46 protein-coding genes (1 of these 46 running past the window's edge) are annotated in these 57,671 nt (G+C 57.9%); 26 read left to right on the forward strand and 20 right to left on the reverse strand.

Annotation, left to right across the window (positions count from 1 at the left end; all coding sequences use genetic code 11):
* The first annotated feature begins 438 nt into the window (after positions 1–438).
* Complete coding sequence (locus tag HB680_RS14310) at positions 439–1,566, forward strand: saccharopine dehydrogenase NADP-binding domain-containing protein (RefSeq protein WP_213939278.1); 1,128 nt, start codon at positions 439–441, stop codon at positions 1,564–1,566.
* Positions 1,567–1,568: 2 nt separating this feature from the next.
* Positions 1,569–2,060 (forward strand): DUF2269 domain-containing protein, encoded by a 492-nt coding sequence (locus HB680_RS14315; protein ID WP_213939279.1) that lies wholly within the window; start codon positions 1,569–1,571, stop codon positions 2,058–2,060.
* A 296-nt stretch (positions 2,061–2,356) separates the two neighbouring features.
* On the opposite strand, the gene HB680_RS14320 is transcribed toward HB680_RS14315, so the two are convergent.
* The 3 genes from HB680_RS14320 to HB680_RS14330 all read right to left on the reverse strand — a co-directional run bounded on the left by HB680_RS14320 (position 2,357) and on the right by HB680_RS14330 (position 4,058).
* A complete protein-coding gene (locus tag HB680_RS14320) occupies positions 2,357–3,031 on the reverse strand; it encodes a DUF3313 domain-containing protein (RefSeq protein WP_213939280.1) in 675 nt (224 codons plus the stop codon).
* 198 nt (positions 3,032–3,229) lie between these two features.
* Positions 3,230–3,631, reverse strand: coding sequence for a hypothetical protein (locus HB680_RS14325; protein ID WP_213939281.1), 402 nt, complete (start codon positions 3,629–3,631; stop codon positions 3,230–3,232).
* 112 nt (positions 3,632–3,743) lie between these two features.
* Positions 3,744–4,058: a DUF2388 domain-containing protein gene (locus tag HB680_RS14330; protein WP_213939282.1), complete on the reverse strand. Its 315-nt coding sequence runs from the start codon at positions 4,056–4,058 to the stop codon at positions 3,744–3,746.
* A 301-nt stretch (positions 4,059–4,359) separates the two neighbouring features.
* Here HB680_RS14330 and HB680_RS14335 point away from each other — a divergent pair, with 301 nt between their 5' ends.
* Entirely contained in the window at positions 4,360–5,973 is a 1,614-nt protein-coding gene (locus HB680_RS14335) for a methyl-accepting chemotaxis protein (protein ID WP_213939283.1), read from the forward strand.
* Between the two features lie 135 nt (positions 5,974–6,108).
* Here HB680_RS14335 and HB680_RS14340 read toward each other — a convergent pair whose 3' ends face one another.
* Complete coding sequence (locus HB680_RS14340) at positions 6,109–6,516, reverse strand: helix-turn-helix domain-containing protein (protein WP_346657391.1); 408 nt, start codon at positions 6,514–6,516, stop codon at positions 6,109–6,111.
* A gap of 100 nt (positions 6,517–6,616) precedes the next feature.
* Here HB680_RS14340 and HB680_RS14345 point away from each other — a divergent pair, with 100 nt between their 5' ends.
* Positions 6,617–7,546 (forward strand): aromatic alcohol reductase, encoded by a 930-nt coding sequence (locus HB680_RS14345; protein ID WP_213939284.1) that lies wholly within the window; start codon positions 6,617–6,619, stop codon positions 7,544–7,546.
* 168 nt (positions 7,547–7,714) lie between these two features.
* Here HB680_RS14345 and HB680_RS14350 read toward each other — a convergent pair whose 3' ends face one another.
* Positions 7,715–8,146: a nuclear transport factor 2 family protein gene (locus HB680_RS14350; RefSeq protein ID WP_213939285.1), complete on the reverse strand. Its 432-nt coding sequence runs from the start codon at positions 8,144–8,146 to the stop codon at positions 7,715–7,717.
* 183 nt (positions 8,147–8,329) lie between these two features.
* Here HB680_RS14350 and HB680_RS14355 point away from each other — a divergent pair, with 183 nt between their 5' ends.
* The 3 genes from HB680_RS14355 to mqo all read left to right on the forward strand — a co-directional run bounded on the left by HB680_RS14355 (position 8,330) and on the right by mqo (position 11,392).
* On the forward strand, positions 8,330–8,551 hold the full coding sequence (locus tag HB680_RS14355; protein ID WP_213939286.1) for a hypothetical protein: 222 nt from the start codon (positions 8,330–8,332) through the stop codon (positions 8,549–8,551).
* A 4-nt stretch (positions 8,552–8,555) separates the two neighbouring features.
* Entirely contained in the window at positions 8,556–9,287 is a 732-nt protein-coding gene (locus tag HB680_RS14360) for a DUF72 domain-containing protein (protein ID WP_346657392.1), read from the forward strand.
* A 452-nt stretch (positions 9,288–9,739) separates the two neighbouring features.
* Complete coding sequence (mqo, locus tag HB680_RS14365) at positions 9,740–11,392, forward strand: malate dehydrogenase (quinone) (protein WP_213939288.1); 1,653 nt, start codon at positions 9,740–9,742, stop codon at positions 11,390–11,392.
* 127 nt (positions 11,393–11,519) lie between these two features.
* On the opposite strand, the gene HB680_RS14370 is transcribed toward mqo, so the two are convergent.
* The 3 genes from HB680_RS14370 to HB680_RS14380 all read right to left on the reverse strand — a co-directional run bounded on the left by HB680_RS14370 (position 11,520) and on the right by HB680_RS14380 (position 13,581).
* Positions 11,520–12,401 (reverse strand): FRG domain-containing protein, encoded by an 882-nt coding sequence (locus tag HB680_RS14370; RefSeq protein ID WP_213939289.1) that lies wholly within the window; start codon positions 12,399–12,401, stop codon positions 11,520–11,522.
* A 114-nt stretch (positions 12,402–12,515) separates the two neighbouring features.
* A complete protein-coding gene (locus HB680_RS14375) occupies positions 12,516–12,791 on the reverse strand; it encodes a hypothetical protein (RefSeq protein ID WP_213939290.1) in 276 nt (91 codons plus the stop codon).
* A gap of 40 nt (positions 12,792–12,831) precedes the next feature.
* Positions 12,832–13,581, reverse strand: a complete 750-nt coding sequence (locus HB680_RS14380; protein WP_213939291.1) for a hypothetical protein — start codon at positions 13,579–13,581, stop codon at positions 12,832–12,834.
* A 307-nt stretch (positions 13,582–13,888) separates the two neighbouring features.
* On the opposite strand from HB680_RS14380, the gene HB680_RS14385 reads away from it, so the two are divergent.
* Both HB680_RS14385 and katG read left to right on the forward strand, forming a co-directional pair.
* A complete protein-coding gene (locus HB680_RS14385; RefSeq protein ID WP_213939292.1) occupies positions 13,889–14,956 on the forward strand; it encodes an NAD(P)-dependent alcohol dehydrogenase in 1,068 nt (355 codons plus the stop codon).
* Positions 14,957–15,315: 359 nt separating this feature from the next.
* On the forward strand, positions 15,316–17,571 hold the full coding sequence (gene katG, locus HB680_RS14390; RefSeq protein WP_213939293.1) for a catalase/peroxidase HPI: 2,256 nt from the start codon (positions 15,316–15,318) through the stop codon (positions 17,569–17,571).
* Positions 17,572–18,063: 492 nt separating this feature from the next.
* Here the strand turns inward: katG and HB680_RS14395 are convergent, their stop codons facing one another.
* From HB680_RS14395 to HB680_RS14410, 4 genes are all read right to left on the reverse strand, one after another.
* A complete protein-coding gene (locus HB680_RS14395) occupies positions 18,064–18,282 on the reverse strand; it encodes a hypothetical protein (RefSeq protein WP_213939294.1) in 219 nt (72 codons plus the stop codon).
* Between the two features lie 60 nt (positions 18,283–18,342).
* A complete protein-coding gene (locus tag HB680_RS14400) occupies positions 18,343–19,365 on the reverse strand; it encodes an AbrB family transcriptional regulator (protein ID WP_213939295.1) in 1,023 nt (340 codons plus the stop codon).
* A 73-nt stretch (positions 19,366–19,438) separates the two neighbouring features.
* Entirely contained in the window at positions 19,439–19,849 is a 411-nt protein-coding gene (locus tag HB680_RS14405) for a low affinity iron permease family protein (protein WP_213939296.1), read from the reverse strand.
* Between the two features lie 175 nt (positions 19,850–20,024).
* Positions 20,025–22,604: an EAL domain-containing protein gene (locus HB680_RS14410; protein ID WP_213939297.1), complete on the reverse strand. Its 2,580-nt coding sequence runs from the start codon at positions 22,602–22,604 to the stop codon at positions 20,025–20,027.
* 231 nt (positions 22,605–22,835) lie between these two features.
* Between HB680_RS14410 and HB680_RS14415 the strand changes: the two genes are divergently transcribed.
* From HB680_RS14415 to HB680_RS14425, 3 genes are all read left to right on the forward strand, one after another.
* On the forward strand, positions 22,836–24,056 hold the full coding sequence (locus tag HB680_RS14415; protein ID WP_213939298.1) for a helix-turn-helix domain-containing protein: 1,221 nt from the start codon (positions 22,836–22,838) through the stop codon (positions 24,054–24,056).
* Between the two features lie 35 nt (positions 24,057–24,091).
* Entirely contained in the window at positions 24,092–24,721 is a 630-nt protein-coding gene (locus tag HB680_RS14420) for a PQQ-binding-like beta-propeller repeat protein (protein WP_213939299.1), read from the forward strand.
* A 192-nt stretch (positions 24,722–24,913) separates the two neighbouring features.
* Positions 24,914–25,285: a hypothetical protein gene (locus tag HB680_RS14425; RefSeq protein ID WP_213939300.1), complete on the forward strand. Its 372-nt coding sequence runs from the start codon at positions 24,914–24,916 to the stop codon at positions 25,283–25,285.
* 2 nt (positions 25,286–25,287) lie between these two features.
* On the opposite strand, the gene HB680_RS14430 is transcribed toward HB680_RS14425, so the two are convergent.
* Complete coding sequence (locus HB680_RS14430; protein ID WP_256735538.1) at positions 25,288–26,052, reverse strand: alpha/beta fold hydrolase; 765 nt, start codon at positions 26,050–26,052, stop codon at positions 25,288–25,290.
* 254 nt (positions 26,053–26,306) lie between these two features.
* Here HB680_RS14430 and HB680_RS14435 point away from each other — a divergent pair, with 254 nt between their 5' ends.
* The 7 genes from HB680_RS14435 to HB680_RS14465 all read left to right on the forward strand — a co-directional run bounded on the left by HB680_RS14435 (position 26,307) and on the right by HB680_RS14465 (position 44,251).
* Positions 26,307–26,501 carry a hypothetical protein gene (locus HB680_RS14435; protein WP_213939302.1) on the forward strand — a complete coding sequence of 65 codons (195 nt, stop codon included), beginning with the start codon at positions 26,307–26,309 and terminating at the stop codon, positions 26,499–26,501.
* 531 nt (positions 26,502–27,032) lie between these two features.
* On the forward strand, positions 27,033–27,323 hold the full coding sequence (locus HB680_RS14440) for a hypothetical protein (protein ID WP_213939303.1): 291 nt from the start codon (positions 27,033–27,035) through the stop codon (positions 27,321–27,323).
* A gap of 235 nt (positions 27,324–27,558) precedes the next feature.
* Positions 27,559–29,265 (forward strand): ShlB/FhaC/HecB family hemolysin secretion/activation protein, encoded by a 1,707-nt coding sequence (locus tag HB680_RS14445; RefSeq protein WP_213939304.1) that lies wholly within the window; start codon positions 27,559–27,561, stop codon positions 29,263–29,265.
* Positions 29,266–29,289: 24 nt separating this feature from the next.
* Entirely contained in the window at positions 29,290–42,621 is a 13,332-nt protein-coding gene (locus tag HB680_RS14450; RefSeq protein ID WP_256735539.1) for a hemagglutinin repeat-containing protein, read from the forward strand.
* Positions 42,618–43,202 carry a hypothetical protein gene (locus HB680_RS14455; RefSeq protein WP_213939305.1) on the forward strand — a complete coding sequence of 195 codons (585 nt, stop codon included), beginning with the start codon at positions 42,618–42,620 and terminating at the stop codon, positions 43,200–43,202. The genes HB680_RS14450 and HB680_RS14455 overlap by 4 nt, the downstream gene beginning before the upstream one ends.
* An 88-nt stretch (positions 43,203–43,290) precedes the next feature.
* Positions 43,291–43,527 (forward strand): hypothetical protein, encoded by a 237-nt coding sequence (locus HB680_RS14460; protein ID WP_213939306.1) that lies wholly within the window; start codon positions 43,291–43,293, stop codon positions 43,525–43,527.
* 163 nt (positions 43,528–43,690) lie between these two features.
* Entirely contained in the window at positions 43,691–44,251 is a 561-nt protein-coding gene (locus HB680_RS14465) for a hypothetical protein (protein WP_213939307.1), read from the forward strand.
* A 60-nt stretch (positions 44,252–44,311) separates the two neighbouring features.
* Here the strand turns inward: HB680_RS14465 and HB680_RS14470 are convergent, their stop codons facing one another.
* Entirely contained in the window at positions 44,312–44,584 is a 273-nt protein-coding gene (locus HB680_RS14470) for a hypothetical protein (protein ID WP_213939308.1), read from the reverse strand.
* Positions 44,585–45,003: 419 nt separating this feature from the next.
* On the opposite strand from HB680_RS14470, the gene HB680_RS32785 reads away from it, so the two are divergent.
* The 5 genes from HB680_RS32785 (at position 45,004) to HB680_RS14505 (ending at position 51,533) form a co-directional block, all read left to right on the forward strand.
* Positions 45,004–49,653 carry a hemagglutinin repeat-containing protein gene (locus HB680_RS32785; RefSeq protein WP_346657393.1) on the forward strand — a complete coding sequence of 1,550 codons (4,650 nt, stop codon included), beginning with the start codon at positions 45,004–45,006 and terminating at the stop codon, positions 49,651–49,653.
* Entirely contained in the window at positions 49,644–49,967 is a 324-nt protein-coding gene (locus HB680_RS14490) for a hypothetical protein (RefSeq protein ID WP_213939309.1), read from the forward strand. Before HB680_RS32785 ends, HB680_RS14490 begins: the two co-directional genes overlap by 10 nt.
* A 62-nt stretch (positions 49,968–50,029) precedes the next feature.
* A complete protein-coding gene (locus HB680_RS14495) occupies positions 50,030–50,509 on the forward strand; it encodes a hypothetical protein (RefSeq protein ID WP_213939310.1) in 480 nt (159 codons plus the stop codon).
* Positions 50,510–50,535: 26 nt separating this feature from the next.
* Entirely contained in the window at positions 50,536–50,778 is a 243-nt protein-coding gene (locus tag HB680_RS14500) for a hypothetical protein (protein ID WP_213939311.1), read from the forward strand.
* Between the two features lie 197 nt (positions 50,779–50,975).
* The gene (locus HB680_RS14505; protein WP_213939312.1) at positions 50,976–51,533 is read left to right on the forward strand and encodes a hypothetical protein; all 558 of its coding nucleotides are present in this window, start codon (positions 50,976–50,978) and stop codon (positions 51,531–51,533) included.
* A gap of 87 nt (positions 51,534–51,620) precedes the next feature.
* On the opposite strand, the gene HB680_RS14510 is transcribed toward HB680_RS14505, so the two are convergent.
* The 4 genes from HB680_RS14510 to HB680_RS14525 all read right to left on the reverse strand — a co-directional run bounded on the left by HB680_RS14510 (position 51,621) and on the right by HB680_RS14525 (position 54,692).
* Positions 51,621–53,084: a GDL motif peptide-associated radical SAM/SPASM maturase gene (locus HB680_RS14510; RefSeq protein ID WP_213939313.1), complete on the reverse strand. Its 1,464-nt coding sequence runs from the start codon at positions 53,082–53,084 to the stop codon at positions 51,621–51,623.
* A 103-nt stretch (positions 53,085–53,187) separates the two neighbouring features.
* Positions 53,188–53,769 (reverse strand): DUF1842 domain-containing protein, encoded by a 582-nt coding sequence (locus HB680_RS14515; RefSeq protein ID WP_213939314.1) that lies wholly within the window; start codon positions 53,767–53,769, stop codon positions 53,188–53,190.
* A 54-nt stretch (positions 53,770–53,823) separates the two neighbouring features.
* Entirely contained in the window at positions 53,824–54,465 is a 642-nt protein-coding gene (locus HB680_RS14520; protein WP_213939315.1) for a DUF1842 domain-containing protein, read from the reverse strand.
* A 38-nt stretch (positions 54,466–54,503) separates the two neighbouring features.
* Complete coding sequence (locus HB680_RS14525) at positions 54,504–54,692, reverse strand: DUF1843 domain-containing protein (RefSeq protein WP_213939316.1); 189 nt, start codon at positions 54,690–54,692, stop codon at positions 54,504–54,506.
* 317 nt (positions 54,693–55,009) lie between these two features.
* Here HB680_RS14525 and HB680_RS14530 point away from each other — a divergent pair, with 317 nt between their 5' ends.
* Positions 55,010–55,243, forward strand: a complete 234-nt coding sequence (locus tag HB680_RS14530; RefSeq protein WP_213939317.1) for a hypothetical protein — start codon at positions 55,010–55,012, stop codon at positions 55,241–55,243.
* Here HB680_RS14530 and yghX read toward each other — a convergent pair.
* Both yghX and HB680_RS14540 read right to left on the reverse strand, forming a co-directional pair.
* Positions 55,231–56,139: a YghX family hydrolase gene (gene yghX / locus HB680_RS14535; RefSeq protein WP_213939318.1), complete on the reverse strand. Its 909-nt coding sequence runs from the start codon at positions 56,137–56,139 to the stop codon at positions 55,231–55,233. The genes HB680_RS14530 and yghX overlap by 13 nt on opposite strands.
* A gap of 24 nt (positions 56,140–56,163) precedes the next feature.
* Positions 56,164–56,664 carry a transporter suffix domain-containing protein gene (locus HB680_RS14540; RefSeq protein ID WP_213939319.1) on the reverse strand — a complete coding sequence of 167 codons (501 nt, stop codon included), beginning with the start codon at positions 56,662–56,664 and terminating at the stop codon, positions 56,164–56,166.
* Between the two features lie 175 nt (positions 56,665–56,839).
* Here HB680_RS14540 and HB680_RS14545 point away from each other — a divergent pair, with 175 nt between their 5' ends.
* Positions 56,840–57,671, forward strand: the 5' portion of a protein-coding gene (locus HB680_RS14545) for a TolC family protein (RefSeq protein ID WP_213939501.1). Its footprint extends 704 nt past the window's final position; 832 of the gene's 1,536 nt are visible here — the first part of the coding sequence; its start codon is at positions 56,840–56,842; its stop codon lies off the right edge, out of view.

The following is a 57,671-nucleotide window of genomic DNA, read 5'->3' on the forward strand; positions in this document are numbered from 1 at the left end:
GTCAGTGGATGCGGGTTTTGTGTACGGCCGCGATCCCTTGTAGGAGCGAGGCTTGCCCGCGAAGAGGCCGGCACATTCAAAATGGATGTTGGCTGAGACACCGCCATCGCGAGCAAGCTCGCTCCCACAGGGGATCGTCAGTGGATGCGGATTTTGTGTACGGCCGCGATCCCTTGTAGGAGCGAGGCTTGCCCGCGAAGAGGCCGGCACATTCAAAATGGATGTTGGCTGACACTCCACCTTCGCGAGCAGGCCCGCTCCCACAGGGGGATCGTCAGTGGAAGCGGGTTTTGTGTACGACCGCGGCCCCTGTGGGAGCGAGCCTGCTCGCGAAGAACGATAACGCGGTCTATCTGCCGAAAAAAAACCACCCCTGCCGACTCATTCGATCCCTTAGAATCGCGCTTCGGTCGAGAAGATGATTCAGGGATGTAACACATGACACTCAAGGTAATGGTGATCGGCGGCTACGGAAACTTCGGCAGCATTGTGTGTCGGCATTTGGTGGTGATGCCGGGCATCGATCTGGTGATCTCCGGGCGCGATGCGCGCAAGTTGGCGGCCCAGGTCGAAGCGTTGAAAGCCTTGTCCGGCAGGACCTGCGAAGGCTGGTGCTGCGATGCGATGGGGGCCGGTTTCAAGTCCGCCCTGGACGCGCGGGGCATTCAACTGGTCATCCACACCGGCGGCCCGTTCCAGGGGCAATCTTATGCGGTGGCCGAGGCATGCATCGACGCCGGTGTGAATTACTGCGACCTCGCCGACTGCCGCACCTTCGTCAACGCTATCTCTGTGCTGGATGCTCGGGCCAAAAGCGCAGGCGTGGCGGTCCTCAGCGGGTGCAGTTCGGTGCCGACGTTATCGTCGGCGATCATCGATCAGCACCGGTTTCGGTTTAAGCGCATCGATTCGATCGAGCACGGCATTTCTTCCTCAGCGAAGATGCCGGGGCTGTCCACCGTCGCCGGCGTGCTGGCCTATGCCGGCAAACCGATCAAACAGCTCAAGAACGGTCAGGTGCACGACGTGCTCGGTTGGCAGGACCTGACCCTGCGCAAGATGCCGCAGATGGGGACGCGGGTGCTGGCCAACGTCGATGTGCCGGACATGGACATTTTCGCCAGCCGCTATGGTGCGCACACCTTGCGATTCCGGGCCGGTTCGGGGATCAAGCTCGGTGGCGTAGCCAACTACCTGCTGGCCCAGGCGCTGCGTAGGGGGCTGATTCGCGACCACGCGCCATGGGCGGCCCGGTTGCATCGTTGGGGCACCTGGTTTGAAGGTTTCGGCGATGGAAAAAGTGCGATGTACATCGATGTCCACGGGCTCGGTGTCGATGACAAACCGCTGTCCATGACCGTGCAACTCACCGCGTTCAACGACAAGGGCCCGCAAATCCCGAGCTGCGCCGCCGTCGCCCTGGCGGCGAAAATGCTCCAGGGCTATGTGCCCGCATCCGGTGCCCGGCCGTGTGTCGGTGAAATCAGCGTCGATGAGTACATGACCGCCATCAACGACCCGGACAACCTGCAAATGTCCGTGGTTTTTTCTGACGGGCAGGGCTGAACATGCTCTACCTCGGCCTTAAATACGCCCATATCATCGCCGCGATATTCCTGTTCGGCTTCGGCATGGGCTCCTACCTGTATTTGATCGCTGCCAGCCGCACGGCCAATCCAATGGTGATCGCTCACGTGGCGCGGATGGTGGTGCGGTTCGACACCTGGATCACCACGCCGGCCGGCTTCATTCAAATCCTCACCGGGTATGGATTGGTGAAACTCAGCGGGCTGCCCTTGACCACGGAATGGGTACTGACGGCGCTGGTGATCTTCCTCTGCACCGGGGCGCTGTGGCTGCCGGTGCTGGTGCTGCAAAAGCGATTGCAGGTGCTGGCGTCGAGCGCGGTGGAAACAGGGTTGGGGCTGGCCGACGAGTACGCTGTTGTTTACCGAAAGTGGTTCTGGATGGGCGTGCTGGGGTTTCTCGGGATGTTCATCATCGTGTTGATCATGGTCACTCGAATGACGCCGGGGCAGTGGGTGGCGATGCTGGGGTAGTGGGGAGACAGATCCATATTCTGTGCTGATACTTCGCTTTCGCGAGCAAGCCCGCTCCCACAGTGGATCTTCAGCGGATGCGGGTTTTGTGTCCGACGCCGATTCCCTGTGGGAGCGGGCTTGCTCGCGAAGGGGTCGGCATAGTCAATATTGATGCTGACTGACACTCCGCCTTCGCGAGCAGGCTCGCTCCCACAAGGGATCTTCTGTGAACGCAGATTTTGTGTATGACCGCGAATCACTGTGGGAGCGAGCCTGCTCGCGAAGAACGATAACGTGGTCTATCTGACTGTTTGCTACCGAATAAACGCCTGCAAATCCGCCGTCAGCTTGCTGATCGCCGCTTTGAAGTCATTGGTGGTGATTTTCTCGCTCGAGTTTTTCAATTGTTCACCAAACACCTTGCGGACCACTTTGGCCATGATCTGGTTGTTGCTGGCATCAACCAACTCGGCCTCAAGGAACAGCGTGGTGTCCTGACTGCGATGGCCGGACGCGGCACTCACCCCGCCCACCACTGCGGCGACCGGCACCACTTCATACCATTGCATGCCTTCGTTCGACGCAGTGACCCCGGTAATCGCCGCCCGCACCACCAGGGTTTTCGAGCCCGCCGGGGCCTTTTTGGCACTCGGCACGACGCGGTATTTCTGGCCGAGCACGCCCTTGGCGCTGTTGGTCATGTAGGTCTGCAGTTCTTCCAGGGTGCGCTGGTCGACCCGTTCATTGGGCTTGGGCTTCGGATAGAGCTCCAGCTTCATAAACGCCACAGTGTCATAGGCGTTGGGATTCCACGACGGGCTGACCCAGCGCATGGCTTTCTCGCCGCTGGGGGTGGTCACTTCCTGGAGGTTGTTGTAGTTGGGCAAAAAGCCCGAGTACTGCTCTTTATCGGTGACTTTGGAGGTACAGCCGACCAGCAACAGGCTGGCCAGCGCGGTGCCGATAAACACGTTTCGGGACAGGTTCATGGTGATGGATGCTCCGTGGGAGAACTCGTTATTTTTTGATAACGGTAGCTCAGAAACGCCGGGGCATAAGGGTGATCACTGCTTCACGCAGGCCCCTGTGGGAGCGGGCTTGCTCGCGAAGGAGCCGGCACATCCAACATCGATGTCGCATGAGCCGCCGTCTTCGCGAGCAAGCCCGCTCCCACAAGGGATTTGCGTTCAGGCATCGCGCAACAAGTCGTTGGCGTTGAGCAGCTCGTAAGCGATCTCCGGGCGTTTTTCCAGGCTTCGGCGAATCGCAGCGGGGATCGCGGCGCGGGTCTTGCGGCACAGGCCCGGCAGTTCTTCGATTTGAATGCCGATACCGCGCATGGTCCGCACCTCATTGAAACTCGGCACCAGTTCAACGCGAACACCCAATTGTTCAAACATCCGCACTTGCAGGCGTTCAAGATCGGCGAGGCTTTGCAGGTTTTCCAGGCGATCCAGCAGGCGTTTTTCTTCCTGGCGGGTCAGGAACAGGATGCGCAGGTCCGCGCCGGGTGTTTCCAGCAACGGGTCACGCCCGCAAATGCAGGCGCCGGGAGGGCAGGGTGAGCGGATCGGAGCCGAGGTCGTCATGGGCCCAATCATAGAGGCCCGTGAGCGGTTTTGCCCAGCGTCGGCACGCACGTTCCCAGGGCAGGCATCCATTCAAGCCTGCCCCTGTCATTACGCGAGTGATCGTGGATGTTTAGTGAGCGGCCGGCCCTTCGTACTGAACGAGGATAGCGTTGGCGAGGTCGGCGTCGGTGGCGTTGAGTCCAGGGTTATCCTGGCGGATCTGCTGCAACACCGCCTCCATGTAGACCCCGCGAATCGCCCCGTCACTGGCAACGAATGCAGAGACGTCATCCCGGGCTGGAATCACCATTTTGTGGTCTTTGAAGGTGGAATAGAGCGAAGCGGAAACCCCCGCCGAGGTCGCGACATCCTTGCCGCTCACGGCCAGGGCTGACCCGATGGGCAGGCACAATATCAGAGAAGTAATGAGTAGCATGCGGCGCATGGCGTCGTCCTCCAACAGCGTAAAGCGAAAAGGAAGTAACACATTACTTAGGAGGTGCGACAAGGCTCAGGAGTTCAATGCTGTGTGCGTAATGGCGTAGGAGCTGCCGAAGGCTGCGATCTTTTGATTTTGCGTTTAAGAGAGAAGATCAAAAGATCGCAGCCTTCGGCAGCTCCTGCTTGGGCACAGTACGCCGTTGGTCCTAAACCAACACCCGGGCGGAAATAGGCTTAAATAACCACAGGGCGAGGTCGATAACCTTTCAGAGCCGCCATTTCAAGCGTCCACAGGGGAACAACAAGTGTCCATAAAACTGCGTTTACTTCTCTTGATGGGGACTGGGCTGCTCACTGCTTTGATCATGAGTCTGGTCAGTTATGTGGGAAACACCCACGTGGCCCATGCCGTGAACGACAGCGAGGTCAGCATGGCGGCGCTGCGCAATCACCTCGAGGCCGACATGATGCACGACGCCCTGCGCGCTGACGTGCTGTCGGCCATGCTGGTCGGGCTGAGCAAAAGCACCAGCAGCAAGGCCGAGGTGCGCAGTGCTATTGAAGAACATGCGACGCGTTTTCGTGAGGTGGTGGGGGAAAACCTCAAGCTGCCGGTCAACGCCACCATCATGGCGGGCCTGAACAAGGTCAAGCCAAGCCTCGATACCTACATCAGCAGCGCCGAACGCATCGTTGGGCTGGCGCTGGAAAACCCGGATGCCGCGCAGCAGCAGTTGAGCTCATTCAATGCAGTGTTCACCCAGCTTGAAGGCGATATGTCAGCGGTGAGCGAGCTGATCGAAACCAACACCCAACTGGCCAGCCAAGGCACGCAGCAAGCCATCAAGCACGCCAACATCGCCCTCGGCAGCGTCCTCGTCGCCAGCCTGCTGTTGCTGCTGGCCCAGGGCCGCTGGGTGATCCTGAGCATCATGGGCCCGTTGCGCACGGCCAGTCGCATTGCCGACAGCATCGCCCACGGCAACCTGAGCGAGCCGATCATCGAGCCTACCGGCCATGACGAGGCGAGCACCTTGATCCGCACCCTCGCGACCATGCAACGCGACCTGCGCGGCATGATCGAAGTGGTGCGCAGCAACGCCCACGGTGTCAGTGGCATGAGCCAGCAATTGAGCAACGGCTGCCATGAAGTCGCCGGCAGCAGCCAGCAACAAAGCGTCGCCGCCAGCACCATGGCCGCCGCTGCCAGCGAAATGACCGCCAGCATCGAGGAAATCACCCGCCACGCCAATCGTGCGTTGAACATGGCCAACCAGGCCGAAGAATTGGCCAAGGACGGCGGCAAGGTGATTCATCAGGTGGTCAGCGACATGGACGGCATCGCCCGTTCGGCCCAGCAGTCGGCCCAGGTGATTCGCACGCTGGACAAGGAGTCCGAGGGGATTTTCAGCATCATCCAGGTGATCAAGGGCATCGCCGATCAGACCAACCTGCTGGCGCTCAACGCGGCGATCGAAGCGGCCCGCGCCGGTGAGCAGGGCCGTGGTTTTGCCGTGGTGGCCGACGAAGTCCGCAGCCTGGCGGGCCGCACCAGCGCCTCCACCCAGGAAATCGCCGCGATGGTCGCGCGTATCCAGCAAAGCACTCGCGAGGCCGTGACCAGCATGGAGGCCGGCGTGGCCCAGGTCGACAAAGGCATGGCCGTGACCGCGGATGTCGAGCGTGCCATCCGTGAGATTCTCGAAGCCACGTTGAACACCACGCAACTGGTCAACGACATCAGCCGCACCATCGGCGAGCAAAGCCTGGCCAGCAACGAAATCGCCCACCAAGTGGAGATGATTGCCGGCATGTCGGAGGACAATAGCAAAGTGATCGGGCGCACGGCTTCAACGACGGATGAGTTGTCGACGCTGGCGGGGCAGTTGTCGCAGTCGGTGGATCGCTTCAGGCTTTGAGGTTGTCGGGGTTTTATGGTGTGGGGGAGGGCCTCTTCGCGAGCAAGCCCGCTCCCACACGGGATCTGTGGCGCCCATAAATTCCCTGTGGGAGCGGGCTTGCTCGCGAAGGCGTCAGCCCAGACACCCTAGCGCTCAAATTGACTTGATCCCCTTTGCATAATCAGCCCTGGCCGCCCGAAAACCCTCGGCATTCCCCATCACCCAATCCCACAACGGAATCATGTTCTCCAACAACCCGGTACCCAGCACGGAGAGTTCATATTCCACCCGTGGCGGCACTTCCTGGTAGTCATGGCGCAAGACCAACCCATCACGCTCCAGCGTTCGCAACGTGCGGGTCAACATGCGCTGGGTCACGCCTGCCATACGCCGGCCAATCTCTGCATGACGCAACGGCCCGGCCACGCCCAAGGCATAAACAATACCTAGCGACCAGCGATTGCCGGCATGCGTGAGCACCTCGCGTTTAAGTCCGTCATCGTCCGCACTCAGCGCTTCGCAGGCCACTTGCGACCGTTTGATGATGTCTGAAATGTCCACTCGGTTCTCCGGTATCACCCGTGTGCCTACTTATGCGCGGCGTCGAAGGGTGCCAGCATGATTGCTGAATTTCAGTCATCTGGCGATCAGGAGTCACACGATGGGCAACAACCAAAACACCGACTCGCGGAATATTCTGGTGCTTGGCGCCGGCGAACTGGGCATGGCCGTGATGCGCGAATTATCCGCCCAGGGCTCGGGCGCGAAGATCACTGTGCTGCTGCGCGCTTCGGCCATTGAGACACAAGACCCGAGCCGTCTCGCGCAACTGTCCGAGCTGCAAGCACTGGGCATTGAAACCCTGGCGGGCGATATCGCGACGGATTCGGTCAGCGAATTGGCGGCGCTGTTTGCGGCGTTCGATACGGTGGTCAGTTGCGTCGGATTCGCCGCAGGGCCAGGCACTCAAACCAAGCTGACGCAAGCCGCCATCGAGTCCGGTGTCAGCCGCTATTTCCCATGGCAATTCGGCGTGGATTACGACGTGATTGGCTTTGGTAGCGCGCAGGACACGTTTGATGAACAACTGCACGTGCGCCACCTGCTGCGTGCTCAACAGCGTATCGAATGGGTGATCATTTCAACCGGCATGTTCACCAGTTTCCTGTTCGAACCGTCCTTTGGCGTGGTCGATCTGGCTAACAGCACGGTCCATGCGTTAGGCGACTGGGACACTCGATTGACCATCACCACGCCTGAGGACATTGGCCTGCTCACCGCCAGGATCCTGTTCACCCAGCCACGGTTTGCGAACCGGGTTGTTTACGTGGCCGGCGACACGATCACCTATGGGCAACTGGCAGACGTGGTGGAATCCGCACTGGCTCGCGAGTTGTCGCGTGTGCCGTGGAGTGTGCCGATGCTCACGGCTGAATTGGCGAAGCGGCCGGATGATCAACTGAGCAAGTATCGGTTGGTGTTTGCCGAGGGCAGGGGCGTGGCGTGGGATAAGGCGGGGACGTTTAATGCTGAAGAGAATATTGAGGTGGTGACGCTGGAGCGGTGGGTTGCCGGGCATTTGGGCAGTTGAGAGTTTTGAGGTGTCTGGCCTGGCCTATTCGCGAGCAAGCCCGCTCCCACATTGGATCTGTGGCGTGCACAAATCCCCTGTGGGAGCGGGCTTGCTCGCGAAGGCGTCAGACCAGACAACCATTATTCCAACGCTCTGCCGCACACCCGGCCGAGCCCATCAACCTCATCAGATACGAAACGCCTGACGCCCAATCAACAACCACTTCCCACCCTGTTTCTGCCAAATCTGAAAGTTCTCGATCTCGGTCGGCACCACTTCCGTGCCATTCAGTGCTTGCGCCGAGAAGTGGTTGCGCACCAGCGCCGTATCGCCCAACAGGGTGATGGTCTGCTTCTGCATCTCCAGCGTCTTGAATGCGCTTTTGCCGGTTTCGATATCCGCGATAAAGGCTGCCTTGTCCTGAACCTTACCGCTGGAATGCCCGTAGCTGAGCTTGGCGGCGGTCAGCTTTTGCAGTTCGGGAATGTCCTTGTGCAGCATGGCTTGGGTCAGGTGGTCGACGGCTTGTGCCACGTCTTTCTCGGCGGTCGCCGGGGCGGCGGCGACGTAGCCGCTGAAGAGACATAGAAAACCGATCACTAATTTGGCTTTTTGCATGGGTGTTTCCTTGTTGTTGTGGGTGGTCGAGACTGATTGAATTCGTCAGTCGTCGTACAACTTAGCAGATATTTTGCGGATAAGGCAGAGCGTGTTTCGGGTGCGTATCGCCATTTGTCGGGAGCGAGGAACGGGCCTTGATCTCAGCACTTCCAAGGGAAAACGACCCAGGGAAGCACGACCATGAGTGATGACGCGAAGCAGGAAGCCTTGGCCGCTTGGTACAAATTGCTGCGCCAGCCCGAAATCCGTATGGACAGCGAAGAACACTACGACGAACTGCTGAAGGCCGCGGATGAGATGGAACGCACCGGGCTGATCAATGGCTCGGAGTGGCGGGTGTTGGTACGCGAGGCGGGGGTTGCGTTTGCCAGTGCGATTGCGGGTTTGGGAGGTGGAACCTAGGCCGGTGTCGCGATCGGTTTATGTGGGCACCGCTGGCTGGAGTGTGCCCCGGGAATATGGGGCGTTGTTTCCTGATACGGGCACGCACTTGCAGCGGTATGCGACGCATCTGATGGCGGCTGAAATCAACAGCTCGTTCTATCGCCCGCATCAGCCACAAACCTATCTGCGCTGGGCGCAATCGGTGCCGTCGGTGTTTCGCTTTTCGGTCAAGCTGCCCAAGCTCATTACCCATGTTCAGCGCCTGCAGAACTGTGAAGCCTTGTTCGACGAGTTCCTTGCCCAATGCAGACAATTGGGCGACAGGTTGGGCTGTCTGTTGATCCAGTTGCCACCGTCGCTCGCCTATGACCCTGTGACGGCGGCGGCTTTTTTCCGGATGCTGCGCCAACGTTACGAGGGCACGGCGGTGCTCGAACCCCGCCATGAAACCTGGCGTGAAGCCAACGGTTTACTGATCGAACACAGAATCGGGCGGGTCGCGGCCGACCCCTCGCCGATCACTGGTGGCACCACGCCGGGGGGATGGTCCGGGGTGCGTTATTGGCGGCTGCATGGTTCGCCACGGATTTACTACAGCGACTATGACGTGAGTCGATTACAGGTGTTGGCGGCGAAGATACAACTGTCAGCGCAGGCGGGGGCCGAGACCTGGTGCATTTTTGATAACACAGCGAGCGGCTTTGCGTTGGGGAATGCGTTGAGTTTGCGGGCGCTATTAGGGCCCTTGGTTTGATGGTATTTGTTCGGCCGCTTTCGCGAGCAAGCCCGCTCCCACATTTTGAAATGTGATCCCCTGTGGGAGCGAGCTTGCTCGCGAAGAGGCCCGCCCAGACACCTCAAATCCAAAAAATCACACCCCAACCCCCGACCACCAAGTCGCGAACAGACGCGCGGGTTTGCCGTGTCGTGATATTCTTCGCCCCAACTTGCTTTGACCAATTCAGTTCGCACGTTCTCGAGACGTGCAAACAGGATCCATGTCGCTCAAGTAGCTGAAGCCAATAATGATAAAAAGTCAGTTCAGAGGGACATCTAAACTGAGGTCGATGGAGACACGTCGGCCTTGTGTGCCCACCCTCCAATCCTGATGTGCGGGAACCCACGACATGCTGTCTGCGTGCCGTGAACCAGGGGCCTTACACGTGAGGATGGAAGGGCGGATGGCGTTTATCATAGGTGCTACAGATGCTTAAAAAACTCAACACGGCCCTGCTGGGGCTGGCTTTGTCGATGGGGATCACGTCCGTTCACGCGGAAGAGGCAAAGAAAGTCGATGTGCTGCTCATTGGCGGCGGCATCATGAGCGCGACCCTGGGTGTGTGGCTCAATGAGTTGCAACCGGACTGGTCGATGGAAATGGTCGAGCGCCTCGACGGCGTCGCCCTGGAAAGCTCCAACGGCTGGAACAACGCCGGTACCGGTCACTCGGCCCTCGCTGAGCTGAACTACACCCCGGAAGACGAGAACGGCAAAGTGTCGATCCCGAAAGCCGTTGAAATCAACGAAGCTTTCCAGATCTCCCGTCAGTTCTGGTCGTGGCAGGTTCAGCAAGGCGTTCTGAAGAACCCGCGTTCGTTCATCAACTCCACTCCGCACATGAGCTTCGTGTGGGGCGATGACAACATCAAGTTCCTGAAAAAACGCTACGAAGCCCTGCAAGCGAGCCCGCTGTTCGCCGGCATGCAGTACTCCGAAGACCCGGCTGTGATCAAGAAGTGGGTTCCGCTGATGATGGAAGGGCGCGACCCGAACCAGAAAATCGCGGCCACCTGGACGCCGATCGGCACCGACGTCAACTTTGGCGAAATCACCCGCCAGTTCGTTGCGCACCTGCAAGCCACACCGAAGTTCGACTTGAAACTGTCTAGCGAAGTGCAAGACATCACCAAGAACGACGACGGCACCTGGCGCGTCAGCTACAAAAACCTGAAAGACGGCACCAAAACCGAAACCGACGCCAAGTTCGTGTTCATCGGCGCGGGCGGCGGTGCACTGCACCTGCTGCAGAAGTCCGGCATTCCTGAAGCCAAGGAATACGCAGGCTTCCCGGTGGGCGGCTCGTTCCTCGTGACCGAAAACCCGACCATCGCCGAACAACACCTGGCCAAGGCCTACGGCAAAGCCTCCGTTGGCGCACCGCCAATGTCGGTTCCGCACCTCGACACCCGTGTCCTGGACGGCAAACGCGTGATCCTGTTTGGCCCATTCGCGACCTTCAGCACCAAGTTCCTCAAAGAAGGCTCGTACCTGGACCTGCTGACCAGCACCACTACCCACAACATCTGGCCGATGACCAAAGTCGGCATCAAGGAATACCCACTGGTTGAGTACCTTGCTGGCCAACTCATGCTGTCCGACGAAGACCGCATGAACGCCCTGAAAGAATACTTCCCGAACGCCAAAGCCGAAGACTGGCGCCTGTGGCAAGCCGGCCAACGCGTGCAAATCATCAAGCGTGATGAAGCTGCCGGTGGCGTGCTGAAGCTGGGTACCGAGATTGTTGCATCGGCTGACGGCTCGATCGCTGGCCTGCTGGGCGCCTCCCCAGGCGCATCGACTGCTGCACCGATCATGCTGACCGTGCTGCAAAAGGTCTTCAAGGATCAGGTTGCTTCACCTGCGTGGCAGGAGAAGCTGCATCAGATCGTGCCGAGCTATGGCACTCAACTGAACAACGATCCTGCTAAAGTGGCTGAGGAGTGGGCTTATACCGCCAAGGTATTGCAACTGACTCCGCCACCGGCGATTCCGCAGTTGAAGGCTCCGGTTGCTGCTCCGGCGCCTGCTGATGCTGGCAAGGCTCCGAAGGCAAATGCTGCTAGTGATATGGCTCTGTAACTAAAAGCCTGATTGGAAAAGCCCACTGGTCGGTGACGGTCAGTGGGCTTTTTTGTGCTGTTATTTAATAGTAGTTCGTGTGCGTATTCTAATCATGTGGGAGTTTTGCTAACACGCTTTGTTCGTGTCAAAGACTCCATTTTTTCTTGATGTAGTTAGATGTAGATTCAATTTCGGGAAACATTGTTCTGGAGTTTATGTTGAGAGTGTCGAGTTGCTTGATAACGTCGATTTTGGACTCGGCAGGAATGGTGATTGTCTTTAATTTAATACCAGCCGAGTTTTCAGGAGCATTGTACTCGAGAAGCCCCGCAGCAATGAATGCACCTGACTGAGCAATGACCCGCTTGTTGTTTTTTGATGGGTATACAAAAAAATATCTGAATAGATCTACTGGTTTGACTTTGTCGAGAAAATAGGACTTCTCGGCTTTAACAAATTGCATAAGTCTCTGTATTTCTTCAGTGTTTCTGAAAGTGTTTAATTCTTTGTCAGTCCAAGGGGTTTGTTTCTTGTGTTTGTTATATTCTTCTTTTATCTTGGTCCTTTCTAGATCGGACAACCTAGATAGATTGCAGATAATACTGATTGTGTCGCTATCTGCAAATTTCACGCGTGTCTTTGTGAAATCGAATATTTGAACTTGTCCACTGTTTTTGCGGTTTTCATTTCCCTCGCAAGCAAAATATAGAGCGACTAACGGGTTAAGTGTAACGTCGAGGAGTCGCGTGGGTAAGCTGTAGTGCTGTGCTCTTACCAGTTTGTCGAACATCGATTTATCAGATCCAAATTCGTTTGGAGCTTCAACCAGCAGTTCGCTAAGAATCTGATTTTCTGCGCCACTCCTGAGGTCGCGCATTACGGATGGCTTTAGTTTCCACGCAATATTCGATTGTCCCCTGTAACATCTCGCACCACTATTTTTTTTTGAAAGCTGGAATATGATCTCAAGGTAGGAGTTTATATCGCGTGCAATGAGATGTTCCGGATCTAATTTATTTTGGTTCATGGTTGTGCTCATGGGGGGAGGCTGTATTGTTGCTGGTGCTATAGTTCGTGCCGATGTGATTTGAAAAAGCGATTGCTTCTTGTAATCACGATCGTCTAGCTACTTAGCGTTCTCTCAAACCTTCCAAACCCAATGATAAACCCGCTTTACCAACGCCAAATAATTCCAAGCCAACGTCGCCCCAAACGCCGCCCCAGCCAACCCAAGCTTGAAAACCGATTGCTGCCAATCATACGACCGATCAAGCACTAAATGCGCCAGCCAATAACTGTCGTAGTGGTGAGAGGTTCTGTAAGTCACCAAAAAGGCAAAAACACACAACATTACCGACAAACAAAACACCACAAATCCCAACTTGTTCAGCGGTGTTTCAAGCTTCTTCAACATCATGCGTACGGTTTCCTATAAAAACGATTAAGCAGCGCGCTCATCACGCCTTTTCTTTCTTCAAATTCTGCGCAACTTCGCCCGTCACGCCTGCCGTGATGACACCCGCGCCTGGCAGTATGTTCGTCACGGTGCTGGTCGCCGTCATGGGAACATTGCGGATGTAGGCCTCGACGGGGATGCCAGCGCGCATATGCGCTGACACCATTTGTGGCGAGAGGACGGTGCGGGTGATGGTGGAGCTGACGGTGCGGAACAGGTTTCCCAGGGCCGATACGATGGACATGATGGTGAGGGCGGCGAAGGGGATGGATAGCCACATGACGCTCATTTTGAACAGTGCGTGTTCGGTGGACAGGCCGTTGAGGCTGCGGCAGTAGAGTATCGAGGCGATCAGGTAGAGGCCGGCGATGAGGGCGATGGCCATCGGGTCGCGGATGTCGAAGGCCAGTCGTGCGCCGAGCAATCCGTAGATCACCAGGCTGGCGAGCACGTCGGGGATCAGGCTTTTCAGGCCGTCCAGGGCTTTGGAAATGTTGTAGATCACGAAGCCGATGATGACGATCCAGCCCAGCACCGGAATCACGCCAAGGGCCATGACGAGGACCGAGAGCAGCAGGCTTTTGATGATGCCGTGATGGAGGTTGTTTCTGATCAGGTAGAAGACGAAGTAGCCGAAGGAAAACAGCGCAATCACGCCGATGGACGCCAACGCGGCTTCAGGCTGAAGAAAAAAGCTCATGCCGCCTACGGCAATCATGAAGGCGAGGCAAAGGTAACCACTTTTGTTCATGGGTGTTCGTCCGTGATCTGGAAGCAGGGTGTTCTTCCGTTGGGACGTGCATGCTACTAATTAGCCATTACTTTTGTCGAGCCGCGGTTGCTGATCCAGTTCAGCGGGATTAGGCAAGAATTCAGCAGAATGCAGTCATCGGTCATGCCCACCCAAGTCGTACCCTGTACGCACCACGGCGCAATCCAGTCGCCAAGACTTCCCGACGTTCTTCGATCAAACCATCCACCTCTGTCATCCACTTGAACGATTCAGTCACTACGCTACTCCTCTGGTATTCAACATCCGACTCAAAAAGGCGATCGCAATGACCAAGACTTACAGCTATGCCGCGCAAGGCGCCAAGGACTCGCTCAAGCCTTTCACCTTCGAACGTCGCGCCCCGGGCGCCGATGATGTGCAGATCGATATCCTCTATTGCGGCGTATGCCATTCCGACCTTCACACGGTAAAAAACGAGTGGCACAACACCTTGTATCCGTCGGTGCCGGGGCATGAAATTGTCGGTCGCGTGACGGCGGTTGGCGCCAACGTCAGCAAGTTCAAAGTGGGCGACCTGGCGGGCGTTGGCTGCATGGTCGACAGTTGCCAGCACTGCGCGTCGTGCGCGGAAGGCGAAGAGCAATATTGCGAGAATGGCTTCACCGGTACTTATAACGGTCCGGTGTTTGGCGGCGAGAACACGTTCGGCGGTTATTCGGACAATATCGTGGTCAAGGAAAAGTTCGTCCTGCGCATTTCCCATGGCGACGCGAATTTGGCCGCCGTCGCGCCGCTACTGTGTGCCGGTATCACCACGTATTCGCCGCTGCATCACTGGAAAGTCGGTCCTGGCAAGAAGGTCGGCGTGGTCGGCCTCGGCGGCCTGGGGCATATGGCGGTGAAAATCGCGCATGCCATGGGCGCGCATGTGGTGTTGTTCACCACGTCGCCGAACAAGCGTGAAGACGGTTTGCGTCTGGGCGCCGATGAAGTGGTGGTGTCGAAGAATCCGGATGAGATGGCCAAGTTTGCCAACACCCTGGATTTCATTTTGAACACGGTCGCCGCGCCGCATGATCTGGACGCGTTCCTCGGGCTGCTCAAGCGCGATGGCACGATGACGCTGGTCGGTGCGCCGGACAGTCCGCATCCGTCGCCGTCGGTGTTTAACCTGATCTTCAAGCGCCGCAGTCTGGCCGGTTCGTTGATTGGCGGGATTCAGGAAACCCAGGACATGCTGGATTTCTGCGCCAAGCACGGGATTGTTTCGGACATCGAGATGATCAACATTCAGGACATCAACGATGCCTATGGCCGAATGTTGAAGGGCGATGTGAAGTATCGGTTTGTGATTGATATGAACAGTTTGAAGAAAGAAGCCAACGCGGCCTGACGGATCGCCCCTCGGGTCTGACCCGGGGGGCACTTGAGTTGCCCTTCAAAAGATTCCGCCTATCACGCTCTAACACTGCGCCTATTAGCAGTCCCCTCCAGACGGTCTAGTCTTACCGTTGCGCCAGCGCACGCTGGCCGCTCAATACCTGATGAAAGAGATAAGAAAGCGTCACAGGCTTGCCGTGGGCCCGCGTGCTGGCGAATCGATCGCCAAACTCTAGAATTCCCGTGTGGCCACATTGAGCAGTTGCTTGAACTGCTTGGCCCAGCAGCCTATGTCATTGATTTCGCTCATTGCTATTGCAGGCCCAGGCCGGGCCGGGTAGCTGGATGAACACGACCAAAGGTAGCTCATACATGGCAACTGAATCGAAATGCCCGTTCAATCACGCCGCTGGCGGTGGCACGACGAACCGCGACTGGTGGCCGAATCAACTGAACCTGAAGATCCTGCACCAGCACTCGACCCTGTCCGATCCCCTGGACGAGGGCTTCAACTATGCCGAAGCGTTCAAGAAACTGGATTTTGCGGCGGTCAAAGCGGACCTGAATGCGCTGATGACCGATTCGCAAGATTGGTGGCCGGCGGACTTCGGTCACTACGGGCCGTTTTTTATTCGCATGGCCTGGCACGCGGCGGGTACGTATCGCACCGGTGACGGGCGTGGCGGGGCGGGTTCCGGTCAGCAGCGGTTCGCGCCGCTCAACAGTTGGCCGGACAACGTCAGCCTCGACAAGGCGCGGCGGCTGCTGTGGCCGATCAAGCAGAAGTATGGCCAGAACATTTCCTGGGCTGACCTGATTGTCCTTACCGGCAACGTGGCGCTGGAGTCCATGGGCTTCAAGACCTTTGGTTTCTCTGGCGGTCGTCCCGATGTGTGGGAACCGGACGAAGACGTGTACTGGGGCTCCGAGACTAAATGGCTGGGCGGCGACACCCGCTACGACAAGGCAAATCCTCCCGTGGAAGCGCCGGGCGACGGTCCTCTGGTAGCCGAGCCGGGCAAAAATGAGGAGAGCCGTACCGACCACGGCCGCAACCTTGAGAACCCGTTGGCCGCCGTGCAAATGGGCCTGATCTACGTCAACCCAGAGGGCCCGGAGGGCGAGCCCGATCCGGTCAGATCCGCCATCGACATCCGCGAAACCTTCGGCCGCATGGCCATGAACGACGAAGAAACCGTGGCGCTGATTGCCGGCGGCCACGCCTTCGGCAAAACCCACGGCGCCGGGCCTGCCGACAATGTGGGCGCAGAGCCGGAAGCGGCGGGCCTCGAACTACAAGGTCTTGGCTGGAAGAACAGTTTCGGCACCGGTAAAGGCCCCGACACCATCACCAGTGGCCTGGAAGTGACCTGGACCACCACGCCGACAAAGTGGAGCAACAACTACCTGGAAAACCTGTTCGGTTTCGAGTGGGAACTGACCAAAAGCCCGGCAGGCGCCCATCAGTGGACGCCGAAAAACGGGGCGGGCTCCGGAATCATTCCGGATGCCTTCGATACGTCGAAACGGCGTAACCCGACGATGCTCACCTCGGATCTGGCCCTGCGCTTCGATCCGATCTACGAGCCGATCTCCCGGCGCTTCCTGGCCAATCCCGACCAGCTCGCCGACGCGTTCGCCCGCGCCTGGTTCAAGCTGATCCACCGCGACATGGGCCCGCTCTCACGCTACCTCGGCCCGGAAATGCCCGCCGAAGAATTGCTGTGGCAAGACCCGATTCCGGACCTCGATCACGAGGTGGTCAACGACAGCGACATCGCCGCACTCAAGGGCAAAATCCTGGCCTCGGGCTTGAGCGTTTCACAACTGGTCTCGAGCGCTTGGGCGGCGGCTTCCACTTTCCGTGGCTCCGACAAACGCGGTGGTGCCAACGGTGGACGCCTGCGCCTGGAACCACAGAAGTCCTGGCAAGCCAACCAGCCTGAGCAACTGGCCAACGTGCTGGCGAAACTCGAGGGCATCCAGCGCGAGTTCAGTAGCGGCGGCAAGAAAATCTCCCTGGCGGACCTGATCGTGCTGGCCGGCAGCGCTGGCGTCGAACAAGCCGCAAAAAACGCGGGCCACAACGTAACGGTGCCATTCACGCCAGGACGGATGGACGCGTCGCAAGAGCAAACCGACGTCGAATCGTTCGGCTTCCTCGAACCGATTGCCGACGGCTTCCGCAACTACCTCAAAACCCGCTACAGCGTACCGGCCGAGCATCTGTTGATCGACAAGGCACAGCAACTGACCCTTACCGCGCCCGAAATGACCGCGCTGATTGGCGGCCTGCGCGTGCTCAACACCAACGTCGGCCAGACCAGGCATGGCGTCTTCACCCAGCGGCCAGAGGCGTTGACCAACGACTTCTTCACCAACCTGCTGGACATGGGCGTGGAGTGGAAGCCGACGTCGGACGCGCAGGAAGCGTTTGAAGGACGCGACCGCAACACAGGCGCAGTGAAATGGACGGCGACCCGGGTTGACCTGGTCTTCGGCTCGCATGCGCAATTGCGTGCGTTGGCGGAGGTGTATGCCAGCAGCGACGCGAAGGAGCGGTTTGTGAAGGACTTTGTAGCGGCGTGGGTCAAGGTGATGAATCTTGATCGGTTTGATTTGAAGTGATGTAAGCAGCAAATAGCCCGCTGAACCGGTGACGGCCAGCGGGTTTTTTTTGCCCGAAATTTACACAAACCCTGTGGGAGCGGGCTTGCTCGCGAAGGCGTCGTGTCAGTCGACATTAATAGTGGCTGACCCAGCGCTTTCGCGAGCAAGCCCGCTCCCACAAGGGGGGTTGCGATCTGATCCGTATTTTCTCGCGCCACCTGCATCTGTTACGAGATCAGCCCCAAGCCCACAATGCCTGCACCGGCCCGGCCGCCCTGAGATGAACCCATCTCACTGCGCCTGTTGCGCCGCAAACTCAAGTGGTAGGAGGCCTTATGGCTAGAATGGCGATTTTCCTGGGTGGGTTTCTGGTGCTGACCATATTGATCGGAGTCCTCGCCACGATTTCTCCGGTGTGAAGACACAAAAAGCCCGCTGAACCGGTGACGGTGAGCGGGCATTTTTGTGGATAGACAAAGGTGAGCACAATCGCCACAGGTAGGTATTCGCCTAATTCCCATCCGCAACTTTGCGCTCAATCTCATCGACCTTACGCTGCAACTCCTCAGCCTCCTGCTCTTTAACCCGGGTCGAAGAGGGCGTAATGGTTTCATCGACACCACGAGTGTCGCTGTCCCCATCCTCAAGATCTCTTTCCACCACATTCACCGGTTTGCCCGACGCATCAGTTGGCGGCGCGTTCGGGGTTGTTTTCGATTCATCGTTCATTTCGCATACCTCCATTGACCTAATCATTGGAGGCACTGATATCGCGGGAGTTCGAGATTTTTACGAGCCGCTCTCGCCCCAGCGCCGTGCCTGGACGATCAGCGCAGGGGCAAAGTGCAGCGCCACCATCCGCGCCAAGTGATGGGTGAGGATAAACACCACATTCAGCCCGCCGCTGAACGCGACGATGGCGATGGTTTCGATGGCGCCGGGCATGTAGGCCAGCCACAACGACAGCGGGTCGCTGCCCAGCACCCGCGAGGCCGCGACGGCAAACACGGCGGCGATGAGGATCATCAGAGCGACGGACATCACGCCGGAGCGGCCGTGGCGGATCAGATCCGCCAGGGAGATATCCTTGAATTTCGAGCCAATCAGCGTGCCGAGGATGACGGTGGCGAAGTTGACGCTCCACGGCGGCATCTGGAAGTCCGGCAGGAAGCCCATTTTGACGTAGACGCCGGTGGCGACGATGGCGGTGAGCATGAACGGTGCCGGGACGCCGATGCGCAGCAGCACGCGACCGATGCCGATGCACAAGGCGATCAGCGACAGCACGATCACCAGGGTGCCGGTGAGCAGCGGGGCTTGTTCGGCGAGCATCAGGTTGGGTTGCGCCGGGATGAGAAAACTGACCAGCACCGTGATCGAGAGCAAGCGCACCAGGTGCACCACGATCACTTTGCCGGACGCTCGCTCTGACTCCAGCAAATCGAACACCGCGGCGAGTGCGCCAGGGTAGACGGCCAGCAGTGAGTCCTTGAGGTTCCAGCGCGAAATCTTCAACAGCCAGAAACCGGCCACCGTGATCTGTACCGCCAGGCACACAAACAGAAAGCCCAGGCTCGGCAACATCGCGGCGGCGGTGTGGCTGTCCCAGGCCTTGAACATCAGGCCGGTGGCGATCCCTAGCACCACTTGTACGTAGCCGAGGCCCAAGGGCAGGGTAGGCGCGAAACGCAGGTGGCTGACGATCAGCGCGCTCCCGAGTATCGAGCCGAGCAGCAGGCCATGGGGCACGCCGGCATATTGCAACGCCGTGCCGACGCCCGTGGCGATTAGTAAACACAACAGGGTTTTCATGAGTCGTCCTTGATTCTAGTTGTTTCCCAATGTTTCAAAGCATGCACTTTCTCCCATTGATCCGTGTGCAGCGTCAAGCAGAAGGCGATGCGCTCGGCTGATCTGTCTGCGCAGCGGGCGTCGGAATCTGCATCGGCTCGCTTTCCCCCATCGTGCTGTATTGCTCGCGCAATGCGCGTAGTTCTTTGGTGCCGAGCTTGTCCAGGCAAAGCGCCGCGTTCTGCGCTTCGTGGGTGGCGCGGAGCAGTTCGTCAATTTTCAAATGCAGAATGTCGTTGTCGCGGTTCTGGGTGTTTTGAATCAGGAAGACCATCAGGAAGGTGATGATAGTGGTCGAGGTGTTGATGATCAGTTGCCAGGTGTCGTTGTAATGGAAGTACGGCCCGGTGCATGCCCAGATGCCGATCAGCGCGATGGCGAGCAGGAACGTTTTGGAGCTGCCGGCCCAGTTGGAGAGGGATTGACAGAATTTTGCGAATTTCATGGCCGTGGTTCCTGAGGGTTGGTGAACCATGGACTGCGGCGAGTTCTTGAAATTCTTTTTTACATTTGAATCGGCCGACGAAGTGTTGTTTTTTGGGTGGATGTGTCTGGCTTGCGGTGTGTGGAGACTTTTAGGGGCTCTTCGCGGGCAAGCCTCGCTCCTACAAAGATCTTGGTTAGGAGCGGGATTGACTGAGCAGTTTGCTGAAGGCCTGTTTGTCGACCGGGCGGCTCATGTAGAAGCCTTGCACCTCGTGGCATTGATCGGCGCCGAGGATGTTCAGTTGTTCTTCGGTTTCGACACCTTCGGCGGTGACGGTCAGGCCCATGGCTTTGCCCAAGCCGATGATGGCCTGGACCACGGCGCGGTCGTTGCCGCCGCTGCCCATCGAGGCGATGAAGCGTTTGTCGATTTTGATGCCGTCGAACGGGTAGGCGCGCAGGTAGCCCAGTGACGAGTAGCCGGTGCCGAAGTCGTCCATGTTCAAGCGCACGCCGAGTTCCTTGAGGGCGTTCATGGTGGTGAGGGCGCCGTCGATGTCGTTGAGCATCACGTTTTCGGTGATTTCCAGTTCGAGACGGCTGGCCGGGAAGCGGGTCGAGACCAGCACTTCCCGCACATCCTCGACCACATCGCTGCGGGCGAATTGGGCCGGGGACAGGTTGACCGACAGCAGGATGTCGTCCGGCCAGGTCAGGGCGGTTTCGCAGGCCTCGCGCAGGACCCAACGACCCAGCGGCACGATCAGGTCAGTTTGCTCGGCCAACGGAATGAACAGGTCCGGCCCGAGCAGCCCTTGGGTCGGATGTTGCCAGCGGACCAGCGCTTCGACCGAGACAATTTCCTTGCCGTCGACTTTGTAGCGTGGCTGGTAATGCAGCACAAATTCGTGCCTCTGCACGGCAAGTCGCAGGTCGTCTTCCAGTTGGCGACGATGCTGGATCTGGTCGCTCATGTGCGCTTCGAAGTAGCACCAGGTGTTTTTGCCGTCGGACTTGGCCTTGTACAGGGCGATGTCGGCACAGCGAATCAATTCGCTGGGCAGGTAGCCCTGGCGGCGGCTGAGGGCGATGCCCAGGCTGGCGCCGACATGCAGCGTATGGTTTTCATGGTGGATGGGCCGGTGCAGGCTTTCGATCAGGCGGGTGCAGAACTTGTCGATCTCGCTATGGCTGTCCATGTTGTGCAGCACCACGACAAACTCATCACCGCCGAGCCGGGCCACGATGTCATGGTCGCGGGTGCACTCGCGCAGCCGTTCGCCGACTTCTTGCAACACAGCATCGCCGGCGGGATGGCCGAGGGAATCGTTGATCGGCTTGAAGTTGTCCAGGTCGATCATCAGCAACGTCAGAGGCGCTGAGTGTTCCTTGAGCAACAAGGCATCTTCAAGGTAGCGCGCGAGTTTGTTGCGATTGGGCAATCCGGTCAGCGCATCGTGCATTGAGAGGTGCTGGATTTGCGCATGGGCCGCGACTTCATCGGTGATGTCGCTGGCCGTGCCGCGATAGCCAATGACCGTTTCGTTGTCGAAAATCGGTCGGGCAGACACCCGGCAGTAGCGCTGTTGGCCGCTTTGATCGCGATAGGTACAACGCAGGTCGCTGTCGCTGGTTTCCTCGGTCAGTTTGTTCAGCCAGAGGGCCAGCGGCGTGGTGTCGCAATACAGCAATTGCTCGATGTTTTGTCCCAGCCATTGCTGATCGGAGAACCCGGTGACGGCGCTGAAACGTCCGGATAGGTAGGTGATGAATTGGCCTTGATCAATTTCCCAGATCCAGTCGGACGCAGCTTCCGCCACCGCACGAAAGCGCTCCTCGCTGGCTTCCAGGGCATGATTGGCGGTTTCCAGTGCCTGGTTGGAGGCTTGCAACACTTCATAACTGCTGTCGACGTATCGGGATGAACGCATCGCATAACGAAAGAAGTAGGCCGTCAGCAACATCAGCACCACCAGGGTCCCGCCCAACGGTGGCAACAGCGACCATAACAAATGTTTGCCGGGCTGATCGAGTTCGGCAATCAGGCTGTAGCCGGTGGTTTCCAGCGGAACCTGCTGTTGTTTTTTGGCGAGAGCGCCGTCGGGGGCGAGGTTCAGATTTTCCAGGCCATAACTGGTGCCCAGAGTATGCAGTTTGGCGGCGGTCAGTTGATCGACGAACACCAGCACTGACGTGCTTTTCGGGTCTTCAATCGGACGTTCGTCATTCGGCATGACCGCCTCGGCGGTCAACAGGGCGGGCCATCCTTCGAACATGGTGTATAGGCTGATCGGCTTCGTCAGTTCAGCCTGACTCTGAACCTGATCCACCAACGCTGCGGCGGACGCCGACAGGTAACTGGAAAATTCCCCTTCGACCAATTGCCCACGAATCACCGCGTATTTGGTGTGCGCCCGATCGAGCACAAACACGCCTTCGTAGCCATCGCTGGCGAACAGGGTTTTGCCCATGTTTTGCTGGGTGTACGCCCAGTCGGTATCCACTTCACCGTTCAAGTGGTCATAGGCGGACGTCCAGTAGGCGTAACTGGTGATGTAGTTTTTTGAGGCGGTGATGCGATTTTCCAGCGCGCGTGCGGTGTAAAACCGCGTGTCGTTGATGTCTTCGGAATCGAGGCCGGTGGCGATGCTGAACAGCGCACCGACCACCATGCAAACCCCGGCGATAAACAGAATGCCCATCGCAAACGCCAGGCGTCTGGTCACCGAGCTTTGGCGGGTGGGGGCCGGGGCCGCGTAGGCTGAAAGGTCCATTGACTCGTCCTTGATCCATTGTCACGGCGCCCGGGCAAACCTGATGGTTGCAATGTGCGAGTCGCCCAGCGATCCAGTCATCCGCGACGGTCGGTGATGAATCCATGGGCGTGAGTATAGGTCGCGTGGGAAAGAGCGTTGGGATCCCGGATCAGTTCAAGGTCCGTCATCGTGAGATAGACTCAACACGGTGCATCGGACGAGAGGAGTGACACCTGTGGCGCGATTCAGATGGATTCGCTGATCACCGCAGCGGCGCGAGCATTGGCGGCGGGTGATCCTCTCGGTGCGCTGAACCGGATTGCCTTGCGCGACGACGCGGCAGCGCTGGCACTGCGCGGCATCGCCATGGCGCAGCTCGGCGATCTGGTGCGGGCGAGGTCGCTGGTGCAGCGCGCGGCGCGGGCCTTCGGGCCGAAAGAGGCATTGGCGCGGGCGCGGTGTGTGGTCGCCGAGGCCGAGATTGCGTTGGCGTCACGGGATCTGGGCTGGCCCGTCAAGCAGCTCGACACGGCGCGGGTGACGCTCGAGGCCCACGGCGATGTCGTCAACGCCGCCCATGCGCGGTATCTGGACATTCGGCGCTTGTTGTTGATCGGACGTCTGGATGACGCGCAGCACACTCTCGCCGAACTCGACCCCGCGCCACTGCCGCCGGCACTGCGCGCGGTGCATGAACTGGTGGTGGCCGGGATCGCGATGCGGCGCCTGCAATCGAACCCGGCTCGGGCGGCCCTGACCCGCGCCGAAGCGGCCGCCCATGACGCCGCGATCCCGGCACTGAGCGCCGAGGTCGAACACGCCGCCCGAATCCTCGACACGCCCGTCGCGCGATTGATTGCCCATGACCAGGAGCGGCCGCTGTTGTTGGCGGAAGTTGAAGCGTTGCTCGCCTCAACCTCGTTGGTGGTGGACGCCTGCCGCTACAGCGTGCGCGGTGTCGGTATGTCGGTGTCACTGGCCACGCGCCCGGTGTTGTTCGCCATCGCCCGAGCGCTGGCCGAAGCCTGGCCTGCGGACGTGTCGAGAGCAACGCTGATCGCCCGAGCCTTTCGCCTGAAGCTCAGCGATGAGTCCCATCGCGCGCGGTTGCGCGTCGAAGTCGGCCGCCTGCGTGCGGCGCTGGACCCCCTGGCCAGCGTGACCGCCACCCCGCGCGGTTATGCGTTGGTGGCGCGGGGCGAAAGCGACGTCGTGCTGTTGGCGCCACCGGTCGAAGAGAAATACGCCGCGCTGTTTGCCTTCCTCGCCGATGGCGAATCGTGGTCAAGTTCAGCCCTGGCGCTGGCCCTCGGCACCAGTCAGCGCACGGTGCAGCGAGCACTCGACACACTGGCGGCGGACGACAAGGTGCAGTCGTTCGGGCGTGGTCGCGCGCGGCGCTGGATGACCCCGCCGGTGCCGGGTTTCGCGACGACTTTGTTACTCACGGCACCGCTGCCCAGTGATTAGGATCACCTCACCAACCCGTGACTGAGGACGCGATCATGAAACACTCAACAGCCGAAATACTCCGTGAATATGGACCCTTTGCCGGTGTCGATGCCGTGCATGGTGTGACCTGGGACGGCCAGCGCGTATGGTTCGCCAGTGGCGAAAAACTCAATGCCCTCGACCCGGCCAGCGGCCAGACCTTGCGCTCGATCGACGTCACCGCCGATGCCGGCACCGCGTTCGACGGCGAGCATCTGTTCCAGATCGCCGCCGACCGCATCCAGAAAATCGACCCCGGGACCGGCCGCGTGCTCCACACCATCCCCGCGCCGGGTAATAGCGATTCGGGCCTGACCTGGGCCGAAGGCACGCTATGGGTGGGCGAGTACCGCGACCGCAAGATTCATCAGATCGACCCCGAGACTGGGGCGATTCTGCGCACCATCGAATCCAACCGTTTTGTCACTGGCGTGACCTGGGTCGAAGGTGCGTTGTGGCATGGCACGTGGGAAGGCGATGAGAGCGAGTTGCGGCGCGTTGATCCGGCCACGGGCGAGGTGCTGGAAAGCGTGAAGATGCCGACGGGGATTGGCGTTTCCGGGCTGGAGTCCGATGGGGGTGATCAGTTCTTTTGTGGTGGAGGCGGGAGTGGAAAGGTGAGGGCGGTGCGGCGGCCGAAATGAGCCAACCCGGTTAATTTGTGGGGGGTGTGAGGGCCCCTTCGCGAGCAAGCCCGCTCCCACATTGGATCTGTGGCGTTCACATATCCCCTGTGGGAGCGGGCTTGCTCGCGAAGAGGCCCGCACAGACAACAAAAGATTCAGAACGGTAACGTATGATTGCCGCTCTCCCACGCCAGTCAAAAGGACCCAACGATGGCTTTAAGCAAACGCGACCAAGCCCACATCGAACGTCGCCTGGTCGCGACCCTGACAGATGCGTGCGAAACGGCCAAAGCCGAAATCGTTGGTTTCTGCTGGCTGACCCACGAAGTCGATTACGCCCGATTCCCCTCCAGCCTGCGGGTGATCTGGGTCTTTGATACCGAGGCCGAGAAGGACCACGCGTTGGCCAGCGGGCAGGGTGAACGCATGGTTGAGCTGACGGCCTTCGCGTTAACCGAGGCGGACGTTCCGGTCAGCCCGGCATCGGCCCATGTGCAGTTCGATTCCGAAGAACAATGCCAGCGAGTCAATGGCGGAAACTGGGTGCAACGCCTGGCGTCCAAGCGTTCGACGCGGGCTTGAACTCACAGGCCGGCGCCGATCAACTTCAGGTATTCGGGGCTCTCGGAAATTGAGTTGTGCCCCACACCCGCAATGACCTTCAGCGACGCCACCCCCTGTTTGAAATGCCCATAGAGCCGCTCCGTGCTTGAACGCGGGATCACTTCGTCGTGTTCCGCCGCGATCAAGAGCGTCGGCACGCTGATGTGCGCGGCGTACTCGCCGGAGTCAAACGTGTCCTTCAACAGCCACTTCACCGGAAAAACCGGGAACTGGCGGGCGGCGAGCTCCAGCAGGCTGTTGTAGGGCGTGATCAGAATCAGCCGCACCGCCGGGCGTTGACTGGCGAGGCGGATGGCGACGCCCGTGCCGAGGCTGCGACCGATCACGGCAATTTGCGGGTGTTCGGCATAGACCCGGTCAAACAAGTCCAGGGCATCGCGGGCAATGGTTTCCTCGGAAGGCGAGCCTGAACTGCCACCATAGCCTCGGTAGTGCAGCAGGTAGATCGCATGATCCGCAAAGGCTTCGGAAAACGAAGGCAGGTTTCGAGAGACGTCCTCGGCATTGCCGCCAAAGTAGAGCAACGCCTTGGGGCCATCGTGGGGCCGGACGGAGATCTGCAAGTCCGCATCCGCCACCGACAACTTGAGCAGGGTTTCCGGTGTTCCGATGGCGCTGGGTTGCGGGAAATAAATGAGGGCGCGCTGAAACACGAACAGCGCAACACACAACAGCAGATACAAGGCTGCAATCGATACCAGGACGTACACCAGAACGCGTGACATTCGGTTGCTTTTCTTGGGTGACATTGACGGCTCGGGGATGAAGATAGCATCGCGGATTACTGCCGAAGTCTAGACCATCAAAAGCGGTCGTCGGCCTTGGCTTTCGGGTGGATCCAAAAATTGACCTAAAAATAGTGGCCATATAGTATCGCGTCGATGCCTGAGAATTAAATTCTAAAGAGGAAAGTCGCGAATTTGGTCCGTATTTAGTCTTGGTGCATATGACATGACGTTTAAAACGAATGGGGGATTAAATGGTTGATAATATGTTGGATTGGAAGTGTCGCGGAAAAACAGTCGAAGAGTTAATTGAAGAGCTTAATTCGTTTGAGGATCAGAGTATTAAGGTTGAGCTTTCCTTTGATGGTGGAACTACAAGTGTGCCAATAAGTATTGTGGGTAAAAAAGATGGCAAGTGCTTGCTGATTAGTGTGGTTGCTGAGGAGTGACTTTCGTGTGATTGTTGGTTTGTGAGAAGGGGAGGGAATAGAACTGTTTGGTAAATAAATCTGTCCCGATAAAAGTTCTTCCATCGCCTCGTCAGGAGAAAAGTTTATGCTGGATAGAAGAGACTTGGTAGCGTTGGAGTCCACCAGCCTGGTGGGGGTAACGGTAGGGGTTGGCTCGCAACTATTACTGTTTGCAAGCGGTGCGTCTGTAATGTGTCAGTGTCCTTTTGAGTGTGTTGATGGTCTTAGTCGCCTGTCGGGGCACGGTGAAGATGTTTACACCTCCGTTTTGTTTTATGAGTTTCTTAACCAAAATGTGAAGTCTGCCAGTTTCGGAGGCGATGGAGTGTTGGAACTCGTATTCGATGATTCGAGAGTCATTAGGATTATTGCCGACAAGAATGGTCTGGAGTCGTATGTGGTTTCTACACTTCATGGTGTGTGTCCTGTCATTTTGTTTTAGTTTTGTCGTGAAGGTTAAAGAGAAAACTGGCGGAGTTTATTTTTATATCGAAATCATAGGGGGTGAAGTTGGCCAGGTATTTCAAGCATCCAGAAAGTGACAAAATCGAAGAAGTTGATGCCTTTCAAGTATTGGCGACGTTGTTTTTTGGCTTGCTGTACTTGTTTTGCGCAGAGCTTTGGGTGCACTTGACTATTTGTCTTGTTGTTGGAGGCATCGCCGCTGCGGTGGGTGGGCCGTGGTTTGGTCTCGCGCTGATTTCATTGCATGTGATTTATGCTGCTTCGATTCGAAGAATCGTAGCGACAGCTTATTTGAAGAAGGGCTGGATCGAGGTTCAGGAACCAAAGAAAGCGTGAGCGCGTCGAGAAGCAGCGAAAAAAGTCTGAATTGAAGCGGATACGCACCCTGCAAAACGGGCGACCCACAGGTCGCTCGTTTTCATCACCACCTCCCATTTCCCATAACAAAATCCGGCGACCTACCGTTCGTCGGCCCTCACCGCTGGATGGATCCATTCATTGACGCCAAAATAGTGGCCATCTAATATCGCGCCACTATTGTGCTACTACTCTCCATTTCGAGGGATCGAACATGTACCCACCCGCCCTCGTGGCGAGGTTGTGCCTGGCTTTGCTGTGCCTGTCTCCGCTAATTCCTGCTTACGCTGCCCCCACTCCTGGTGATACCGACCTGATCCGTGAACGCCAGGATCGGCTCCTCGACGAGCAACGTCGTCGTCTCGAAGAGCTTAAGGATTTACCCGGCAAGGAAGCTAAGCCAACGCTGCCGGCAGCCCCCGCCGACACTCGCTGCTTCCCTATCAAGGACATCGAGCTCAGCGGCGCCGACAGTCTCTCGGAAGGCGAGAAAGCGCACCTGCTCAAGCCGTTTATCGATCAGTGCCTGGGCGTCACTCAGCTCAATGAATTGCTCAAGGTCATCACCGACCACTACATCGAAAAAGGCCTAGTCACCAGTCGCGCCTACTTGCCGCAGCAGGATATGTCCGGCGGCCATCTGAAGGTGCTGGTGGTCGAGGGCAAGCTTGAAGGGTTGAAGGGCGCTGAGGACAGCAAGCTGTCGGACCGTGAGCTGGGCATGGCATTTCCGGGCAAGGCCGGGGAGTTGGTCAACTTGCGGGAGATCGAGCAGATGGTCGATCAGTTGAACCGCTTGCCATCGAATCAGGCGCAGATGGAGTTGTCCCCGGGCCAGGCCGTCGGTGGCAGTGAAGTGTTGGTCAAGAACACCCCGCAAAAGCCTTGGCGTGCCGGGTTATCCCGCAGCAATGACGGCCAGCGCAGCACCGGCGAGCAGCAGTGGGGCACCACGTTCGACTGGGACAGCCCGTTGGGCCTGGCGGATCAGTTGAACCTGCGCGGCGGTCACGACGCGATGAGTGATCACCAGCATACCTCCAACAACGCGATGCTTAATTACAGCCTGCCTTGGGGCTGGTGGAACTTCACTTACACCTACAGCCAGAGCGAGTACCGCTCGCAGGCGCGAGCCAATGGCTTCAATTTCAAACAGACCGGCGACAGTGAAAACCACCAGTTGCGGGTCGAGCGGGTGATTCATCGCGACGCCGTGAGCAAAACCTCCCTCAGCACCGGCCTGTCTTACCTGCGCACCAACAACTTCATCGAAGACAGCAAGCTGGCGCTGAGCAGCAATCGCATCAGCGAAGCGCAGTTCGGCATCAACCATGGTCGGCGGGTCGGCAGTGCGTTCGTCAACCTGGACCTGGGGATGCAGGAAGGCATCGGCATTCTGGACGCACAGGGCAACGGGCATCCGGGGCCTGGCGAGCCGGACGCGCGCTACCGCAAATACACCGCCACCGCGAGCTACTTGCAGCCGTTCAAGTTGTGGGGCGAGTCGTTCAGTTTCAGCAGCCTGATGACCGGCCAGCACAGCGAAGACGTGCTGTTCAGTCCGCAACGCACCAGCCTCGGCGGGCAATCGTCGATCCGCGGCTACAAGGATCAATCCTTGTCCGGCGACAGCGGTGGCTACTGGCGCAACGACCTGCGCTGGAGCCGTCCGGTGACCTTCGAATGGCTGCGCCCGGTGTTCGCCGAATACGGCACCAGCCTCGGTTACGACCAGGGCGTGATCAGCGGCACTCGCTACAACGGTGACCAGCATGGGCGGATGTCCAGCAACTCGGTGGAGTTGTTCGCTCGCGGCCAGCACCTGGCCGCCAGCGTGACTTTCGCCCATTCCCTGGAACGCCCGGATGCGCTGACCGAGCGCGAAGCACCGATCTACTTCCGTATGGATTTCTTTCTTTAATTTCGCTACTTCGAGACCTCCAACATGGACGTTCGCCACCACGCCTTCCTCGCTCACCAACCTGCTGCGGACCTGAAAACCCGCGAGCACTTCTGGGGCATGCCCAAACGCGGGTTGGCGTTCCTGTTGGCCAACGTCATGTTCTGGCAGCCGATGTGGGCCCAGGCCGAAGGGATTGTGGTGGCCAATCCGGGAACCAGTCTGGGTCAGGCGGGCAATGGCGTGCCCATCGTCAATATTGCCACGCCGAACAGTTCCGGGCTGTCGCATAACCAGTTTCATGACTACAACGTCGGCGCCCAGGGCGTGATCCTCAACAACGTCGCGGCGCAGACCGGCGCGACGCAGTTGGGCGGGATCATCGTCGGCAACCCCAACCTGACTAGTCGGGTCGCGGCCCAAACCATTCTCAACGAAGTGGTCGGCGGCAGCCCGAGCCAGTTGCGCGGCTACACCGAAGTGGCGGGGCAGTCGGCGCGGGTGATCGTCGCCAACCCGTACGGCATCAGTTGCAACGGTTGCGGTTTCATCAACACCCCGCGCGTGACTCTGACCACCGGCAAACCGGTGTTCGACGGCAGCGGTCGGCTGGACCGCTTTCAGGTCGATCAGGGCAGCGTGTCCATCGACGGTGCCGGGCTCAATGCGAACAACGTCGACCGCTTCGAAATCATCACCCGCAGCGCGAAGATCAACGCGCAATTGCAAGCCAACAACCTGACCATCATTGCCGGTCGTAACGACGTCAACGCCGACAGCCTCAATGCGACTGCCCGCGCGAATGACGGCAGTGCCAAGCCGGAATTGGCGATTGACTCTTCGGCCTTGGGCGGGATGTACGCCGGGGCGATCAAACTGGTGGGTACCGAAGCCGGGGTCGGGGTGAAACTGGCCGGCAATATGGCGGCCAGCGGCGGGGACATTCAACTCGACATCAATGGTCAGCTCACGATGGCCCAGACCTCTGCGGCCGGCGCGGTTAACGTCAAAGCCGCCAGTCTCGACGCTCAGGGACCGGTCTACGCCGGCACATCCGTCAATGTGCAAACCCAGGGCAACCTGAACAACCAGCAAACCCTTGCCGCGCGGGACAGCATTTCCCTCACCGCAAGCGGCCAGTTGACCAACAACGGCATCATCGAAGCCGGGGTCAACGCCGATAACAGCCGTAACGCCAGCGGCGACGTGAGCCTTGTCGCGCAGAACCTCAACAACTCCGGTAAAAGCGTGATCGCCAGTCGTACTTTGACGGTCAATACCGCCCAGACCCTGACCAACCAGGGCGGCACGCTCAGCGGCCAAACCACCACCCTCAACGCCGGCACATTGGACAACCAGAACAGCGGTCGGGTGTTGGGCAACAGCACGCTGAATCTCGCGGCCAATCAAGTACTCAACACCCAAGGGGTCATCACCAGCCAAGGCAATCTGACCGCCAATCTCGGGCAATTGAACAACCACAATGGCGAGCTTTCCAGCGCCGGCCACACCACGGTGAATGCCTCGTCGCTGGATAACAGCGATGGCCAAGTGACCGGTGACGTTGCACTTAATATCGGGTTGATCGGTGCGCTGAACAACCAGAACGGTGTGCTGGGCTCCGGCAAGAGCGTCAGTATTACTGCCGCCAGTCTGGACAACAGCCATGACGGCAGCCTCGTCAGCGACGGCGACCTGACCGCCCGCATGACTGGCCTGTTCGATAACCAGAACGGTGATCTGAGTGCCAAAGGCGCGATCGACCTGCAGACTGGCAGCCTCGACAACCGTAATGGCAACCTGTCCGGCAAGGATCGACTGACGCTGCGCAGCGATTCGCTGGACAACCGCACCGGCAAAGTGCGCGCCACCAATGATTTGCAATTGAACGTCGGGCAACTGGATAACCGCCAGCAAGGGCTGCTCAGCAGTCAGGCTGCGATCAATTTCACGGGTACTCAACTGGACAACCGCGCTGGCTTGTTGAGCGCAGTGGGGCCTGTGCGTCTGAACGCGACCAGCACCGATAACAGCGGCGGTCGCATCGCCAGCCAAACCGATCTGGTCGCCAACGTTGCGCAGTTCATCAACCAGGGGGGCGAACTGGTCGCCCAAGGCGCGCTGACTCTGAGCGGCACGGCACTGGATAACCGTGGCGGCGGTCTGCTAGGCGCCACAAAAGCGCTGAAACTCAACGTCGATGCTGTGGACAACCGTGGCGGAGAAATCTCCAGCGCCGTCGATGTCAGCCTGCAAGGCTCGCAACTGAACAACAGCGACAGCGGCAAGATCCTCGCCGGTACCGATCTGGGCCTGAAAGTGGCGCAGATCATTAACCAGACCCAAGGCCAGTTGTTCAGCAAAGGCGCAACGACGGTTGCCGGCCAGAGCCTGGACAACAGCGGTGGTAGCCTCGTCACTCAGCAAGGCCTGGACATTCGCCTCGACAACGCCCTGAGCAACATCGCGGGGCTGATCAGCAGCGAAGGCACGCTGACCGTCAACGCGGGCAGTCTCGACAGCACTCGCGGGAGCCTTTCGAGTGCCGGCGCACTGGCACTGACCACCACGGGCGTGCTGAAAAATCAGGGCGGTTCGATCAGTACCGACAGCACCTTGACCCTCAATAGCGCCAGCCTCGACAACAGCCAAAAAGGCCTGATCAGCAGCAAGAAGGCGAGCGTTGTCACCACCGGTGCGTTTGACAATACCCAGGGTGGTCAATTGATCAGCGGTGACACCCTCGACCTGAGCGCGACTCAGGTCAGCAACGGTGTAGCCAGCCGCATCGCCAGCGACAAGGCGTTGATCGCCAGTGTCACCGGGTTCGATCAGCAGGGTGGTCAACTGTTCAGTAAAACCTCCCTGAGCCTGGACCTGAATCAGGGTCAGTTGAACAACCAGAACGGCGTGATCAACGCGCCGTTGCTGATGCTGAAAAACCTCAAGGACGTCAACAACCAGGGCGGTGAAATCTCCAGTGCCCAGGCATTCGAACTGGACACTCGCAACCTCGACAACAGTAACGGCAAGTTGATCAGCAATCAGGGCCTGACCCTGCGCGTCGAACAGTTGCTCGCCAGCGTCAAGGGACTGATTTCCGCCCAGACCCTGGACTTGCACAGTGCACGTCTGGACAACACGGACGGTCTGATCAGCAGCCACGGCATTCTCGGGGTCAAGGTTGACGGTCAGTTGCTCAACCGTGATGGGACGCTGATTGCTGACGGTGGTGTGCAACTGAGCGCCGATAGCGTGGACAACAGCGGTGGCCAGATTGCCGGCAAATCCGACATCAACGCCACAGTCACGACCTTCAACAACCAGGGTGGTCAACTGATCGCAACCGCCGGTCTGACATTGACCGGCAGCAGCCTGGATAACAGCCGCGGCGGCCTCGTCGGCGCGAATAAGGCACTGCAATTGAACGTCGGTTCGGTCGACAACCGCGCAGGTGAGTTGTCGAGCCAATCAGACGTCACGCTGCTGGGCAGCCGTCTGGACAACAGCGATGGCGGTCAGGTGTTTGCGCAAGGCGCACTGGCCCTGACGGTTGATCAAGTGATCAACCGTGCCAAAGGCTTGCTGTCGGGCAAGACCGATCTGACCTTGGCTGGCCACGATCTCGACAACAGTGGCGGCTCGCTGCTGAGCCAGAAAGACCTGAAAGTTAGTCTCTCGGGCGATCTAAACAACAGCCAAGGCCTGCTGAGCGCCGAAGGTGCGCTCGATGTGACCGCATCCAGCCTGACCAACACCCTCGGCAGCCTGTCTGCTGCGGGGCCGCTGACGCTGACCATCACGGGCGTCGTGCTCAATCAGGGTGGCGAAATCGTTACCGACGCCGGCCTCGCCCTCAAAAGTGCCAGCCTCGACAACAGTAACCAAGGCAGCATCAGCGGCAAAGGCGCGGTAGTGGTTCACACCGGCGCGCTGGATAACAGCCACAACGGTCGGTTGAGTAGCGGCGATAGCCTGGACCTGACCGCTACCCAACTGACCAACCGGAATAACGGTCGCATCGCCAGTTCTGGCGCCCTGAACGCGAGCATCACGGGGCTGGATCAGCAAGGCGGTCAGTTGTTCAGCAACACGTCCCTGACCCTGGATCTGAATCAGGGCCAACTGAACAACCAAAACGGGTTGATCAGCGCGCCTTTGCTGCTGCTCAAAAACCTTAAGGACATCAACAACGACGGCGGTGAAATCTCCAGCACCCAGGCGTTCACCGTTGCGGCTCGCAGCCTGGACAACAGCAACGGAAGATTGCTGAGCAATCAAGGGCTGACCCTGCGCATCGATCAGGCGCTGACCAATATCAAAGGCTTGATCGCCGCTGCAGCACTCGACATCAAAGGCGCCAGCCTGGACAACAGCGGCGGCACACTGACCAGCCGTGCCAACCTGGACCTGAACCTCGACGGACAACTGAATAACCAGAACCTGGGGCTGATCAACGCCACCACCGATCTGACCCTCAACAGCAGCGCTCTTAACAACCAGAACGGCTCTTTGCTGGGCAGCGCGATTGCCATCGATTTTGGTGCGCCCACCGGTGACCTGAACAACAGCGGCGGTCTGATCACCACCGCGGGCATGCTGAGTATTCAGCACCTGCGTGACCTGAATAACCACAGTGGTGAACTCTCCAGCAGCCAGAGCCTGGACCTGAGAGCTCGCGCCCTCGATAACAGCGGCGGCCGCCTGATCAGCAACAATCTGCTGAGCGTGAATACCGATACGGTGAACAACCAGGGCGGTCTGATCTCTGGCTGGCAAGACCTGAGCCTGACCAGCAACAGCCTGGACAACCGCAACAAAGGCACGCTGTCTAGCGGTCATGTCGACGACAAGATCAATGTGATCGGCGACATCGCCGTCACCCTCAGCGGGGACCTGCTTAACAGCGGTAACGGCGCACTGGTCAGCTTGGGGAACCTGAGCGTCAACACGGCGAACCTGGATAACAGCGGCACTGGCATCCTCTCCAGCGGCGGTGCCCAGACCCTGACCGTGAGCGGTTTATTGAACAACGCCCAAGGCGGTTTGATTTCCAGCGGCACAACCCTTGCCATCCAAGCCATGACCCTGGGTAATGCTGGCGGTACCGTTAACGCCCAACAGGCGCTCACGTTCACCGGCACCACCCTGGACAACACCGGCGGCAACCTGGTCGGCAACGGGGCCGTGACCCTCGACCTGCTTGGCGCCCTGACCAACACCAACGGCAAACTGGCCAGCGCCGGCCCGTTGCGGGTGCAACGCTCCACCCAGATCAACAACCAGGGCGGACAACTGGCCAGCCAGGGCTTGATGACGTTGCTGACTGGTGGCCTGGACAACCGTAATCGCGGCACCGTCGCGGCCAATGATCTGCTGACCATCACCACCCCGGGCGCCGTGCAGAACAGCGCTGATGGCTTGATCTACAGCCAGAACGGCGACCTGCAAGTCCAGGCCGCGAGCCTCGCCAACGCCAAGGGCACCCTGCAAAGCCAGGGCGCGCTGAGCCTCACCACGGGCGGCGATATCGATAACCAGAGCGGCCGGATCATCGCCAAGGCCGGCGACCTGACCCTCAACGCCGGCAACCTCGACAACCGCGGCGGCGTGCTCTCCAGCCTGCAAGGTGCGTTCACCGCGCACCTGACCGGCGTGCTGAAAAACGGCTATGACCTGAACAACAACCGCCAGGGCGGCGTCACCCAGGCCCAACGCCTGAGCCTGACCACGCTAGGTATCGATAACTACGGTGGGCGTATTTCGGCGCAAAGCGGCGACGCCGTCGTCAACACCGGTAACTTCGACAACCGCAACGGCGGCCTGTATGCCAAAGGCAAGGTCAACGTTACCGGCAACAACTTTGATAACAGCGGCGACAACGATGGCCAGATCGCAGGCCAACAAATCGACCTCAGCCTCAGCGGCGCGCTGAACAACCGTCTAGGCATTATCGAGAGTGACAGCACCCTGGCAATCAGGGCCACCAGCCTCGACAACCAGACCGGCCAACTGCGTGCCCTGGGCACCAGCGGCAAAACCGACTTCCAGATTGGCGGCCTGTTCGACAACCGCAACGGCACCCTGGAAACCGCCAACACTGACCTGACCCTCAACGCCGGCAACTTCCTCAACACCGGCGGCAGTCTGTTGCACGTCGGCACCGGCACGTTCGACATCTCCACCCCCAACGTCATCAACGCCGGTGGCACCCTGGTCACCCGTGGTGGCCTGACCATCAGCACCGACACCTGGGTCAACAACGGCGTGATTCAGGCCGGGCGCCTGAGCGTCAACGTCAACAATTTCACCCAGACCGCCAGCGGCCAACTGTTGGCTTCCGACAGCTTCAACAGCAGCGGCGTCAACTGGCAAAACGAAGGGTTGATTGCCAGTGATGGCAGCCTGAACGTCGGTCTGAGCGGTGCTTACTGGGGCGGCGGTCGTCTCAGCAGTCAGGGCAATCTGGGCCTGAGTGCCGCGCAAGTGAGCCTTGACCAAGCGACGTCCAGCATCGCTGGCGGTGGCGACACCACGCTCAATGTCGGTGGCCAACTGGACAATGCCGGTCGACTGACCTCGGCTGCCAACCTGATCGTAAACGCTGGCGGGGTCAACAACCTCGGGACACTGGCTGGCGCTCAAAAACTGACCGTCACCACCGGGACGCTAATCAACGATCACGGGCTGATCTTCAGCGGTAAGGACATGAGCCTGCGGGTCAATGCGCTGAACAACAGCTACGCAAACATCTACAGCCTGGGCGATCTCTCGGTTGACCGTAATGGGCAAGGTGCCCGAGCCGACAGCATCGTCAACAGTTCTGCGTCGATTCAAAGCGATGGCAACATGACTCTAGCAGCGAGCACGATCCAGAACATTCGTGCCGTGCTCACCGTGAACAACGCGGGTATCTACACCGCCAAAATTGACGAAATCGAGTGTATCGAAGGGGTCAATGCCGGGGATTGCAGCGGTAAGCAGAACCATGTCTGGGAGATCGTGCAGCGCGAAAAACTCGAGGTCACTGATGCCAGCTCCGCGTCCAGCATTACGGCCGGTGGCAACCTGACCCTGAGCGGTGGCGACTTGCTCAATCAGAGCAGCACCATCGCCACCGGCGGCAACCTGAGCGCCACATTGGCCAACCTGACCAACAGCGGCGTCGAAACCGGGGAAACCGAAACCACCCGGATCTACAGGTCCGAACGGACCCGCAACGCAGGCGGCTGGTACAGCGCCGCGAGTGCCTTCACCAACCAGTATTGGTACGAAAGCGCCGGCTACAACGCCAATGACCTGAGCGGCCTTCAAGCCGGCATGGCCAACTTCATTGGCATGACAGAAATGGAATATCCGGGATTAGGCAGCACCCGCAAAATTGCCTCCAGCGACCAAAGCTACGCTGCGGTCATCCAGGCCGCAGGCTCGGTCAACATCAACGCCCAGAACAACATCGACAACAGCGTCGTACGTCCTGGCTACACCTACGTGGGCAGTGGCCCGCGCACGGGTACCGGCGCGGCGGGCAGCCAGTCCTCTACTCACATCACGATCAACCAGCAGTTGCCACCCAACCTGGCCCAGCAGCAAGTCAACCCGCTGGCCTTGCCCGGCTTCGCGCTCCCCACCGGTCAGAACGGCCTGTTCCGCCTGAGCGCTCAAGACAGCAGCGCCCCAGTGACCACCGGCCCGCAAAGCTGGACCATGGGCGGTGCCAGCGTCACCCCGACCCAGCGTCAACAAACGCTGCCTGACATCCAGCCACGGGACATTCAACTGGGTAGCAACGCACAGGCTTCAGCCAGCAGCGTTGACCTAAGCCCGACGGATCGTCAGGCGGCGCACATGAGCGTAGGTGCCAGTGCGATCAACGTCAGTACACCGGTTGCCGATTCAACGGGCTCGGCACTGCCCGGTCGCGCCACGGCGTTTACGGTCAATCGTGTTCAGGGCTTGCCCGCCAGCAGTGGTCAGTCCCAACCGCAGAAATACCTGATCGAAACCAACCCGGTACTCACCGACCTCAAGCAATTCATGAGCTCGGATTACCTGCTGTCCAACCTCGGTTACGACCCCGATCAAAGCGCCAAGCGTTTGGGTGATGGTTTCTACGAGCAGACCCTGATTCAACAAGCCGTAGTCGCTCGCACCGGCCAGCGTTTCATCGACGGCCAAACCTCCAACGACGCGTTGTTCAAGTACCTGATGGACAACGCCGTCGTCAGCAAGACGGAGCTCAACCTCTCGGTCGGCGTCAGCCTGACGTCCGAACAAGTCGCGGCCCTGACCCACGACATTGTCTGGATGGAAAACGCCGAAGTGAACGGCGAGCAAGTACTGGTGCCGGTACTGTACCTGGCCAACGCCAACAATCGTTTGGCCGCCAACGGCGCCCTGATCCAGGGCAGCGACGTAACCCTGATCGCCGGCAAGGACCTGAACAACGCCGGCACCCTGAAGGCCACCAACAACCTGTCGGCCACCGCCACCAACGACTTGGTCAACAGTGGCCTGGTGGAGGCAGGCAATCGCCTCGACCTGCTGGCCGGCAACAACCTCACCAACAAGTCCGGCGGGGTCATCTCCGGCAAAGATGTGTCACTGACCGCCACCCGCGGCGACGTGATCAACGAACGCACCGTCACCACCCACGAAAGCAGCAGCGGCTACCGCGACGAACGCACCGACTTCGTCGACAGCGCCGCCCGCATCGAAGCCGCCAACAGCCTGACCATCAAGGCCGGACAAGACTTCAACAACACCGGCGGCGTGCTCAAAAGCGGTGGCGACACCACCATCAATGCCGGACGTGACGTCAACCTCGTCTCCGCCGAGCAAGTCACCAGCGGCGTGCGTGGTTTGCACACGGATTCAAGCGTTACCCAATACGGCTCAACCGTCGACGCAGGGCAAAGCCTGACCATCAACGCCGGTCGTGACATCACCGCGATTGCCAGCCAGATCGATGCCACGCGTGATGTGAGCATGAGCGCGATTGGTGATCTGACATTGGCCTCGGCGGCGGATGAAGCGCACTCGTATAGCAAGACCAAGAAGGTTACGAGTCAGGAGGATCATGTTAGTCAGGTGTCTACGACCGTTAACGCGGGTGGCAACATTACCCTCAGTGCGGGCAAGGACCTGGACCTGATTGCGAGCCGGGTGAGTGCGGGGGACGAGGCTTATCTGTTTGCCGGCGATAACGTCAATATGACAACGGCGGACAACGTCGATTATTCCTATTACACGAAAACCAAGAAGGGCTCGTTCGGCAAGAAAAAGTCGACGATGACCGAGACCGAAACGGATGTCTCCGTCAGTTCGAGTGTCTCGGCCACGAACAAACTGGTCATCTCCGCTGGCGAGGATTTCAACGCCACCGGTGCCAAGCTGACGAGTGATGGAACATTGCTTGCGACGGCGGGCGGTGACATCAACCTCGATGCCGCCGAAGATTACGCCAGTCAGGCCAATGCCTCTTCCAAGAAAGGGTGGACCTCCAGCAAGTCCAGCAGCTCGGAAATCACCCAGACCCGTTTGAACAGTACTGAACTGGTCGCCAAAAACATCGAACTGAAAGCCGATAACGACATCTCGCTGACGGCCGCTGCATTGCGTGCTGAAGAAGCGGTGAAGATCACTGCCGGTAATGACGTGCTGATCGGTGCCGACCAGGAAACGCAAACCTCTTCCCAGTCGAAAAGCTCCAGCAAGGGCGGTGTGACGGTCACGGGCTGGCTGTCCTCTACGCAAAAATCGCAACAAGGTCAATCCACCTCCACCCAAAGCATCGGCAGTGATATCAGCGGCAACAGCATTCAGATCAAGAGTGGCCGCGATACAACCGTTGAAGGCAGTACGCTGGTGGCGGACAAAGACATCGGTATCAATGCCGGTCGTAACCTGGAGATAACCAGTGCGGAAAACACTGAAACCTCCAACTCCAAATCCGGCAGCAAAAAAGTCGGTGAAATCGGCACGTCCTGGTGGCAGGGCGCGACAGGGATTCTCAAAACCAAAGAAGCCGATGAATTCACATCCACCCGCCAGTCGGGCAGCCAGATCGCATCGTTGGGCGGCAACATCAGCCTGACGGCGGGTGATCACTACACCCAGACGGCCAGTCAGTTGGTCGTGCCTAAGGGTGATATCGACATCACCGCCAAGCATGTCGATATCGAAGCCGGTTTCGACACCATGGAGTCCAGCAAAACCGCCAGTACCAGTCGTACGGCGATCGGCGGCACGGTGAGCATTCCGCTGCTTGATGCCTTACGCGGTATTCAGCAGATGGGCGAAGCGGCGCAGAAAACCAGTGACGACAGGATGGTCGCATTGGCTGCGGTGAATGCGGCGATGAGTGCGAATCAGGCGTTGGAAGCGGGTCAGGCCTTGATGAAAGATCCGACAACCGGGATCAAGATCAGCGTCAATCTCAGTGACAGCCGTAGTCATAGCGAAAGCAGCCAAAGCGGCCGCAATGTGGTGGGCAGCAGTGTGGTGGCTGGCGGCAATGTCAAAGTCGTTGCCACCGGTGATGGCGCCAACAGCGATATCAACGTTGTTGGAAGTCGCATCGAGGGCGGCGGCGATGTCAGTCTGAAGGCTGATGGTGAGATTAACCTGCTCTCAGCGCAGAACACCGCGCATCAGGAAAGCACCAATGGCAATTCTGGCTGGAATGCCGGGATTGGGTTCAGCTTCGGCGGTTCGCAAAACGGCTTTACCCTGGACTTGGCGGCGAATGCCGGGCGCGGCATGGCTGACGGCGACGACGTCACCCAGACCAACACGTATATCAAGGGTGGCAATAGCGTCAAACTTGAGAGTGGTGGCGACACCAACATCAAGGGCGCAGTCGTCTCCGCTGACCAGGTGAAGGTCAACGTAGGCGGCGATCTGAATATCGAGAGCCTGCAGGACACCAGCACCTATACCTCCAAGCAAGAAAGCGCGAACGTCGGTGTCAGCATATGTGTTCCACCGTTCTGCGTGGGTGCGAGCACTATCAGTGGCGGCATCGCCTCGCAACATATGCAGAGCGATTACGCCAGTGTCAGCGAACAATCGGGGATCAAAGCAGGTAATGGTGGCTTCCAGGTAGAAGTGGCAGGCAATACCGATCTTAAGGGCGCGGTCATCGCCAGCACCGATAAAGCGGTGGCTGATGGCAAAAACACCCTGAGCACCGGCACCCTGACCAGCTCCGACATCAAGAACAAGGCTGAGTACGACGCCACCAGCGTCAACTTGAGCGGCGGCTATGGCGGTGATATCGGTCTTGATGCCAAAGGCAATGCCAGCGCGACAGCTAATCCAAATGGACCCAAGGCACCGAGTAACGGCGGGGTAAGCGCTAACACTCCGGTCGTGCTGTACGCCGGTGACAGTTCCAGCAGTACCACCCACAGCGGTATCAGCGGTGCAGCGGTCACCATCACCAATACCGCTCAACAACAGGCGTTGACGGGGCAGACGGCAGAACAGGCCGTTGCGTCAATCAATACCGATGTTTCCAGCGATCGTGACGGCAGCAACAAACTCAAGCCGATCTTCGATGCGCAAGAAATTGGTGTGGACTTCGAGATCGTCGGCAAGTTTGTGCAGAACGTTTCCCAGTACATCGATAGTCGTGCGCGGGAAATTGATCAGAAGAAAGGTCAGGCCGAGGCGGAAAAGGCGGCATCGAATGATACGACCTTGTCTGAAACAGATCGGATAAAGCACCTCGAGAATTATCAGGCGCTCAATCAAGAGATCAAGGCAATCGGCGATAACTGGGGTGCAGGAGGCACCTACCGGCAAATCGCAACAGCCCTGGTTGCAGGTATCAGCGGCAACGTGGCCGGCAGCGGCGCCCAGTTTGCGCAAAACATGGTGGTCAACTACGTCCAGCAACAAGGTTCGGCGTATATCGGCGAACTGGTGAAAAAGGGTTTGAAGGAAGGCAGCCCTGAACATGCGGCGCTGCATGCGATTCTCGGCTGTGCCGGCGCTGCTGCCAGTAATCAGAGCTGCTCGGCTGGTGCTTTGGGTGGTTCTGCCGCCAGTGTACTGGCAGGGCTGTTTGCAGATTCCGACCCGAACGAAACCGCTGTAGAGCGTGAAGCCAAACGCAACATCATCACCAGCCTGGTGACCGGTATTGCGGCCATGAGTAACCCGAATGGTGCCGCCACCGCGAACAACGCGGCCACGGCGAACGTCGATAACAATTGGTTGGCGACGCAGCAGTACGTTCAGGCAAAGAAAGAGATTGATGCTGAACCCAATGTCCTCAAGAAACTGGCGATCGCTGGAAAGTGGCAGATCACCTCATTGCGGCAGGATTTGCTGACGGGCTCGGGCGTTCTGAAAGGATTCACGGACGGCATGGCTGGCGCAGGTTTAGGCACTTTGGATAGCGCCGTTACGCTCTTGACCGACCCGGCGCAGAGCTGGGAGGCCGTTAAAGAGTTTGCGGGTTCCGATGAGGCCCAGGCGCTGTTGGGTGAAAAAGTAGCTGCTGCGTTCAAGTCCCAAATTGATCAGATTGGTACGGCTGTAGTCGAGGGGGGCGATGACAACGCAGAGAATCTCGGTAGGCAAATGGGTCAGGCGGTGGCGCTGGTTGTACAACTGATGATTGGCGGGGGAAGCAGCTCAGCAAGCAGTGCACTTACGCTCTCGCGAATGGGGATCGATGTCTCCGTCAACACCGTCAAGAAAATCGGTGCATCGGTTGATATTAACGCTGTCAAAGCTCAGATCAGCAAGCTCCAGGGCGTCCTGCGGGATACGGATGTGCCGGTGATTGAACCGCCGATTTCTCCGCCGAAGCCAGGTGTGCCGCCAAAGGTGGAAGTGACACCGCCGAAAGACGTTGACCCTGTAACGCCAGAATCGCCTAAGGGACCTGTAGAACCCGTCAAGGTCGATGATGGTATTCCGGCAACGTCATCGATTGCGCGAGAGGAGCTTAGGCTTAAACTTGCAATTGAGGCGGGTATTCCGCGATCCTTGGATCAAGTTTGGGGGGCGTCACTGGATGATCTTGTACAAATGTACAAGATGGATGGTGCGAAAACTACGCCTAAACCTCCTAGTCCAGGTAGCTCAGGAAATGCTCAAGTATTTACGGTGGAAGGGCATCCTTTAATTAAAGAAGTGCAGTTTAGTCCTGCAAGTGATGAGTCCACTCATGGCGGTCAGTATTATAAATTTACCTTTACGGATGGTACCAAAGTGAAAGTCATTGATCCTCTGAACTACAAGGTACAATATAAAGCTAATCCTGCCGGCGTATTTGAAGCGAACCTTGAAAAAAATACAGTGTTTTATAATGCGGCAGGCCAAGGTCTGACTTATAAAAACGATATGTGGATGCTGAAATGAGTAACTTTAGTTGGAGTGCACCTATAGTTCCTGGTATGACGTTGGCTGGTATCAAGTTAGGCTCTGATCTTGAAGATTTTAAGGCTTTGATCAAGGTGTATTGTGTTGATTTTGTAAGTGGTCTCTACAAGTTTCCAGAGGCGCCGCTGTTTTTGCTTGCAGTTAATGAGCAGCAGGATCGAATATATTTTAAGTTTACTGTTGCTGACGTTGCCCTTACTGGATGGTACAGCCAGTTTCCCGAATCGAAGCTGGTTTCATCTGAGACAAGAGCATTGGTAGTTGGATTTTTAGATGAAAAAGTATCTAGTGTTTCTGTCTGGATGTTTGATTACTTCGATGTGTTGGGGGATAAAAAACTCACATATTCATATCAGGGCTGTTTGGCGGACGGTACTCGACTGGGTTCGAGAATGGATGTGGCCGCTTCTTTCTATGATCTGGTTTATGATGAGGCGGAAGAGTGGTTTTATGAGAAGTCTGGTGGAGTAATCCTCGGTGGAGGGGGGGGGGGCTTGGAGGACTTTGAAGATCAAGAAGTAGCTATGATCATGGTTATTCAGACTGTGAAAAAGCGTTAAAAAGGGGAGCTTATTTTGTACGGTTTAACCAAGGCCAGATATAAACCTGTCCTTTTTTGTAGGTTGTGAGGTGATGCATGGGGGGGGTATGGCGTTTTATATAGAAATGGATAAAGTCGCAGAAACGAAAGAGTATGTTGAATATACGTTTGGCCGGAATTCGGATGTTGGATTGATTCGGATGGATAAAGATGGTGAATTTATTCGTGTGCTGAAAGAGTGCCCTCTGGATAAAAATGGAGCGTGGTCAAAAAGAGCTGCAACAAAATTAGTGCGTCTTTGGAGGGAAGGTAATTTTCCTGATAAGACGGAGTGGGCCTCCTGAAGAAATAGAAATGGCGCCGTTAGCCAGCCTTAAGTCAAGGCTAAGGTAAGACTCGCGAGTGGGCAGTTAGAAAAGAACGGGTTTATTTTATTTGGCATGGCAGAAAAATAGATTTTTCTACTTCGTTTTCCACCAGGCATACCTTTAATAAGGATATTCAGAAGTGAAAAGAACTCCACTGTTAATACTAACTCTGATTTTCACCTTGTCAGGCTGCCATTCCAACGCCCGAGACTCGTCCCCCAGTCTGCTGAAAGACGGTATCCAACTGCGCCAAAACACGGTAGCTGTCGATGCGCAGCACGCCAAGGTCGTCATGAAAGCGTCGGGCAACACCTTTCCAGTAGAGTTTTCGGTCAGGCGTGCGGCAGATCCTGACCAAAGAATGGAAGTGCTGGGGACCGTGGTGGACTCTGGCCAAGGCAAGGTGTTCGGCTGGATCGCCAAACTTAACGAAGTGGCTAATAGCGCCACGGTTAAGCGTTTCCCGCAGTTGGAAGTACAGGCTGATGCCGATAAGTCTTTCGAGGTGTCGGGATATTCGAATGGCAGAGGCGCTGGCGGCAATTATAGTTGCGGCCCGCTGAAGAACACTTTTACGCCAGAGCGAAGCAAGGTCTATTTGGTGGAGTTCCAGTTTATTGGTCAGGGCTGTGAGCAGCATGTTCTCGACGTGACCCTGCCTGACCAGCGTATTCCCGTGACGAGCGTACCTGCCGCATAGAAGGGCTCTTCTATTGTTCATGACATAAAACGGGCGACCCAAAAGGTCGCCCGTTTTCATTTACCCTGCAACCTGCGCCCGCAGCCGCCGACCAATTACATCCATCAAATCACAGCCATCCCGCAACGGTATGACCAGCAGTTTGGAAAAGTCCGACAGCACCACGGTGTCGCAACCAATCTCAGCGCGATATGCGATGTTTTCCAACAACTGCGTAACCGTACGAATGCGGTAATCCGCCATGGCTTGCAGGACGTCGAGTGGGGCTTGGGTATCAATAAGCAGGGAAGCCGGGATCAGGTCGATTCCGGTGCGTGGCATGTATCTATCCAAAGTTGAATCCTCGTTTAGTTTGCTGAGACCGCCAACAAATCGTCGCCAAACGAAATGGGTGGCAGCTGTACGCAGGTTGGCGAACCGGAAACGAGTAACCGGCAGACTCGAAAGTCTCCCGCGCACAACTGCCATAAAAAGCAGTTTTGCGGATGCGGAGGCGCCTGCAAATAAGCAGACAGCTCTCGCACTCGTTAGACAGGTCGCCAAACCCGGTCGCCATGTGGACGACGGGCGGACTATAAGCTTCATCGTTCCAGCGGTGCAAGGTGCATGATTCCGAGGTTGATGTAGGACCTTTACTGGGCGTGGGATTGAGCGAATCACGTGGGGGCGTTGGTAAAATCGCAATCTTCTGCCTGCTCGGCGTTTCGCTTCATCGACGGCCAGACCTCCGACGAGAGCATGTTCAAGTACTGATGAACAACGCCGTCGCGAGCAAGAGGGAGCTCAACCTGTCGATCGGCGTCAGCCTGACGTCCGAACAAGCCGCGGCCCTGACCCACGACATTGTCTGGATGGAAAACGCCGAAGTGAACGGCGAGCAAGTACTGGTGCCGGTACTGTACCTGGCCAACGCCAACAATCGTTTGGCCGCCAACGGCGCCCTGATCCAGGGCAGCGACGTAACCCTGATCGCTGGCAAGGACCTGAACAACGCCGGCACCCTGAAGGCCACCAACAACCTGTCGGCCACCGCCACCAACGACTTGGTCAACAGTGGCCTGGTGGAGGCCGGCAATCGCCTCGACCTGCTGGCCGGCAACAACCTCACCAACAAGTCGGGCGGCGTCATCGCCGGCCGCGACGTCTCATTGACCGCCACCCGCGGCGACGTGATCAACGAACGCACCGTCACCACCCACGAAAGCAGCAGCGGCTACCGCGACGAACGCACCGACTTCGTCGACAGCGCCGCCCGCATCGAAGCCGCCAACAGCCTGACCATCAAGGCCGGACAAGACTTCAACAACACCGGTGGCGTACTGAAAAGCGGCGCGGATACCACAATCACCGCCGGGCGTGACGTCAACCTCGTCTCCGCCGAACAAGTCACCAGCGGCGTGCGTGGTTTGCACACGGATTCAAGCGTTACCCAATACGGCTCGACGGTTGATGTGGGGCAGGACCTGAAGGTTAACGCCGGCCGTGACATTACCGCCATTGCCAGCCAGATCGATGCCAAACGTGATGTGAGCATGAGCGCTGTCGGTGATCTGACATTGGCCTCGGCGGCGGATGAAGCTCACTCGTATAGCAAGACCAAGAAGGTTACGAGTCAGGAGGATCATGTTAGTCAGGTGTCTACGACGCTGACGGCTGGCGGCACCGTCTCGCTTAACGCTGGCAAGGATCTGAGTTTGATTGCCAGCCGGGTAAGTGCGGGGGATGAGGCTTATCTGGTTGCTGGCGCCGATCTGACGCTCCAGTCTGCCGAAGATACCGATTACAGCTTCTACAGCAAAACCAAGAAAAGTTCGTCGGGCAAAAAGAGCCGACTTGATGAGACTTCCAGCACGACCAATATTGCCAGTGCAGTGACTGCCGGAGGTGACATAACCCTGCTGGCCAGTAACGACATACTGATCAAAGGCAGCGAGGTTGCGGCCGATAAAGGTAGCGTGCAACTGGTGGCTGGCGACGATGTTCAGATCGTTGCAGTTACTGATTCCAGCAGCGCTCGCCATGAAAGCAGCTCCAGTAAAAGTAGCTGGGGAGGCTTGAAGTCGAGCAAGGTCAAGGATCAGGTTTCCGAGACGCAAACCACAGCTGTTGGCAGCATGATTTCCGGTAATACCGTGGATGTGGTGGCCAATCGCGACATCACGATCACCGGCTCATCGCTGGTCAGCACCCAGGACCTTGCTGTACAGGCCGGTCGTGACCTGACCATCAACGCAGCGGAAAACACCTTCACCCGTAATGAACTTCATAAGGAAAAAAACCACGACCTGACCGGCGTACTGACAGCCAACAATCTCGGCGTCGATGACATTACTGGTAATCAGCACCTTTCAATCAGCAGTCAGAATCACACCGGTACTTCGTCCCAAACTACCTTGACCGGCAGCACCATCGGCTCAAGTGAGGGCAGCGTCAGCCTCACCAGCGGTCGTGAACTGAGCGTGACCGCCAGCGACCTGATCAGTACGAAGAACATGAGCCTGATCGGGTCCAAGGTGACCATCGCTGCCGGCATGGAAAGCTCGAGCCAAAGCACTACTGACAAGAGCAACAGTTTGGCGGTGGGTAGGGTGATTGGTGGCGTAATTGTCGATACGGTCAATACGATTCGAAGCTCTGTTGAAGCGGCCAAAAATGCTGACGATCCGCGACTCAAAGCGGTGAAGCTGGCTCAGGCGGCAATGGCGTTCAACGATCTGGGCGGTATGGGCGGAGACGCCGAAGGCGCGGGTTCGGATTATGGGAAAAAACAGGGCTCTGCCAGTAATGGTTCCCTGATCAAGATTGGCACGGAGCTGGCAAACACCCACAGCAAAAGTACCAGCGAGTACAACAGCCAGACCGCCAAGCAAAGCACGATCAATGCTGGCCAGGGTTTGTTGATCATTGCTGACGGCGGTACGCCGGGAACGGCGGGTGATATCCACGTTATTGGCAGTAGCTTGAAAGCCGTCGACACCGTATTGCTGGCTAAAAACAACATCACTCTGGAAAGTGCGCAAAACACCGCCAATTGGGCCAACAACAGCAGCAACAATAAAACCGCTATCGGCGCCAGCTTCAACCTCGGCGAGCAGAACGGGTTCACCCTCGACCTGGGCGCTTCCATCGCCAAGAGCATGGGGACCGGTAGCTCCGTTACCCAAGTCAACACTACCCTGGATACCGGCACTCTCTCCCTGCACAGTGGACAGGACACGACCCTTGCTGGCGCGCAGGTGCGTGCCGACAGCATCAAGGCATTGGTTGACGGCAACCTGAACATCACCTCGCGTCAGGACACCGAGACCCAGGAGAGCAAACAGGGCAGCGCTGGTTTCGGTGCCAGCATTTGTATTCCGCCGTTCTGCTACGGCGCACCCGTGACCGCGTCCGCAAGCTTGTCCGCTGGCAACATGAACAGCGACTACAAGGCAGTGACTGATCAGAGCGGTTTGTTCGCTGGCAAGGACGGTTACGACATAACGGTCGGCAAAAACACCACGTTGCAAGGCGCGGTGATTGCCAGTGAGGCGTCGGCAGACAAGAACCAGCTCAGCACTGATCGTCTGATCGTCAGCGACATCAAAAACACCAGCGAGATCAGCGCCCAGTCGGCGGGGCTTTCGCTCTCCTATGGCAGCAATTCTGGTTCGAACGTGGGTGGTAGCGTTCCGCTTTCACTGAGTGATTCGGACCACAGCAGCACCCGCAGCGCTGTCAGTGAAGGCACCATCATCGTACGCAACACCGAGGGCGCGAATGATCTGGTTGGACTGAATCGCGATACCGCCAACGCTAATCAGACGCTGGATAAACCTGATGAAAAAGCGATACAGGAGCGGATTGATCTCATCCAGAGCACAGTCGCACTGTCCAAAAACATCATTGGCAAAGTAGCCAGCGCCCAGCAGCAAGCGGCCAGCGAAAAAATCAAATCAGCGACGACTGAAGAGGAACGCCAGGCTGCGATCAGTGAGTTTGATAGTTGGCGGCCAGGTGGTGACAAGCGAATCATGGCCGACGTTGCAACTGGCTTGATTGCGGTAGCCCTGGGAGGGGTTGGCGGTACTACCGCTATCGGTATCGTCGCCAATACCACTTCCAGCGATATCTTCAAAAAAATTGGCGACTACGCTGACAAGCAAGCACGCGACGCTACTGACAGCGTAACTCAAGCAGCATGGGCCGAAGGCGGGGCTGCAAGAGTGATGCTGCACGCATTGGCCGGTGCAGCGATGGGGTTGTCTAGCGGTAATGCCCTAAGCGGTGCATTGGGTGCCGGGGTCTCTGCGGCTCTGATGCCAACTGTTGCCAATGCACTGAAAAATAGCGATTTGACAGATGCGCAGCAGGATGCGTTGGGTACATTGATCGCGTCGGGTTTGGGAGCGACAGCGGGATCAGGGAGCGGCACATCCGGTGTGATTACATCGGTGAATAGTGCGGCTGGCGTTGACATGTTTAACCGCCAGTTGCATAAGCAGCAGGAAATTCCACTGCTGAAGAAAAAGGCTGAGGACCTTGCGAAAACGCAAGGACAGCCGGAATCGAGCGCTAGTTGGGAAGATTTGCTGTTGATCGCCAGCGGCGCCGAAGTGGATGCCGTCGACTTGGCGCGTTTAACAAATCTTATGAAGCAAGCCGTGGGTAACGATCCTGAGTCTGCCGCTTTTGTTCGAGACATGGGGGTTGCCTATGAAGCGGTTGCTCAGTTATCGGATCAGAAAATACCGCTGACTTGGAGCGATGGTCGGCAGATCATCGCTGACGGCGCGCCGGTATACGCATTCAACGCTACAAAGGAACAATTCAACGACTCGACCCTGTTCAATGCTGCTGGGACCTATGGCCCTGATGCTGTTTATGAACAGTGGAGGCAATTTGGCCCAGATCAAACGAGTCAGTATTCGAATGAGCTAGCGAATATCTCGACTTATGATTCCAGCGTGGCGGATGCCGCTGAGCGATTGTCGGCATTGGCTGGCAAAGGGATAGTGTCGGTCAGCGCTATTGATGATGCGATCCTATCGCTGACGGGGCTTCGAGGCGGTAAGGTCGTTGTTGACGCGGTTTTGGAGGTGTTGACGAAGAGGGCTGCTGCGAAGAAAGCGGCTGCGGATGGTGCAAAAGGAATTTCAATTACGATTGAGCCAAAGATTGCCGACCAAATGGGTAAGCGGGGTTGGACGGAAAGCTCCATACAGTCTGTAATCGATAAACCAATCAAAACGGTTGTGACGAAAGATACTCGTTTTGATACTGTGTCAGGGAGCCGCCTTAATGATCCCGCTACTGGGTATATCGCTAAGGACGGTTCTTATGTGGTGAGGAATGATCGCACGGGAGCGATTGTCCAAGTCTCCAATAAAAATGACCCTGGGTGGGTTGCACCATGGGACTGATTGCAGTTGAAGTATCCGTAGAGGATTTACCTATCACTCCTACATTGATGTGGAGTGGCACTCCTTTGTTTGATGTTGGCGATGGAATTAGGCTGATCAACTACTGCAAAAATAACGATATTGCAGTTCTTGGTATTGAAGGTTTTAAAATCAAGGGGAACAAGAGAATTCCAGACATGGATTGTATCGTTGACTTTTCCTCGTCATTAAATGAAATAAATTTCGCTGTGAAGTCGATAGAGGCGAGTCGGATAATTATTGAAAGCATGATTGGCAGTGGCATTTTGATGGAGTTTGTGCTCGTTAGAGTTTAGATGGCAGTAAAGGTATTCCTTGGGATACTGTGAGAGCACGAGCAGATGGCGACTTTGGATTCTTGAATCAACCGGTTAAGGTTGTGCCGGACGCTCCGGCATTAACGCCGCGGATTGACGTGACTTCAGATTTTTTAATGAAATCGTATAAAGATGGTTTGGTTACACTGAAATATGGAGACCCAGATGGTATTGCGGGGCTTCTTGTGAACGTGGATAAGAATGGTGTTTTGGGCTTTGATATTCGGTCTAGCAACAACGGCTTTAATCCCTCTGGAACGGATATGTTTATTAGCGCTATGCAGCGGTTGGATCAAGAAGGAGTCAAAGTTAATGCTGTTCGGGGTGCTTGGGTTGGAGGAGCCGGCAGCGTTAATACCGCGGAGTACTTGGCTAATTTGGCAAAAGGTATGCCTCCTACTGAGGCCGCTGCAAATACATGGACGGGGCGCATTGCGGCGAAGTATGAGTTTACAAGTGTTCAGGCACCGGAAACGGGGATGTTTAACGATATAACCACGGTTGTTTTCAAAAAACCATAAGATGGTGCATGGCGCTGGAGGATTTTATGCTTGAAGGTATTAACGACGGTAAATTACCGTGCGAGGTTTTTAGAGAGTTAATAAATGTTGATGCCACCCTCGGTAATGCACGGCTTAGTGAACTTTTTCACGAAGAGTTTATCGAGGTGGATAGCTTGGCCCTTCAGCTTATCTGGCATTGGCGGGGGCCAGGAAAAATAGAAGGAATAAGTGACGAATCACTGAATGCTGAGCTGTTGGCGATGCTGAAGAAGGCAGGTTATTTGTAGGGGGAAGGCGTAGCGATTTACGCGTTCGCCCATGCAATAAAATGGGCGAATTTGGTTGTTGCTCTATCATTGGAAAATGATGCGTATGCTCAGTCAGGGAATTTCCTGGGCGAAGAGTGAAACGCACTAAAATGGCCGCACATTGGAATTTTGCCTGCTCACACTCAATATTCAATGGAAATAAAAGGACATTCTACGTGAACAAAACCGCACTGCTGCTGGCCCTGATTTTCACCTTGTCAGGCTGCCATTCCAACGTCCGAGACTCGTCCGCCAGTCTGCTGAAAGACGGTATCCAGCTGCACCAAAACACGGTAGCTGTCGATGCGCAGCACGCCAAGGTCATCATGAAAGCGTCGGGCTACACCTTTCCAGTCGAGTTCTCGGTCCGCCGTGCAGCCGATACTGACCAACGAATGGAAGTGCTGGGCACCGTGGTGGATTCGGGCCAGGGCAAGGTGTTCGGCTGGATCGCCAAACTTAACGAAGTGGCCAATAGCGCCACGGTTAAACGCTTCCCGCAATTGGAAGTACAGGCCGATGCCGATAAGTCTTTTGAGGTGTCGGGATATTCGAATGGCAGGGGCGCCGGCGGCAATTATCGTTGCGGCCCGCTGAAGAACACTTTTACGCCAGAACGAAGCAAGGTCTATTTGGTGGAGTTCCAGTTTATTGGTCAGGGCTGTGAGCAGCATGTTTACGATGTGACCCTGCCTGAGCAGCGTGTTCCCGTGACGAGTGTACCTGCCGCATAAAACGGGCGACCGAAAAGGTCGCCCGTTTTCATTTGGCTCGCGAACTGCATTCGCAATTGTCTGCCGGTCCCATGCTTCAAGCGTTCGTTACATCAACGTATTTTGTGGCAACCCCAACAACCCGGTCAGCGTATTCATGATCCCTTGCTGCCGCGCCCGATCCACCTGGTGCCGGGCCTCGGCGGCAGCCACATCTGCGGCGCAGTGCGGGCACGTGACTTCGTGTTGATGGATGTACTGCAAGCACCCGCGACACAGCGCCAATTGCGTCGGAACCCGTCCTTCATCCGGCGATTTCTGGCCCTGATTTGCCCACGCCAGTTTGATCACCTGACCGCTGTCGCTGACGCTGCTGATCGTTTCACCCGTCTCGATGCGCTCGGTGATCAAATCAAAACGCCCGACCGCAAACGACTTGGGCGCCGCGTCTTCCAGTTTGACAATCCGCTCACGCAACCCGCGTTTTTGCAGGTCCAGGGCGCGGTAATGGCAGTAGGGATTGTTGCCGGGTTTGCCGAGCAGGGAGTGTGAGGTCCAGGTGCAGCCGCCGCGGCAGACGTCGTTGTAGTAGCAACTGCGGCAGTAGCCCCACAGGTCATCGACCGAGCGCAGGCGGCCGAAGTGCATGCCTTCGCTGTAGTGCCAGATGTCGTGCAGGCTCATGTTGCGCACGTTGCCGCCGGAGAAACCGACGGTGGCCAGGGACGGGCAACCTTTCACCGTGCCATCGGCCTCCAGCGCAAGCACGGTTTGCCCGGCGGCGCAGCCACTCCAGTGCACGCGTTCGTCGCCGAAACCGCGCCACATGTGTTCATACGGGCCGTAGTAACCGATGTTGTTGCCCACGTTCATCAATAGGCCGCGATCGACACCTTCGCGGTAGAGGCGCGCGAGTAGCGGCATCACTTCCAGCAGTTGATAGGGTTGCAGCAACAGCTCCGGATGATCGACAGCGTTGCCCATGGCGACCGTCAACTGGATCTGCCAGTGGGTGGCGCCGAGGTCGATGATCAGGTCCATCAATTCGGGCAAGTCGGGCAGGGTGGCGGCGCCGATCTGGGTGTTGACGCTGACCGCCAGGCCGGACTGTTTGGCGCGGCGCAGGGTGTCCACGGCTTTGTCGAATGAACCCGGAACGTTGCGCACGGCGTCGTGCAGCGGCGCCAGTCCGTCGAGGGAAACACCGACGCCGTTGAGCCCGGCATCCACCGCCGCCTGCATTTTCGCCGGCGTCAGGTTGCGGCCACCGGTCTGGATCGCGCAATACATGCCGTGGTCGTGGATGGCCTGGATCAGTCGGGTCCAGTCCTTGCGCAGATAGGCTTCGCCGCCGATCAAAGTGATCTCGCGGGTGCCGAGCGCCGCCAGGGCGTCGATGACGTCCAGGCATTCTTGCGTGTTCAATTCATCGGGTCGGCGGTGGCCGGCACGAGAGCCGCAGTGCAGGCATTTGAGGTCGCAAGCCAGGGTGATTTCCCAGACCACATGCACCGGCACGTAGCGCTTGAGGTCGGTTTCACTGAGGTAGCGGGCAGGGCGATTGTCTGACATGGGAAATCCTTGCGCAGCGACATGTGCGCGGCACGAATCCATCGTAGTTGTGGCGAGGGAGCCAGCCCTCGCCACGGATCACTCCAGGCACTTCACTGACGGTTTAGCGTGCTTCCAGACGCGCAATCTCAGCGTTCAACTGCTCCAGCGCACCACGCAGGGCGCCGCTGTGAGCCAGTTGCTGCTCGCCTTTGCTGACCACCGATTTCAGCTGCGCCAGATCACCGCTGGCTTGCGCCTGCTGGACCGCGACGGCGTACAGCGGTTGGGCGTGATGCGGGTGCTCAGGGGTGATGACGATGGGGGCCGGGCTGACGGCGGCATGTTTGATCTCATGCCAGATGCCCTGCTCGTAGTACCGATAGTCGACAAAGCCGCTGATCCAATCGGCACCGAGGATGCCCTTCAAATGAAAGGTCTGGGCGATCTGGCTGAGCGGGCCGCTCGGGCTGCCGTCCAGGGTCAGGATGATGTGGCTCTCGGCCGTCGGAATCAGTTTGACCTCGGAATACGCACCCCAAACCCGAGCATGAAAGTGCACGGGTGGATGGGTGGTTTGAACGAGATTGGCAACACCGCTGACTTTCTTTTTAACCGTGTCCACCAGCAGATCGAGGGTCAGAACCGGGGCGCCGAGCAGGTGATTGCTGACGTTGAGGCGTGTGTGAAAAAGTCCGATTGACATGGTGCAACTCCCTTAAGTGTTTTCAGGACAAGCCAGGCACATTGAGTGGCCGGGTCAGCGACGTTCCAGCCGGCTGATTTCGCCCTTGGCGGCTTCCAGTGCACTTTGCAGTTGTGGCTGCTGATCCAGTTGTTGTTTGGCCAGGCTGGCCAGGTTTTTCATCTGCGCCAGGTCACCGCTGGCAATGGCGCTCTGAATCGGCGCGGCGTACAGCGGCATGATCGGCGGATAGGGTGACTGCGGCGGAATCACCGGGCCGGGTTCCAGGGGCGGGAAGGCGCTGGAGCGCACGGTTTCGGCGAGATGGGCGGGCACATTGTTGACCTCGACCCAGCGTTGACCATCGAGGTAGGCGTAGTTGGCGATACCGTCCTTCCAGTCGGTGCCCACCACCAGTTGAATCTTGAAATTCACGATGGAATTCGAGCCCGGGCCGCCCTGATTGCCTTGTGCGGTGATCAGGATTTTGCTGACCCCCGGCGACATCACCGTCAGGTAGGTGTACTCGCCCCAGACGTCGGAATGCACATCCAGCGGCGGGTTGGTGGCCTGGGTGATGGCGGCGGTGCCGTTGACCGTCTCGTCAGGGGTGAAGACCAGCAGATTGAGTGCCAGGCTTTGTGCGCCCGGTGCCGAAGTGCCAATTCGATAGGCGAGCGGGAACAAGCCGACAGGCTGTTGATTAGAACCAGACATGGTTATTGCCTCCATTGCAATAAGGGGAGAAAACAGAGCTAGTGTTTTTCCTGGCGCGCAACTTCCTTGGCCAGTTTTTCGTAGGCGGTCTGTAGCGCTTTGGATTCAACTTTCGTTGCGTCACGTTGTTTCAATAACGCTTGCATCTGTTGCAGGTTGCCTTCCGTGATCGCGTCATGGATGGCGGCCCCGTAGGGTGGGATGGGATGAGACGAAGAACTGCTCATGACGACTCCTTCCGTGGTCGATGTGACACTGCTCCGATCAGCAGTTTTTGCAGTTAAGCAGGAGTCTTTAAATATGCAATGGTCAATAGAGGCATAATGCCTGTTAAATTTTTAATACCTGTTTGTTAATCGCGAAGTGGATGGATGACCCATGATTGTTATTAAGAATGGCGATGAATAAAAGCGGGTTCAGCTTTTTCCTCATATATAACGGCTCTCTTTATCGCCATTAATAATGAATTTTTCATATAACGTTTGGCATTAAACTTCAGTGTCTTTTGATATGGGGTTCAGGGCCAAAAAAACGGGAGTACGACATGACCGAGCGCCATTTGATTCACACGGAAACCCTGCCTAACGCCTGCAAAATCGAGGTGAAAGCCAAAATCCTGCGGGACGGTTCGCTGGAGATGTCCATCGGGGTTTACCGGCCGGACGGCACGGTGATTCTTGAGAACAACGATCCATCGCCGCATCTGCTGGACATGGAAGCGGCGATGGAGTGGGGCATCGAAATCGCGAGGAATGCCGCGAACGCTCAGACCGCCTGACCTTCATTCAGCGCCAGATAGCGCTTGAACCAATCCAGCGTGCGGCTCCAGGCGAGTTTGGCGGCGGCTTCGTCGTAGCGAGGTGTGGAGTCGTTATGAAAGCCGTGGTTCGCGCCGGGGTAAATGTAGGCTTCATAGGTTTTGCCCGCCGCTTTCAACGCCTGCTCGAACGCCGGCCAGCCCTCGTTGATACGGGTGTCCAGTTCGCCGTAGTGCAGCATCAGCGGCGCCTTGATGCGCGTTACATCCTTGGCCTCAGGCTGGCGACCATAGAATGACACCGCCGCGCCCAGTTCCGGGTAGGCCACGGCCGCCGCATTGACCACGCCACCGCCGTAACAGAAACCCGTGATGCCGACTTTTCCGGTGCCCGAGGAATGGTGCATCAGCCACTCGATGGCGGCGAAAAAGTCATTCATGAGTTTTTCCGGGTCGACGGTGAGTTGCAGCTCCCGGCCCTTGTCATCGTTGCCGGGATAGCCGCCCACCGACGTCAGGCCATCGGGGGCGAGGGCGATGAAACCGGCCTTGGCCAGACGCCGGGCGACGTCTTCGATATACGGGTTGAGCCCCCGGTTTTCATGCACGACCACCACCGCCGGCACCTTGCCGGTGGCTTTCGCCGGGCGCACCAGGTAACCCCGCACTTGGCCGTGGCCCTTGGGCGATGGGTAGGTGATGTACTCGGCGAGAATGTCCGGGTCGGTGAATTCCACTTGCTCGGCCAGGGCGTAATTCGGGCTCAGGGCGGCGAGCAGGGCAGACGCGGTCAAACCGCCCAGGGTGAACAACGCCGCACGGTCGAGAAACTCGCGCCGGTTGATCTGGCCATGCACGTAGTAGTCGTAGAGTTCCAGTAATTCGGGGGCGAAGTCTTTGGCGGTCAGACGGGTCATTGGCCTGTTTCCTGTCGATGATGTTTAGGCATTCGCGACTTTGGCGGTGCGGATAAACAACGCGCGCACCTTGTCCCAGAAGTTGCCGCCGAGCACGAAAAAGCTGCCGATCAGCATGAGGTCGCCCAGCACCTGCATCTGCCACAGGTTCGGGCGCAATCCCGGCCAGAGGCTGTCGACGTAGGGTTCAAGAAACGCCGAGATCAGCGGCAAGCAGAACATCACCAGGCCGACGCGATGCCGAACCGGGCCCACTTCGGCGTCGACACTCGGCGCCATAGATGTCACGTAGCCAAACACGCTGCGTTTCAATTGCTGGAACCCGGCCTTGCCCATGACCGCAATCACCAGAATCAGCAGCACCTTGTTGCTGATAAACAGCACGCCCGTCATCGCCGCGATTTTCGAACCCGGAACCCCGAGGGCGGCCGCCAGCGGCACCATCAGCCATGAGCCCAGCATCAGGCAGAGAATGACGATGCCCAGTTTGAAGCGCCAGCCGGCCGAGTGGGGTTGGGTGGTCATGAGGGTCGCACCTTTGATGGATTGCCGCTGATTTGCGAGCACTTGAAAAAGCGTAGCAGCTGACACGGGACTGCGAGCAAGTCCGCGTTTTTGTACCGCTCGGCTTTCATAGGGACGGCTATGCTCCAGTCATCTTCCTTGGCCGGGGAACCCCCCTATGCATTCACGCGCCGCCATGCTGATCCGGTCGGGGCCGCTCTTGCTGCTGGTGCTCGGCTTCAGTGGGTGCGCGCGCGTGGGGCCGGACTTCCAGCCGCCAGGCGAGGAGTGGGTCAAACACTGGAGCACGCCGGCGCTGGAAAAAGCCAGTGAGCGGGGCGAAAGTCCGGACCTGCGCCAGTGGTGGCAGGTCTTCAATGACCCGGTGCTCGACCAGTTGATCACCGACGCGGATGCCCACAACTCCAGCCTGAAAATTGCCGGGCTGCGGGTGATTGAAGCCCGGGCGCAATTGGGCATTGCCCAGGCCGGGCGCTATCCGCAACTGCAGCAGGCGAATGTCGATTTGCTCTACGCGGAGCGCCGCCAATACAGCGGCAGCAACCCGAAGAACAGCCGTTTCTGGCAGTTCAGCGAAGGCTTCGACGTGGGCTGGGAGCTGGATTTCTGGGGCCGTTTCAGTCGCGCCATCGAATCCTCCGATGCCAGTTATTTCGCGGCCCAGGCCAACTATGAAGACGTGCTGGTGCTGCTGCGCGCGCAAGTGGCGGACACCTACTTTTCACTGCGCGCCACCGAAGCGCGATTGCGCGTGGCCCGGGACAACACTCGGCAGCAGAAACGCAGCCTCGACATCACGCGCAAGCTGTTCAACAGTGGCCAGACCGCCGAGCTTGACCTGCAACAGGCCAGGACCCAATACCTCGGCACGCTGGCCAGCATCCCCAACCTCGAAGACCAGTTGCATCGAACCCGCAATGCCCTGGCGGTGCTGACCGGGCAGGCGCCGGGCGAGTTACCGCAAGTGACGGAAAACCAGGAGTTGATCCCGCTGCTGGACCGCGCGG

It is taken from the genome of Pseudomonas sp. dw_612, assembly GCF_018449725.1.
In the GTDB taxonomy this organism is placed as follows: domain Bacteria; phylum Pseudomonadota; class Gammaproteobacteria; order Pseudomonadales; family Pseudomonadaceae; genus Aquipseudomonas.

Excerpts from the sequence above, each read along its gene's own strand:
- HB680_RS14310 (WP_213939278.1), top strand. The coding sequence starts at position 439 with ATGACACTCAAGGTAATGGTGATCGGCGGCTACGGAAACTTCGGCAGC.
- HB680_RS14315 (WP_213939279.1), top strand. The coding sequence starts at position 1,569 with ATGCTCTACCTCGGCCTTAAATACGCCCATATCATCGCCGCGATATTC.
- HB680_RS14320 (WP_213939280.1), bottom strand. The coding sequence starts at position 3,031 with ATGAACCTGTCCCGAAACGTGTTTATCGGCACCGCGCTGGCCAGCCTG.
- HB680_RS14325 (WP_213939281.1), bottom strand. The coding sequence starts at position 3,631 with ATGACGACCTCGGCTCCGATCCGCTCACCCTGCCCTCCCGGCGCCTGC.
- HB680_RS14330 (WP_213939282.1), bottom strand. The coding sequence starts at position 4,058 with ATGCGCCGCATGCTACTCATTACTTCTCTGATATTGTGCCTGCCCATC.
- HB680_RS14345 (WP_213939284.1), top strand. The coding sequence starts at position 6,617 with ATGGGCAACAACCAAAACACCGACTCGCGGAATATTCTGGTGCTTGGC.
- HB680_RS14350 (WP_213939285.1), bottom strand. The coding sequence starts at position 8,146 with ATGCAAAAAGCCAAATTAGTGATCGGTTTTCTATGTCTCTTCAGCGGC.
- HB680_RS14355 (WP_213939286.1), top strand. The coding sequence starts at position 8,330 with ATGAGTGATGACGCGAAGCAGGAAGCCTTGGCCGCTTGGTACAAATTG.
- mqo (WP_213939288.1), top strand. The coding sequence starts at position 9,740 with ATGCTTAAAAAACTCAACACGGCCCTGCTGGGGCTGGCTTTGTCGATG.
- HB680_RS14370 (WP_213939289.1), bottom strand. The coding sequence starts at position 12,401 with ATGAACCAAAATAAATTAGATCCGGAACATCTCATTGCACGCGATATA.
- HB680_RS14375 (WP_213939290.1), bottom strand. The coding sequence starts at position 12,791 with ATGATGTTGAAGAAGCTTGAAACACCGCTGAACAAGTTGGGATTTGTG.
- HB680_RS14380 (WP_213939291.1), bottom strand. The coding sequence starts at position 13,581 with ATGAACAAAAGTGGTTACCTTTGCCTCGCCTTCATGATTGCCGTAGGC.
- HB680_RS14385 (WP_213939292.1), top strand. The coding sequence starts at position 13,889 with ATGACCAAGACTTACAGCTATGCCGCGCAAGGCGCCAAGGACTCGCTC.
- katG (WP_213939293.1), top strand. The coding sequence starts at position 15,316 with ATGGCAACTGAATCGAAATGCCCGTTCAATCACGCCGCTGGCGGTGGC.
- HB680_RS14395 (WP_213939294.1), bottom strand. The coding sequence starts at position 18,282 with ATGAACGATGAATCGAAAACAACCCCGAACGCGCCGCCAACTGATGCG.
- HB680_RS14400 (WP_213939295.1), bottom strand. The coding sequence starts at position 19,365 with ATGAAAACCCTGTTGTGTTTACTAATCGCCACGGGCGTCGGCACGGCG.
- HB680_RS14405 (WP_213939296.1), bottom strand. The coding sequence starts at position 19,849 with ATGAAATTCGCAAAATTCTGTCAATCCCTCTCCAACTGGGCCGGCAGC.
- HB680_RS14410 (WP_213939297.1), bottom strand. The coding sequence starts at position 22,604 with ATGGACCTTTCAGCCTACGCGGCCCCGGCCCCCACCCGCCAAAGCTCG.
- HB680_RS14415 (WP_213939298.1), top strand. The coding sequence starts at position 22,836 with ATGGATTCGCTGATCACCGCAGCGGCGCGAGCATTGGCGGCGGGTGAT.
- HB680_RS14420 (WP_213939299.1), top strand. The coding sequence starts at position 24,092 with ATGAAACACTCAACAGCCGAAATACTCCGTGAATATGGACCCTTTGCC.
- HB680_RS14425 (WP_213939300.1), top strand. The coding sequence starts at position 24,914 with ATGGCTTTAAGCAAACGCGACCAAGCCCACATCGAACGTCGCCTGGTC.
- HB680_RS14430 (WP_256735538.1), bottom strand. The coding sequence starts at position 26,052 with ATGTCACGCGTTCTGGTGTACGTCCTGGTATCGATTGCAGCCTTGTAT.
- HB680_RS14435 (WP_213939302.1), top strand. The coding sequence starts at position 26,307 with ATGGTTGATAATATGTTGGATTGGAAGTGTCGCGGAAAAACAGTCGAA.
- HB680_RS14445 (WP_213939304.1), top strand. The coding sequence starts at position 27,559 with ATGTACCCACCCGCCCTCGTGGCGAGGTTGTGCCTGGCTTTGCTGTGC.
- HB680_RS14450 (WP_256735539.1), top strand. The coding sequence starts at position 29,290 with ATGGACGTTCGCCACCACGCCTTCCTCGCTCACCAACCTGCTGCGGAC.
- HB680_RS14455 (WP_213939305.1), top strand. The coding sequence starts at position 42,618 with ATGAGTAACTTTAGTTGGAGTGCACCTATAGTTCCTGGTATGACGTTG.
- HB680_RS14460 (WP_213939306.1), top strand. The coding sequence starts at position 43,291 with ATGGCGTTTTATATAGAAATGGATAAAGTCGCAGAAACGAAAGAGTAT.
- HB680_RS32785 (WP_346657393.1), top strand. The coding sequence starts at position 45,004 with ATGAACAACGCCGTCGCGAGCAAGAGGGAGCTCAACCTGTCGATCGGC.
- HB680_RS14490 (WP_213939309.1), top strand. The coding sequence starts at position 49,644 with ATGGGACTGATTGCAGTTGAAGTATCCGTAGAGGATTTACCTATCACT.
- HB680_RS14500 (WP_213939311.1), top strand. The coding sequence starts at position 50,536 with ATGCTTGAAGGTATTAACGACGGTAAATTACCGTGCGAGGTTTTTAGA.
- HB680_RS14510 (WP_213939313.1), bottom strand. The coding sequence starts at position 53,084 with ATGTCAGACAATCGCCCTGCCCGCTACCTCAGTGAAACCGACCTCAAG.
- HB680_RS14515 (WP_213939314.1), bottom strand. The coding sequence starts at position 53,769 with ATGTCAATCGGACTTTTTCACACACGCCTCAACGTCAGCAATCACCTG.
- HB680_RS14520 (WP_213939315.1), bottom strand. The coding sequence starts at position 54,465 with ATGTCTGGTTCTAATCAACAGCCTGTCGGCTTGTTCCCGCTCGCCTAT.
- HB680_RS14525 (WP_213939316.1), bottom strand. The coding sequence starts at position 54,692 with ATGAGCAGTTCTTCGTCTCATCCCATCCCACCCTACGGGGCCGCCATC.
- HB680_RS14530 (WP_213939317.1), top strand. The coding sequence starts at position 55,010 with ATGACCGAGCGCCATTTGATTCACACGGAAACCCTGCCTAACGCCTGC.
- yghX (WP_213939318.1), bottom strand. The coding sequence starts at position 56,139 with ATGACCCGTCTGACCGCCAAAGACTTCGCCCCCGAATTACTGGAACTC.
- HB680_RS14540 (WP_213939319.1), bottom strand. The coding sequence starts at position 56,664 with ATGACCACCCAACCCCACTCGGCCGGCTGGCGCTTCAAACTGGGCATC.